The sequence below is a fragment of the Shimia sp. R11_0 genome, from assembly GCF_017744035.1.
In the GTDB taxonomy this organism is placed as follows: Bacteria; Pseudomonadota; Alphaproteobacteria; order Rhodobacterales; family Rhodobacteraceae; genus Shimia; species Shimia marina.
In genome coordinates this window covers 1-57,671 of record NZ_JAGHQY010000012.1, presented here as the reverse complement: position 1 = coordinate 57,671, position 57,671 = coordinate 1, and the positions used below count along the sequence as shown (strand labels likewise).

Genomic DNA, 57,671 nt, shown 5'->3' with positions numbered 1-57,671 from the left:
AAATTCACAAAGTCACGCTCAATATGATGGAAATCGAGCGCACCATCCGGGCTGAAGCGGAGGCCAAAGGCATCGCCATCCGCGAGCTGGAAGTGCTGCAGGACAACCATCGTGGTGTCTTTGCCCATCTTCGGCTCGCATCCAACAGGGATCAAGCCACCATGCGCCATGCGCTCGGTCTGTATGCCTTCTCGGTGGACTACCAGACTTAGGAGGTCACCACCTGTCGCAAGGAGGAGGCGACGGGGAAGGCCAACCCAATCTCGACAGGGAGGAAAGAGATGGATTTTGCAATCAATATTGTTGTGCCTGCAGCGCAGGCCTTCATTATGTTTTCACTGGGGCTCGGTCTGGCAGTTGACGACTTTCGCCGTATTTTCTCGCGCCGTACCGCCTTGGCCATAGGGGCTTTTGCGCAGATCGTGATCTTGCCGCTGACGGCCTTTGCGGTTGTATTGATCCTAAATATGCCACCTGTGATGAGGGCTGGTCTTATGCTGCTGAGCTTCTGTCCCGGTGGGGTGAGCAGCAATGTCATTACCAAGCTGTCGCATGGTGATCTTGCACTGTCTGTGTCCATGACCGCGGTCACCAGTGTGGTCGCCTTTATCACTGTGCCGCCATTGGCCACATGGTCTATTCTTTATCTGATGGGGGAACAGGCACCTGATTTCTCCTTCTTCGACATCGCCATTTTCACCTTTCTTGTGACCACCTTGCCGGTTTTGACTGGTATTTTGGTGCGCGCGGTTATGAATCGTTTGGCGCGGCGCCTTGAGAAGCCACTCCAAAACACTGCAGTGCTGTTCTGGGTTCTGCTGGTCGCTGCGCTGTTTTTTGCCAATCGTGCTGTGCTGATCGAGAATATGCCTTCTCTTGGCTATGCCACCATGCTCCTGCCCTTTGCGTTGATTTTGATCGGCCTCACGCTCTCTCGCCTGCTTGGGTTGACCAGCACAGAGTCCAAAACTGTGGCAATCGAAACCAGCGTTCAGAATTCCCCCTTGGGCATTACGCTTGCGATCGTGATCACGGGCACCAGCACAAACTTTGCCGAGGTTCCCTTAGCGCTGCCGTCGGCGATGTATTCGCTGACGATGTATATCGTGGTTCTGCCGTTCATGCTTTTTTTCCGCGCGCGCAGCCGCAACACGGAAAGCCGCTTGGCGCAAAGCACGACTTAAGTAACTTTGACAGATATCCAACAGACTGCGTGGCGCCCGGTTTTCAGGGCGCCACAATGCGCGTAATCTGCAAATCAGATCTCAGGAGTCTGTGGAAATCAGTACTGGATAGCCTGAGACAAAAGCTTCTGGCATCCGGGTCGGGTGCCCTGTGGAGAGATTGATTGAGACGTAAAAAGATTTGGCCCGCAACAGAGTCTTACGGTCCGACAGTCTGATCATCTGGATCAGACGCGTCGCACGCAACCGCCCGTCATTTTCCACAATCCAATTGTAAACAACAACTTCATCTCCGAGTAGGGCAGACGCGAGATAATCAATCTCGTGCCGTACCGCAGCCATGCCACGATTTAGCGACATGCAGACATCCTCACCCAGACCAACAGCGCGTGTATGATCCCAGATCGTAGCGTCAATCCACTTCAGATAGACAGCGTTGTTGACATGCCTAAAACCGTCCAGATCGCTTTCTGTGACGGTGAATTTTCGCCAGAATGCCCGTGGGTGATCGGCCAGAGCCGCAACCTCATCGTCGGTCATGTCCTCCCGCTCCAATCACACGGGAACTTTCGAGAAGTCAGGGGCACGCTTTTCTGCAAACGCTTGTGCCGCTTCTGCAAATTCCGGTCCCTTGAGCCCGTCAAAGAACAGCTCGAACTCTTCTGCAATTCGCTTGTCCAGATCCTCTCCTGACACATCCCGCAGCAGGGCGCGCGACTTCATCAGGGCATTCAGGGGCTGTTTTACAAGTGTCGCAGCCGCCGCTTCTGCGGCTTGCGCAACCTCTCCGGCAGGCAAAACCTGCGATATAAGACCTAGTTTCTCGGCTTCTTCCGCAGAGAAGAGACGCCCCAAAAGGATCAACTCGGCAGCTTTCGCGGCCCCCATCAAGCGCGGCAGCAGAAACGACGATCCGGCTTCAGGGACCACACCGAGATTGACAAAAGGCATGCGGAATTTTGTGTCCTCGGCCGCATAGATCAGATCACAATGCAGCAGCATCGTCACACCTATACCCACAGCCAGCCCTTCAACCTGTGCGACAATCGGTTTGGGAAATTTTACAATCGACTCAACGAATTGCACCGGCGCAGGCGTTTCCCCTGCTGGTGCGTTGAAGCCATTCACATCATTGCCCGAGGAGAATACCCCACCTACGCCACGCAACAACACAGTGCGCACAGAATGATCGCTGGCGGCGGCATCAAGCTCGGATTTCATCCGCAGATACATTTCGCGGGTGATGGCATTTTTCATTTTGGGGTTGTCCATCGTCAGGCGCAGAATGCCTTCTTCGCGCTCTACGATCACATGACCCTTGTTTGGTGTGGCATCGGTCATACTTGATTCTCCCTCTTGAGGTGCAACCCGGCAGGACGTCCTGCCATCAGGTCGTTTGTTCCATTCTTACGCATTTGATAAAGACAGCCACCGCCATTTTCTTGTCGTCCGTTACGTCATTTCTGCGACACAGAAGAATTTTGATCGGGATCGCTCTGTCTCTGAGGTGGCTTCCGCGCGACCCGTTTTACGAAGTGCGCTGCGCTGCTCTCTGGCGGTCCATGCGGCGCAGTGCCCATGAGAAAAACCGGCCACACGTACTGCGTGGCCGGTTCAGTGGTCCGGTCATGATCAATGGGGCGCCACAGTCGGACCGGGAAACGTCATGCGTTCAGGAAGCCGCCAAGTCGTTTGGAGATGATCTCATCCGCCTCCGCCATGATGCGGTCAATCAATTCCTGGCAGGAGGGGATGTCGGTGATCAAGCCAGCCACCATACCACAGGACCAAGCTCCGGCATTCATATCGCCTTCTTTCATGATTCTCGGATAGACGCCTGCCACTTTGTCGATAATGTCTTCAAAGGTGATCTTGTCGCCCAGCTCTTTCTCTTTCTGGATAAGCGCCTCAACCGTTGGGTTGGTTAGTACGCGTTCGGTATTCCGCAGCGGGCGCATAACAAGCCGGGTGTCCAGCTCAGATGCGGCCACGACCGCGTCTTTCACATTCTGATGTACCGGCGCCTCTTTCGTACACAGAAAACGAGTCCCCATGTTCATGCCTTGCGCCCCCATTGCCAGAGAGGCCACCAGACTACGACCATCCGCCTGACCACCTGAGGCCACAAAAGGGATTTCCAATTCATCAGCCGCACGTGGCAGTAGGATCATGTTGGGAATGTCGTCTTCACCGGGATGACCACCACATTCAAATCCATCAACCGACACCGCATCACAACCAATCTCCTGCGCCTTAAGCGCATGTCGCACAGACGTGCACTTGTGGATCACCTTAATGCCAGCATCTTTGAAATAAGGCATGACCTGTGCCGGGTTTCGCCCGGCTGTCTCAACGGCTTTTACCCCACCTTCGATGATCGCTTTAACATAACCGGGATAATCTGGCGTGCTCACGGTCGGCAGGAACGTCAAGTTCACGGCAATAGGCTTATTTGTCATATCTCTGCACCGAGCAATTTCATTGGCCAGACTTTGGGGAGATCCCAAAGAAAGCGCCGTGATGGTGCCCAGACCGCCTGCGTTGGACACAGCCGCTGCCATCTCCGCATAGCCCACCATATGCATGCCACCCTGAATGATCGGATGCTCAATGCCAAACATTTCCGTAATTGCAGTTTTCATAACTAGATCTCCTTTGCTCGGATCTGAGCCGAGCCCTTTTGGTGTTTTGAAGACAAATGAGGTGCCAGCTCTAAGCCATCAACGCGGGCGCTTGTTTCAAGCCCAAGTCAGTGTTGCTTTAGATTGGGGATGGCTGTCTGCGCCTTGTCAGCCGTTTGATAGCTGCAGGTAGATTTCTTCTTCAATCTGGCCAAGCCGCTCTTTGCCAAAAAACATTTCGGAGCCCACGAAGATCGTTGGGATTCCAAACACGCGACGTGCGACTGCGGCTGCAGTATTGGAAGCAAGATGATCTTTGACAGCTTGGTCCTGTGTGGCTTCAAGCAGATAGGCCCCGTCTAGCCCCACCTCATTCATCGCCTGAACAAACACCTCTGGATCATCCATTTTGAGGTTCTTCTCCCACATCGCAGAGAACCCAGCCTGCAGGTATTCACGGTGCTTTCCTTCGCGTTCTGCAGCAGCGGCAGCGCGCATCATCATCAGTGTGTTGACGGGAAAGTGGCGATTGAAAACATAGTCTGAGAGATCGTGTTTCTGAACGAAGCGGTTAATTTCAATCCGTTCATAGTCGAGCTTACCTTTGACCTTGGAGAAGGCGAAAGCGGGCGCCATATTGTGTGTCGCCTTGAAAATACCGCCCAGTAAACAAGGAATGTAATTGAACGTCACCCCAGTGCGTTCCTCGATTTCGGGTATGACCTTGTGACAGAAATAGGCATTCGGGCTGCCAAAATCATAAATGAAATCTGCGGTGATACTCATTCGTCTATCCTCACCACTTTTCCGACCAAGGCCGCAGGTCAAGCTCGTGCGTCCACGCCGAACGGGGTTGATGGTGTAACATCACATAGTTCTGCGCGATGTGATCAGGATTCAAAATGCCATCATTGGCCCGCAAGTCATCGACATGCGGGAAATTCTCTCGAATGAAATTGCTATCAATTGCACCATCAATGATTGTGTGGGCCACATGAATGTTCTGCGGTCCCATCTCGCGTGCCAAAGATTGGGCAAAAGCGCGTAGTGCGTGCTTCGCGCTTGCAAAAGCTGAAAACATTTTACCACCACGTACCGATGCCGTCGCACCTGTGAAAATAATGGTTCCCCGCTTGCGCTCTTGCATACGTTTCGCTGCCTCGCGCCCCATGAGAAATCCCGCAAAACAGGCCATTTCCCATACTTTGCGATAGACGCGCGCCGTGGTTTCAGTCGCTTTGAACATCACATTGGCACCAATATTGAATACGGCAACTTCAATTGGCCCGACCTCCGCTTCGATTTTATCAAACAGAGCAATCATCGCTTCTTCGTCACGCGCATCCGCTGGAAAAGCCAGCGCCTGATGCCCCGTATCACGAATGGACTGCGCCAAATTCTCCAACGCATCCGCATGACGTTCACGGCGCACCAGACAGGTGATCAAGCCATCCTGTGCAAAAGCTCTCGCAAGGGCTGCTCCTGTATCATCGCCAGCGCCAATGATAAGGCAAACACCTGTCTTCCCATCCATATGGATCTCCGTCCCTTCAAATTGGGACACCTAAAGCACTTGCCTGCCACAGAGGTCTCCGCAAGCCCTAAAAGCTACAGAACTGATGTCCTCCCGCGACCAAAGCCAAGTACCTTGGCGTCCACCAGATTTGGTCTTATTTATAAACCATAGAGATATTTGGTTTAATTTCTCAACCAAATATCTCGCCATTCCGAAGTGACGTGAGGGAAAATGTCCGGAAAACACAAACAGACATGCTCGATCGCAGGGTTTCTCAATATCTTTGGAGATGCTTGGACCTTGCTCATCGTGCGCGAAGCTTTTTATGGCACAACGCGGTTCTCCGACTTTCAACGCCACACTGGCGCAGCTAAAAACCTGCTTTCAGATCGCCTCTCTAACCTTGTGAACCAAGGGATCTTGGAAAAGGTGAACGTTGGCACAACTGGCGCACGCTATGCTTATCATGTGACAGCCAAAGGAGAGAGCCTGAAACCGTTGCTGGCGGCCATTATCGTGTGGAGCAACGAAAACCTCTATACCAGCGGCGAAGAGCCGACCCTCGTTCTAAGTCGGGACACCGGCGAACCTGTGCGCAGCTTTGAAATGACATTTGACACTAAGGCAGCAATCCCTGTGCCTGCTCTGGATGTGGTAGCGGGACCCGGGGCCAATGACGCCGCTCGCAAGCGCCTTGCCAATCGGCCCTGGCCCGCCCAACAGATGTCCAATGATCCAAAGGCTTAAGCCAGATAATCACCCAATGACGGGCACAACGCTTGTTTCCTTGCGTCAATAGAGAACCCCCCATTTGCGGCGACTTCAACACACTGGCTATGCTTAATAATCTCAGTGTTCGAAAGGACTAGTCATGACCTCTCCCCTCGCTGCTCCCTTGGCTATTGGCAACAAGGCCAGCATCCGCAACCGGTTTTTCAAATCGGCAGCAAGCGAACAGCTTGGCGACCGCGCCCGCAATCCCAAACCGGGACTGGCGACCCTTTATCGAGCCTGGGCCAAAGGCGGCGCGGGCTTGGTCGTGACAGGAAACGTCATGGTGGATCGCACGGCTCTTGGAGAACCATTCAATGTTGTTTTGGATGACGAAAGCGATCTGGACGCATTTCGAGCTTGGGCCAAAGCGGGCACAGAAGATGACACACATCTTTGGATGCAACTCAATCACCCGGGTAAACAAAGCCCAAAACAGATGAGCCCGGAGCCACTGGCCCCCTCTGCTGTACCCTTAGTACCTGCGTTGCAGGCGGCCTTTAATCCACCACGCGCCATGAGTGAAGCAGAGATCAGAGATACCATTGCCCGTTTTGCCCGCGCCGCAGCATTGGCAAAGGAAACCGGTTTTACCGGCGTACAGATTCATGGTGCCCACGGGTATCTGGTCAGCCAATTTCTGTCGCCCCATCATAACCGACGCGAAGATCAATGGGGCGGTACACTTGAAAACCGCATGCGGTTTGTGCTGGAGATTTATGCGGCGATCCGAGCAGCAACCGGGCCTGATTTCCCCATTGGGATCAAATTGAACTCCGCAGACTTTCAAAAAGGCGGCTTCAGTGAAGAGGATTCTATGCAGGTGGTAAAGGCGCTGGAAGAAGCAGGTATTGACCTGATCGAGATTTCTGGTGGCACCTATGAGGCGCCGGCCATGATGAAAGGCAAGCGCGAGAAAGCACAGACGGCCTCGACCCAGAAACGTGAAGCCTATTTCCTGCAATATGCCGCCGAGCTGCGCAAAAGCGTCAGAACCCCTTTGGTGGTCACCGGCGGGTTCCGCAGCCGTGCGGGTATGGAAGAGGCGCTCAATAGCGGTGCCACCGATCTGGTCGGCCTCTGTCGCCCGTTGATTCTCAAGCCAGATCTTCCCAATGCTGCCCTCGCGGATCCGGCCTTCAACTATACGTTTCAGGAACCCAGCACCGGCATTCGCGCGCTTGATAAGATGACCATGATCAATCTCACATGGTACGAAGGCCAGCTCTGGCGGCTTGCCAAAGGTCAGCAACCCAGCACCAAACTGCCACCGAAATTGGTTGCGCTGTCCATCATCTGGAAATCCATGATTGGACCTCGCCCCAAACTGCGGGCCTGACAGGAGAACCAATATGCGATGGCACCACCCCTGTCTGGGAATTGTTTTTCTGTGGTTTATGGCCGGTGGTGTCACACATTTTACTGCGCCCGATTTTTACCTGCACATCACGCCACCCTGGGTGCCCTGGCCTCTTGCCGTGATATACATCTCGGGGGTCTTTGAAATCGCGGGCGCCATCGGCATTCTGCTGGCACCTCTGCGACAGCTGGCCGGAAATGGCTTGATCCTGCTCACTTTGGCCGTAACCCCCGCGAACATTTACATGTCGATGAACCCGGAGCTTTTTTCAGAGGCGTCCGAGGCTCAACTCACCCTCCGACTGGGGGCGCAGGTTCTGCTTCTGATGTGCATCTACTGGTCCACACGGGGCAAACGTTGGCGAACCATTTAGCTCCCGCATCTCATGCGGGAGCGGCGGCCATCACCTCCACCTCCACCAGAAACTCTGGCCGCGTGAATCCGCCCACAATCATCAGGGTGGAGGCCGGCAGATGCGGGATCTGCTCCAGATATTCATCCCGCGCACGCATATAGGCCTGCATATGGGCGCGGTCGGTCACATAGGCCGAGATATGCACCACATCCGCAGGCCCCATGCCGCCTGCGTTCAGAATGGCGGTGATGTTTTCAAAACACTGACAGGCCTGCGCATAGGCCCCGCCGGGGATGGTGTCCTGCGCCGTAATGCCAAGCTGGCCCGAGGTGCGTATGATCCGCCAGCCCGCCGGAATTTCAACGCCATGGGCATAGGCGGCAAAAGGCGGGCGAATGCTTTGTGGTGTCAGGCTTTTCATCACGTCCCCCACCCGCTTGGCGCTTCAGGCACCGCCATATCACGCACATCGCGCAACAATTCGATAAAGCCCGCCACCTGATGCTCTGCGGTCGCCAGACCTTTCTTTGCCGTGCCCGCTCTGGCGTCCCCAACCGTGCCCAGCGGGTTGAGATCTGAGGCAATCCAGCCACGGGACACCGCCCCGATCGGGGAAATCGCCGTGTCCTCCGCCGCAGAGCGTGCCTTGGGCGCGGCGCCCATATCCACCGTGTCCGGCGCAAAGGCCAGCATCAGGGAGCTCTCTACATCGCCGCCATGAATGCCAAACCGCAGCTCATGATCGCTGTACATGTCCTGCGGATGGCCAAAGCTGCCCCATTGACATTTCACCGCCAACATCCCGGCCTGAACCCGCAACTCGCGGCTGAGAATGGAAATCAGATCCAGATTGCCGCCATGGCTGTTCACAATCACGATCTTGCGAAAGCCCGCCCGCGCCACCGACAGGCCAATCTCTGTCCAGGCCGCCAGTGCCGTCTGCGCCGAAAGTGTCAGCGTGCCTTTTGCCCAAAGGTGCTCGTTGGATTTGCCCACGGTCTGTACCGGCAATATCCAGGGGCGCAGATCCTCCGGACAGCGCGCGCGAAACCGCGCCAGCATGCCCTCCATGATCAGGCTGTCCGTGCCAGTCGGCAGATGCGGCCCGTGCTGTTCAATCGCGGCAGTGGGCAGGATCGCAATATCGCGCTGCGGGTCCACCTGTTCAAACGCCCGCGCCGATCGCGCGGCCCAATCCAGCGGGTGTGTCATGTGTGCTCTTTCCTGTCATAGGTCGCATCCAGCCGCATCCGCAGATAATCAGCCGCCAGGATCGGCGGATAGCACGGCGTGCCCGTGCCCGGCAAAACCGCAATCTCGCTGTCCGGGTTGGGATCGAGAAAAAACGCAATCGAGCGGCGCGGGTTGGCAGGCGGCAACACCCGATGCGGATTGGACACATAGGTGTCATTGCTCCAGCGCATCAGACAATCCCCGATGTTCACCACCACCGCTTCGGCGATTTTGGGCACGTCCACCCAATCATCGCTTCCGCGCGGCTGCACCTGAAGCCCCGCCTCCCCATCGGTCACCAACAGCGTGACCGAGCCATAATCGGTGTGTGCGCCCGCGCCGATTTCCCCATCCCGCCCGGTGGCCGCCGGATAAGACAGCAATCTCAACGTCGCCATGGGCGCGGTGAAATGCGGGGCAAAAAAGCCCGGTTTAAGCCCCAGATCACGCTCAAACGCGCCATGCAGCGCCACCCCAAAACGCAGTGCCTCATCGTAGTAGCGCAGCATCACATCGCGAAACTGCGGCAGATCCTGCGGCCAGATGTTCACCCCGCGAAAGGCCTCGCCAGCCAGCACCCGTGGATCCTCCGCCTCAAGATCAAAGCCAATATTGAAAGCCTCTTTCTGATCCTGCATGCCGGAGGCATTATCCAGCCGTTCCTCGCCCTGTCCGACCCAGCCGCGATTGTGTGGATTGTTGCGCAGCGCCAAAGGCGCTTTCCGGGCGGTGGGCTGCGCAAAAAACGCATCCGCCTGTGCAAACACCTCCGCCACCAGCGCTGCCTCCAGCGGCGGGTTGGCAATCATGAAAAATCCAACTTCGCGACAGGCCTGTCCCAAATCTTGGGCAAAACCGTCCGGGTCACTCTCCAATCTCTGCCAGTCCAGAATAGGGATCATTTTGCCCACCTCACCATCCGTTTCACCTTGCGATCCACCCGCGCCAGATGCGCGGTCAGGCTGGGCCTCTGCGCACTGTCCATCAGGTAATGGGCCGCAAATGTGGTCTTGCAGCCTTTGGCGCACAGCAACCGCACCCCACGCAAAATCGTGCGCCGCCCCGGTGCCCCGATCAACCGCGTCAGCCACCAGCTTGCGCCACAGGTGGTGAACACCGCCAGCTGCGTGATCTGGGTCAGCGCCGGTTTGATGTCTTCGCCCTCCGCAGGCATGTGAAACGCCACCCCCGGCACCATCACCCGATCCAGCCAGCCCTTGAGCATCGCAGGCAGCCCGTACCACCATGTCGGATAGACAAAGATCAGCGCCTCACACCACATCAGATCGGCGCAATGGGTTTCGATGCCGCTCTGGTTCTGCGCCACATCCGCATAAAGCGTCAGCTCCTGCCCGGTCAGGCGCGGGTCAAACTGCTCGCCGTAAAGATCAATCACACGCACCTCGGCCTCTGCTGCACGCAGGGTGCTAAGCACCTGTTCTTTCACGGCATGGGTATAGCTGACCGGTTTGGGGTGACAGTAAACAACCAGCGCCTTCATGCCAGCCTCTCCACTTTCTGTTGCACATGCGCCAGATGCGCCGTCCGCACCTGCGCGCTGTTGCGGTTCATATCGTAGAGCGGCAGATAGTGGCAGGGCGGCATGCCACAGGCATAGCGCAACGCGCGGGTTACGTTCTTGCGCGGCGGATCACCATTCAGAAACGCCCGAAACCGGGTGCCGCCATAGGTGGTGCAGGCCATCAGCTGTTTGATGTTGGTCAACGCCGGGCGCACCTTGCCCTCGCGCAGCTCAAAGCTCACCCCCGGCAGGCACACCCGATCAAAAAACCCTTTCAGGATCGCCGGGTAGCCAAAGTTCCACACCGGAAACACCAGCACCAGCGCATCCGCCGCCCGCAGCCGCGCCACATAGGGCGCCACCGGGGCAAGATTTTCCGGCGCCTCGTGATAGCCGCGCCGCTCTGCCTCGCTCAGCACCGGAGAAAACCCTTCCGCGTTGAGATCACAATCATCCACCGTCCAGCCTCCGGCCTTCAGCGTGCCCACCACCGTGTCATGCACCGCCGCGTTAAAGCTCTCCGGACAGGGATGCGCATAAAGCACCAGCGCACGGCGCGTGTTGGTGTCGCTCTGTGTCATACCATCCTCCTCAGCTTGGCGGGCGCATGTCGGGATAGGCATACATGGTGTCATAGGTCCAATACGGATCGTCAAAGGCGATCATCTTGCCCGGATTGAGCAGGCCTTTGGGGTCGGCTTCGCGTTTGAAATTCAGCTGCGCATCATCGGTGTGCTGCCGCCCGCCTTCTTCCAGCGTGTAGCGGTGCGGGTTGAAAATCAGCGCGCCTGCGTCTTCATGAATGCGGATGATCTCCTCCAGCCGCGCCTCGGTAGTGAACCGCACCATGGAGAGCCCGGCAAAGCCCACTTTGCCCCCGGCCCGGATCGCCTCCAGATGCTGGATCACCTCGCCTTTCGGGAAAGCGGCCCGCATCTTCTCCACCAGCGCCTTATGTTTGGGGAAGCCATAGCGGATCTGCAGATAGGTGATCGACGGATCCACCTTCAGCGCGCGCAATGTGGTGTGGTTCCAGCCATATTCAAAGATCAGCCCCGGCCCGCGCGCCCAGCTGTGCGCATCAGAGCGATAGATCATCTCCGCCCCTTCTTGCCGCCCCAGATAGGTCAGAAACCCGTCCATCCCCTGCGGCGCAACCATCAGCGCCAGCAGATGATCATCCTCATCCACATAGGGTGCCACCCGTTTGAAAAAGGATTTTGCCGTGGGCGCCTCAAAGACAGAGGCCAGTTTCAGCAGGATGCCATCTTCATTGGCCAGATCATCCGCCAGCGTCATCGCCACGCCAAAATCCTTGGCTTTCACCAGCACATCGACCCAGTCATAGGCCGGCGCGGTGGGCATTTCGACCTCGGTGATAATCCCGTTGGTGCCATAGGCATGGCTGACCCGCGCCAGCGCCTCGCCGGTGAATTCCAGCACCCGTGGCGCGGCTTCCATGGTCACCACCCGCAAACGCAAGATATTGCCCAGATCGCGCAGCGACCCCCATGTGACCGAGCCCACCCCGCCGGATCCGCCAGCAATAAAGCCGCCAATGGTCGCCGTGACCCAGGTCGAGGACACCATACGCAGCTCATGCCCGGAGTGTGTTTTGCAATGGGCATCCAGATCTTTCAGAAGACAGCCGGGCTGTGCCACCACCCGCCCCGGCGTGCAGGACAGCACCTGATTCATATGGCGCAGATGCATGACACAGCCCCCGCGCATCGGCATGGCCTGACCATAGTTGCCCGTGCCCGCCCCGCGCGTGGTGACCGGAATGTCATAGTCATAACAGGTCTTGAGCACCTCGATCACCTCCGCCTCATTGCGCGGGCGCACCACAAAATCGGCGCGCAGATGATCCAGCCGCGGCTTTAACACCGGCGAATACCAGAAGAAGTCACGCGACGCCGCAGTGATCGCCGCCTCCCGCTCTTCAAGATCCAGATGAGACAGCGCCGCTTTGGCCGCTTCAAGGTTTTGGGTAAAGTCTTTCATGGAAAATCCTCAGAACAAATCATCCAGCTCGGCGTAATCCGGCAGGGTGCGGTCAATGGCCTGACCGTTGCGCAGCACAATCCGGTCACTTTGCGGGCGCGGCAGCAGCTCAGACCAGTTGCGCGCCCTGAAAATCACCAGATCCGCCGCATGGCCGGGGGTCAGGTCTTGAGGCGCAAAACCACAGGAGTGCGCCGGGGTGGTGGTGAAACTCTTGATCCAGTCGGGATCCGCGTGATCCAGATGGGCAATGCGCGTGGCCTCCCGCAGCACCTCTACCATATCCAGATCACCATAGGCGTAGAACGGATCGCGGGTGTTGTCAGAGGCAAAGCTCACCGGAATGCCGCGCGCCTTCATCTCATGGGCCAGCGTCACCCCCCGCCCGCGCGGGGTGCGCCCGGCGTGGCGATCCTGCAAATACATATTGCACATCGGCAGGCTCACCACATTGAACCCGGCCCGCGCCACCAGATCGAGCGTATCAAGCGCCCGCGCCTCCTCCTGTGTGGACAGGGAACAGAGATGCCCCACCTGCACCGGCGCATCAAATCCGGTGTCCAGCACCGCCTCGGCCAGAATGCGCAGGGTTTCCGAGCCCGGATCCATGGTCTCATCCACGTGGAAATCCACTTGCAGATTGCGCTCTCCCGCCAGGGTCAGGAACTTGCGCAACAGCTCGGCCAGATCATCAATCGGATAGGTCACAAGCCCCAGCACACCGCCATGTTCCGCCACCAGATCCGCCGTGCGCTTGAACCGCCCGTCAATATCCACCCGATCACAGCCCCCCAAACAGGACGCCTGCAAGTCGATCTTATCTGCCCAGGCGTCGCGCAGCCGTGCAAAGGCGGGCCAGGAAATCTCATCCTGATCCGGCGGGCTGTCCAGATGGGTGCGGATCGCGCGTGTGCCATGGGCATAGGCACAGCGCAGCGCAAAATCCGCGCGACGATAGACATCCTCTGCCGACCAATTAGCATGATCCGCCATCACCGTGGTCAGCGCGCCCATGAAGCTGCCATCAGGGTTGGACGCGCGCGGATGGATGTGGCCCTTGTCCAGATGGGTGTGCGCATCGGTGAAACACGGCAACACCATCGCGCCTTTCATCTCCACATCCTCCCCAACCGGGGCCGCTGCAATCTGCCCGTCTGAAATCGCCAGATCGGTGGTGATCAGATCCCCCGCATCCGCCCCCGCCAGACAGGCAGGCACAGTGACGTTGCGCAGGGTGAAATCCCCCTTGGGTAATGTCTTGAAATCCATTTAGTTTTCTCTCTTCAAGGCACTTTCATGCCAACGGTACAGGCACAGGTGGCTGACCACGCTCATCAGCGCAAAAATCACCACCCCCATCAGCGAGATCAGCACCAGCGCCGCGTACAAGCGGCCAAAATTGAACCGGTAAGACGCCTCAAGCAGCGTGGAGGCAAGACCCAGCCCGGTGCCCGCGCGGCCAATCACAAATTCCGCCACCACCGCGCCGATCAGCGCCAGCCCTCCGGCAATTTTCAGCCCACCCAGAAAATACGGCAGGGCTGACGGCCCCGACAGAAACCGCAACCGCTGCCAGGCGCTGGCCTCATAAATGGTGAACAGATCCTGCAGATTATGATCTGCTGACTTCAGCCCGATGATGGTGTTGGACAGGATCGGGAAAAACGCCACGATCCAGGCACAGATCAGCGCCGCCGCAAAGGCGCTGTCCACATAGATCTGCAACAGGGGCGCAATCGCCACCACAGGGGTGACCTGCAAAATAACCGCGTATGGAAACAGCGACATTTCAATCCAGCGCGATTGGGTGAAAGCCACCGACAACAACACGCCCCCCAGCACCGCCAATATCAGCGCAAGCAGCGTCAGCCGCCCGGTGATCAACAGCGCCGGCCACAGCACGGGCCAGTCCTGCACCAATGTCACCGCCACTTTCCACGGCGACGGCAGAATATAATGCGGCACCTGCGCAATCATCACATAGGCCTGCCAGGCCCCGATCGCCAAAATCAGCACCAGTGACGGCAGCGCCCATTTGGCGATCTTCATGATCTTTTCGTTGCGGGCCTTGCGAGCCTCTTCGGCATCCAGAACCGGCGCCGCCAGCGGTGCCTCTGCACTCTGATCGGTCATGCGGCTTCTCCCATAGCATCATGCAACGCCTCAGAGGCCCGCCGCGCGTGGCTGGCATAGCTTTCTGTGGTGCGGAAACTGTCGTCCCGCGGATAGGCGGCATCCACCTCAAGCTCGGCAATCACCCGCCCGGGTCGCGCCGCCATCACCACAATCCGATCCGACAGAAACACGCTTTCAAACACCGAATGGGTGACAAAGATCACGGTGCAGCCGATCTTTTCACGCAGGCTCAGCAGATCGCGGTTGAGCTTGTGCCGGGTGATCTCATCCAGCGCCGCAAAAGGCTCATCCATCAGAATAAGCCGCGGTTTTGTCACCATCGCCCGCGCAATCGACACCCGCATTTTCATGCCGCCCGAAAGCTCGCGCGGGAAAGCGTTCTGAAATTTCTCCAGCCCCACCAGCCGCAGCGCCTCGATCACCTCGTCTTTCACCGAAGAATAGGATTTGCCCCGCAGCCGATACGGCAGCCAGACATTGTCCTTCACCCGCGCCCAGGGCATCAGCGTCGGCTCCTGAAACACCACGCCAAGGTCGCCCTCGCCGCGCCCGTCCTGCCAGTCAATGCTGCCCGATGTGGGCTGCATCAGCCCGGCAATCAGCCGCAGCGCCGTGGATTTGCCACAGCCCGACGGCCCCAGCAGCGAGACAAAATCGCCCTGATTGATGGCAAGGCTAAGATCCTTCAGCGCGGTCACCTGCCCGCCAAAGGTTTTCTCGACATTCCGCATACGCAACAGCGGCGCACGCCCCCCAAGCGGCGGGATAAGGTCTTTCCTGTTCATAAAGAAATCCGTCTTGCGGTTTCAATTTGGCAGCCCCGCCCCCGTTCAAAGGACGAGGCCGCCCCACGCGGTTGCTTAAGGCTTCAGCTCCATGCCGACGCCCTTGCCCACAAAGCTGGTGGTGAAGGCGCTGTCATAATCCAGCCCCGCCTCAATCACCCCGGCCTCAACCATCTTGTCGTAGAAATCCGCCACTTTCTCGGCGTTGATTACCCCGATGCCCATGGTCTCCGCATCGCCGGATTCCACAATGCCGTTTTCGCTCATCTTGGCGATGGCATAGTCGATCTTATCCTGCGTCATCTCCGGATTGTCCGCCATGATCAGCGCATTGGCGGCGGCATTGTCACCATAAAGATAGCTGTACCAACCCTTGATCGAGGCATCGACAAAACAGCTCACCTCTGCGGGTTTGCTCTCGATAGTGGCCGACATCACCTCGATTGTTGTGGCATAGGTGGAATAGCCCGCATCCGCGATCAGGAAGACATCCGGCTTAAAGCCGCCTTCTTTTTCCACCAGAAACGGCTCTGACGACAGATAGCCCTGCATTGCCGTGTCGGAATTGGCCAGGAACGGCGCCGGGTTGAACGTATAGGGCTGGCGCTGCTCCACCGTGAAACCATAGGCTGCCATCATCCACTGATAATAGCTCTGATAGCCATTGTCCCCGATCAGCAGCGTCAGGTCTTTCAGATCCTCAAAGCTTTCCGCCTGCCCCGGATGGGCCACCAGCACCTGCGGGTGTTTCTGGAAAATCGCCGCCACAGACACCACCGGCACACCTTCTTTCACCGCGTTGAAAGCCTGCAGCATATCCCCGCCCATGTGATAGTCGATCTTGCCCGCCATCAGCAGCGCGCGGTTGTTCACCTGCGGCCCGCCGGACACAATCGACACCTTCAACCCGCAGGCCTCATAAGAGCCATCTGCCACCGCCTGATAAAAGCCGCCATGTTCCGCCTGTGCCAGCCAGTTGGTGCCAAAGGTCACTTCGGTAAGCTCTGCCAATGTGGCCGTGGGGGCAAGCAGCGCCACCGCTGTCAGTGCCGAATAAAAGGATGTGGTCTTCATGGATCATCGTCTCCTGGTTGGTGATAAAAAGGCCACCCTTCTGGCGGGGCGGTCCGGATATGGATGAAAATTTCAGAGGGGTTTGGCTGTCCCGGCAAAATTGGCCTTCAGACGCATCTGAATGTAATCATGCGCGGTGATCGGCGGATAAAGCGCATCCGGCCCCTGCAACACCGTGTTGGTATTGGCCTGCGCAAAATAGGCAATCGACTGGCGCGCCGCGGTGGATTCCCCCGGCGCAGGCATGCGCACCCGATGCAGGGTCGACAGCAGCCGGTCATCCGACCAGCGCCGCAACATATCTCCGATATTGCAGGTGATCAGCCCGGAAACCGGCGGCACATCACTCCAGTGCACTTCCCCGGCGGCTGCGTCTTTGCCCGGACAGATCTGCAACCCGCCCTGCCCGTCGCGCTGATGCAACAGGGTGAGACAGTCAAAATCCGTATGTGCCCCGGCACGCCACATGCCCGGCGCCTGATCCGCATCGGTCAGCGGCAGATAATGCAACAGACGCAGGGTGGATTGATATTCCGGTGCAAGCGGATCATGGCCTACTGAAAACAGACTTGGGGCCAGATCCAGCTTGCGCGCAAAACACTGCAACACGCGCATCGCCACCGCCCAGTTCTGGCGCTCAAATTCCAGCATCGTCACCTTGAAGCTCTGCAAAGCATCCGGATCGGGCCACAGCCCAGCCATACGCGGCAAGGTGATCTGATAGCTTTCTTTCTGATCCGCTGTGCCGGTGGAGGGGCGCACCTGACTGGTGTGTTCCCAGCCCGCATTGGTGCCGGGTTTCAGCGCCATCTGCGCCTTGATGTCCGGGCTCTGGTCAAAAAACGCCTGTGACTGGGCAAACGCCGCATCAATCAGCGCCTCTGAAATGCCGTGGTTTGACAGCTGAAAAAATCCAACCTGCGTCGCCGCGTGCCAGAGCTCATCGGCAATCTCGGCGTGGCGATTGTGAAAATCGCCCATATCAATGACGGGCACATCCCGCACCACCAGCTGACCCGCGCCGCCAATGCGCTTTTCGGTTTCAATTTCCTGTAAGGCGTCTTTGCCCATTGCGCACCTCTCCTGGAGGGAGCAATGACCCACATCCTAGAAAGATGTTGCCAGCTTATACTCCGTCTCAAACAGCGGTTAGCTGCTTGATGATCTGATCGATTTTGTGCCCATGTCACTGAGCACCCTCGTAGATAACGTGAAAGAAATTCGATCCGGCAAACAGATTGCGGCCCCACTTCTAGATTTCGAGGCCAAAGACCAATTTTTTGACACAAATGCCTAATTTTGAAACGGACTGCATGTGATGTTTTGCCAAATTCACATCAATTACACGCAGAATGCACCTATTCCCAACCGTCTAAGAGCCAGACATTGATCTTGCAGAAAATGCAGTGAGGTAGGCTTCTGCGTCACGCGGCGCCAAAGGCTTTGAGTAAAAGTAACCCTGACCGATGCGCGACGAACAGCCGACTAGTAGCTTAACCTGTGCCGCGGTTTCAATCCCTTCAATCACAAGGGAAATGCCCAAGCTTTCAGACATGCTGGCAATATGCTGCAAAAGTTTGTGGTTGGCGTTGCCCTCTTCAAGGTTTTTGACAAACTCACGGTCGATTTTGATTTCGTCAAATTGCATTTCAAGCAAATATGCGAGCGATGAATAGCCTGTCCCAAAATCATCCAGAGACATGCGCACCCCAATGCCCTGCAGCTTTAACAGCACATCCTGCACGAGCGTCCAGCTCTCGATGGCCGCTGTTTCTGTGATCTCAAGTGTGAGCATCTCTGGAGATAGCCCCGTTTCCCAGAGCACATCGAGGATATCCTCTGTCAACGACCCATTACGAAAACTGTTGGCGGAAAGATTGATCGAAACCGGTATGTCCTGTCCCATCTCCGAGGCCAGATCGGCAGCAAACTTTGTTGCTTGCCGCAAGACAAACATATCCAAATCATGCACAACACCTGAGCTTTCAGCTAGAGGCACAAACTCACTTGGTGCAATACTTTCATTCCCAAGCTGCCATCGGGCAAGCGCTTCAAACCCTTTAAAACTGCCATCATTGAGCTGAACTTTGGGCTGGAAAACAACACCGATTTCACCATTTTGAATGGCGCTAGGCAAACTGGCTACAATACGGTTCTGCCGAGTGACCTGTGCATCAAGAGTTTTATCATACCTCTGATATGTATTCTTCCCACGCTCTTTGGCGACATACAGTGCCGCATCAGCCGCCTTCACGAGGTTTTGAGGCGTGCCTGCTCCCACTTCCATGGTTGTCGCCACACCAATGGAACACTTCGGAACAATCTGCCAGTTTTCAAACTGCATTGTTTTAGAAACCCGGTTCAGCAAGTTCTGAGCAAAGACGTCACCTGTGTCTGTGCTTTCCTGAACTTCCCATATGATGGCAAACTCATCGCCGCCAAGACGGGCCGCAAAACCATTTCTCTCTGTAAGTGACGCTTTTAGCCGTCTGGCAACTTCAGTCAGAAGAGCATCACCCGCAGGATGACCCATTGTGTCATTGACGGCTTTAAAATCGTCAAGATCGATCAATGCGGCTGCCAGGCACGGCATACCCTCTACCGCAAAAGCTTGCTGCAGGTAGTCATTGAACAGTTTGCGATTGGGGAGACCGGTGAGAGGATCATGCGAGAGCAAGAACTTCTCCTGCTGCTCCGCTTTATTCTTCATTTTCTGATACTGAACACGCGCCTCCAATTGCATCGTATTGAGGCTGTGGTTCTTTTCACGATAGATAATCAGCCAGAAAACCAGAAAGGATGTGACAAATAGTATACACGCATACTGAATGTCCTCTTTCAGCTCAGGGGTGAGATCTCGCTCAATGATATAGGCGCCCATGACATCGCCCAGTTCAAAGACTTCCTGACCGAGCGCATCATTGTGGCAGCTGACGCAATTTTCTTGCGTTGCAATGGATGGAACCATTGTTCGGCCGATCATTCTGCCAGCTTCAAACCGATTCTCGTGGAGATCGTCCGACGCATAGTCGTCTGCAAACGATTGGATGATTCTACGCAAACGGGGATCATCGGCTTTTACACCCAATTCAAACCCTGGCAGACCGGGCAATGACATATGGGCTTGATCAGCGTTCCGCTGCTGAGAACCCGTACTGTTGAAGTGGTCAATGCCAATTCTACGAAATTCAGCCGGTACAAGCGTATCTTCCCCACGAACGTCAGAAAACACAGTCGTGAATCCGTTCGTCATTTCGATCAGCTGCAACCTCTCACGCTGACTAATGGCTTTATCCGCAGCCCAAGCTATAAGAAAGTATGCCAGAGCGGTGACAAAGGCCGCCAAAAGGGTGAGGGCAAAGCTCAAGCGCATGTTGTTCTTTGCAGTATGTCCCAAAAATTCAGGCAAATGGCCCTCACGTTCTTTGTGCTAGCGAAAAATGTAGTCCAAAACTTGTTAACCAATGATGACAAACTTCGTGATTTGAATGGATCAAAGCAGCTGAAGGGATACCATCAGAATTGTCGATCACGACGCTCGAAAAACAACTCAAACTAACTTAGGAATACTCCGGACCACCAAGCACTCCCCTCTCCCCACAACCCGCTGGTTGTTTGTGGAAATCCAGCGCAGCCCGCAGGGGGCGCCGCCGTTGAGTGGTAACCGATGGGTCCTCCGTATTCTATGACTGGCGTTATTTTGCAATATTTGGCAGAATTGTCTTAGTTCTAACCAAGAGGGTTTACTGTGTTACCATCGGAACGTCATGCGATTATCCTGCGCGAAGTATCCCGCCAGCCTGCAGTGTCCATCCGGTCTCTGACCGAAAAGCTTGGTGTCTCGCGGGAGACGGTGCGGAAAGACATCGAGCAACTCGCCCAAGAAAATAAATTGAATCAGGTCTGGGGGGGCGCGACCAGCATTCGCACAGAAGAACCGCCAATGGCAGATCGGTCTCTGACCAATCCAGAAGGCAAAGCCCAGATCGGAGCCTGCGTCGCAGATCAGATCCCGGATGGAGCCAGCGTGATCATCGACAGCGGGTCAACAACACTGGCGGCGGCGCGGGCTTTGGCCGAGGTTCGCAATAATTTAATTATATATACAAACGACTTGACCATTGCATCCGTAATGTCGGCTGCCGCGTCCGAAGTCACTTTGCTCGGCGGACGTCTGGACTTTGCCGAAAATGCCACACTGGGCCTTGATACCCTGGACCACCTGAGCAGATACCACGCGGAGTTTGCACTGGTCGGTGTTGGAGGATTGAGCGCACGCTGTGGTTTTACGGATTTTTCGCTTGAAGCGGCGAACCTGCGGCATCTCATGATCCAAAGGGCGCAAAACCCGCTTATACTGGCCGATAGCAGCAAATTCGACGTGATCGGGCAGATCGCCATGAAGCCCTTTTCGCGTCCAGCCACCCTGATTGTCGATACGCCGCTTCCGCCTGACATCTCCGAAGCTCTGGAAGAGCTGGGGGTAATATCACTGCTTGCCAACGCCAAATAAAGAAAGATTTTGCCAACTATTGCCAAATCACTGTAAGGTGCCGTAAATCGAACCCCTTTTTACGGAGCAAACCCATGGCCGAAACGCAACTTCCCCAAAGCGCGCAATATGTCATCATAGGGGGCGGCATCGTTGGCTGCTCGGTCGCATATCATCTGACGAAGATGGGACACCGCGATGTTGTGCTTTTGGAGCAGGGTCAACTGAGCTGTGGTACCACTTGGCATGCTGCGGGACTTGTCGGCCAGTTGCGCAGCCAGCCTGCGATGACCAACCTGATCCGCTATTCCACAGAGTTATATGCCCAGCTTGAGGCAGAAACGGGTCTGGCCACTGGCTGGATGGAGTGCGGTTCTGTCACGGTTGCACGTACCGACGATCGCATGACCATGCTCCTGCGGACAGCTGCCGCAGCGCGCGCGCAGGGGGTCGAAGTGCAGGTCATCACGCCGCAGGAAGCGCAAGACAAATGGCCGGTGATGCAGGTGGACGACGTCAAAGGCGCGCTTTGGATGCCCGGCGACGGAAAAGCCAATCCGACAGACTTGACCCAGTCTCTGGCCAAAGGCGCGCGTATGGGCGGCGCTAAGGTGATCGAGGGGATCAAAGTCACCGACATCCTGACCAAAGACGGTGTGGTCACCGGTGTCGCGACAGACCAAGGCACGATCCACGCCGAAGTTGTGGTGAACTGCGGTGGGCAATGGGCACGGCAACTTGGCAAGATGTGTGGCGTGAATATCCCCCTGCATTCGGCCGAACACTACTACATCGTGACTGAGCAGATTGAAGGCGTCACGCCTGATCTGCCCGTGCTGCGAGACCCGGATGGCTATATTTATTTCAAAGAAGAAACCGGGGGGCTGGTCATGGGCGGCTTTGAGCCTGATGCCAAGCCTTGGGGCATGGAGGGCATCCCCGATAATTTCTTCTTCCAGCTTCTGGAAGATGATTGGGATCAGTTTGAGATCCTGATGGAAAACGCGCTGATCCGTGTCCCCAAAATGGGTGAAACCGGGGTGCGCCAGTTCTACAATGGCCCCGAAAGCTTTACGCCTGACAACAACTATCTGCTGGGCGAGGCCCCTGAGCTGAAGAATTTCTTTGTTGGGGCGGGCTTTAACAGCATGGGAATTGCCAGCGCAGGTGGTGCGGGGCGGGCCTTGGCTGAGTGGATTGTCGAAGGGGCACCAACCTCGGATCTTTTTGCCGTGGACATTCGCCGCTTTGCCAATTTCAATAACAACCCGACTTGGCTGCATGATCGTGTCAAAGAAACTCTGGGCCTGCATTATGCCATGCCATGGCCCAACCGCGAATTGGACACGGCGCGACCGTTCCGCCGTTCCGCGCTCTATGATCGGCTGGCCGCAAAAAATGCTGTTTTCGGATCGAAAATGGGGTGGGAGCGGGTAAATTATTTCGCACCCGAAGGGGAAAAACCAGAAACCCAGTACAGCTTTGGTCGCCAAAACTGGCACGATGCTGTTGCCGCCGAACATAAGAATACACGTGAGGCGGTATCGGTTTTCGATCAGAGCTCATTTGCCAAGCTACTGGTGCAGGGGCGCGATGCTTGTGAGACATTGAACCGCATCTGTGCGGCCAATGTGGATGTGCCGGTGGGGCACACCGTTTACACAGGCCTGCTGAACGAGCGCGGCGGCTACGAATCTGATTTGACGGTGTTGCGCCTGAAAGATCAGGAATTTATGCTGATCACCGGCTCTGCGCAGGCGGTGCATGATGCCGACTGGCTGCGCAAGAACTTTGATAGCGAAGCGCATGTTTTTCTGACCGATGTGACCGCTGCCTGGTCCGTTCTGGCTGTGATGGGGCCACAGGCGCGCGCGGTGCTCAGCAAATTGACCAAGGCGGATCTGTCAAACGCAGGCTTCCCCTTTGCCACGGTGCAGGAGATTGATCTGGGCTACGCTACGGTTCTGGCCAATCGCATGACCTATGTTGGAGAGCTCGGCTGGGAATTGGTAGTGCCGGTGGAATTCACGATTGGCGTCTATGAAGATCTGATGCGCGCCGGAGCCGAGTTTGGCATCCGCGACGCGGGCTACTATGCACTAGAAGGATTGCGCCTTGAAAAAGGCTTCCGCGCCTGGAGCCGCGAGCTCACACCTGATGTCACCCCGCTGCAAGCTAGCCTGAGCTTCGCTGTGGATCTCGAGAAACCAAGCGGATTTATCGGTAAAGCAGCGGTGCTGGCTGCGAAAGAAGACCCAAATCATCTGAAAAAGCGTATTGTGCAGCTCGTACTGAAGGATAAGGCGCCACAGCTCTGGGGCGGAGAAGCCGTGTTAAGAGATGGCGTTGAGATTGGTGAGGTCCGTTCCGCCGCATACGGCCATACGCTTGGGGCTGCTGTTGCTCTCTGTCAGCTTGAGGCCCCGGAGCCAGTGACAGCAGAATATATCCGAAACGGCCGCTTCGAAATTGATCTGGCCGGGCAAAAGCTGGCGGCGGAGGTTCATCTGCGCTCGCCCTATGATCCTAAGGGCGAACGGCCCAAAGTGGACGGTTAAACAACCGCTTTTGCGTGAAGTTATCCGTCATGCAACAACGGATTGGCCAGTGTTTTGGCCAATCTTCTCTCGCTCGGGGCGCATGTCTGATCCCCTTGCAGAGACTTACTCGACGGCCGGTGCTTCCGTCATTGGCTCTTTGAGCGCTGCGATCGCAAGAAAACCGCAAGCCGTTGCCAACCCTGCAACCAGATATAGTTGCGACAGTCCGAAAACTTTCAATACAAAGGCGCCAAGCAGCGCGCCAAGTCCTATGGCGACATTAAAGGGACTGTCGTATTAATCTGCTGAGGCCGGATTGGCGCGTTCGAATGCCTCAGGATCAAGCAGCCTCAAACAGTCGCGCGATGAACTTAATCTCCTCAAGGACACCTGTTCGTTTGTTGTGGATGTGCCGAATTCTGTCGAAGTGTGGATCATAACGGCGATTGATTTCGCGAATGACGTGCCGATAGGCGGGGGCCTTATCAGTCACGATTGTCGCCGGCCGGCGCAATCGGACGCGCTCAATCGCTTTGTTCAGAAAGGCTTCCGCAGCTTTTGCATCCCGTCGGGCTGTGAGGCGGAAATCAACCATTTGGCCATTTGCGTCGCCTGAACGCCATAGGTGACCTCAAGACACCGAACGTCCACAATGCCGGCAATTAATGCAACAGTCTCGTTTATGGTGAATTGATATCAGTGAAGGGGGGGGAAGACCAGCTTGATTTGGTCATGGGCACGATGGTCAGCCTCAAGCACAAGTGCTTTTTGCCACGCCTCATAGTCACGACCTCACCCATGTCCCAATTGTCGTTTGGCTGACGGCGACCTAGCCTTATGCAATCTAAAAAGTGTCTACCAACGCGATTGATCCATAGCAGAGCTGCTTCCCGACTGCGATCACCCCACGCGCAGCCAACAACTCCTCAGCGCCAACTGTGCTCAACGCAAAGCGATGACAACTCCATGCTGCATAAGCAATGATCTTACGAGGAAAGCGAACGCCTTTAAGGCGCAGTATAATCGTCGGGATGTTCATCAACGCGAGAGAGCTGGATCACTCGCTCTGACAGCCTCCCTTTCAAAACACACATCCCCAGTGTTAACCTCGCAGGCTTCCAAATTGCAGGACCGCAGCATCATTCTCAGAGTTGTGCCGCCCAAATACGAAACCTCTTGGCACCGGTCACTTCGCGAACCAAACCCATGTGGTGCAACCGTGCCAGAAGCCGCTCTGCAGTATCTCTGGAAACACCAGTTGCGACTTCGACCATCTGGGTTGTGGCATGTGGCTTGGCAAAAAGCATCTCAATGATGCGTCCGGCATTTTTGCCTTTGATTCCTGCGGTGGCCGCATGAGCCTGATCTCGCCATTGCGACAGCCTGTGCAGCTCTGCGCGCGCCGCGATGGCACCGGCCTCAATGGCCGCGAGCAGCGTTGGGAAGGTGGACACACCGAGGCCGGTGATGCGGCGCCCCTCTTGCCCCAGTGGTAAGAACGTCAGGGTCATGCAGTCTTGCGCCATATGTCTTGCCGCCCAGACCGCCCCTTCGACCATATCCCCCTCGACCGAAAGATCAGATAACGCCCAGAGAAACCGCGCATAAGCGCCGCGTGTGAAAGCATGGGCATCGGCCAGACTGGATACATGCCTCAGGAACTCTTGTGCCGCCTCCTCAAAGACAAGCCCCGATAATCGAGAAGGACCTCTGGTGAGAGAGGTTTCTGTCTCTGTGAGGTGCAACCCGAGAAAGGCCGCCAGATGATCAATCCCCCCCTGCCCCATCAAACGGCGCAGGGCCCAACGGGCGGTTTGCAGATCAAGCGGATCGCCATCAGCGCGGGCCGCGAAATGATCTCGCGCGATGTCTTCAAGCGACACCGATTTGCCCGCAGCCCAGAGAAGTGCTGCTGCCTCGCGCAAGGCCAGCCGCTCTAAAGCGCCGACACCGATCTGCGCCACCATCATGTCAAGTTGTCCAACCGCCAAGGCAGCACGCGCCAAGGCAGTTGCATGTTGCGCCTGTGCAGCCAGCCAGCCCTCAGGTGCTGCAAGACGGGATTGCAGGAACACAGCAGAGGAAAGATCGCTGTCCGGACTCTCCGTCTGTGGATCTGGCAAAAACCACAGGTCCTCAGGCTCCTCCGGTGGATCATATATAGAAAGGATATAGTCACCCATATCCGCAGTATATCAACATTTTGCGGATTACATAGAGGCTTCGGAAGATCTTATTCAACATATGATAATATATACTTATCGTATATTGACAAAAAAAGCCATTCTCACCATCCTCAGCCCATGAAACCACAGCCAGGAAACCTCAGAGCAGCGACAACGACCGCCCTACCCTACGGGTTCATTGAGGCAGCTGTCGCAGCAACATTTGCCTCACATGATCCTGGCCACCATAAAAAATTGCCAATATGCGGACGGTCTTTCGCTGCCCGTCGAATTGATACCAGTAGATTACACGTTTCAGTGTCAGATGCCGCAACCTGGGCAGCCACTCTTCATGAGGGTCCCCACGATACGGGGCTGTGGCGATCCGCTCCATCGCGTCCAGTATCTTGCCCATGCGATCGCTGGCATGCTCGGCAACCGAAGCGGGAGCTTCGCCAAGTCCGATATAACTCTCAGTCAGAAAATCGAAGACCAGCGCGATGTCCTGCTCAGCAGTGGCTGAGACTTCAAATGTCTAGACCATGTGATCGACGTTTGCTTTTCAGCATGACATCAACAAGGGTGCGGAAGCTTTCAGTTGGCACAAAATCCCCCTGTGCACGGGACTGCAACAGAGCTTTAAGTGTCTCGGTATCGGCCTGTTCTGCATCCTTCCGCTGCCGGATCAAATCAATCCCGTGCTGCGCCACTGCACTGAGGGATGGGAAGGTACCCTGCTCCACCAAATTTTTGGCAAACTCGGCTTGAGCATCATTCAAGGATATGGATGTCTTGAACGTCATGGCAGAGCCTCCTGTACCTCAGGGCATGATGCGGTCATACCAAATGCAAGCCTGTCGATTCACGCTAGCACAGGTGCATTGTCATGTCTGATCCATTGATCCCGCATCGCGCCTCTGCCCTGCCCTCACTGGATGTCGCAGACAGCGCAGCATTGGAAGACCTCTATGTCCGTGGCACGCCGACCAACACCCTGCGCGCCTATGAGAGGGATCTGGTCTATCTGACCGCTTGGAAACAGGCAGCCTTTGGAGCGGCATTGACGTGGCCGGAACAGGAAGAGGTGGCGCTGCGCTTCGTTCTGGATCACAGCCGTGATCTGCACGAGGAAGAGGGGCGTGCAAAACAGACGGCGGAGGCCTTGATCGGGCTGGGGCTACGCAAGGGGCTCTCTTGTCCGGCGCCAGCAACGCTCAACCGTCGGATCGCATCCTGGTGTGCGTTTCACCGGATGCGCAATCAACCCAATCCGTTTGATGCCCCGCTGCTGCGGCAAACGCGGGCCAAAGCGCGTAAGGCCATGGCCCGCCCCCCTACGCCCAAATCCGCACATCCCATCACAAAGGATGTTCTGCTGAAACTGCTTGATGCCGCAGGATCAGGGCTGCGCGGACTGCGAGACCGCGCCATTTTACTACTGGGATGGGCTTCAGGCGGGCGCAGACGGTCAGAGATTGTGGGGCTCAATCGCGAAGATGTAGACCTGTCCGAGTATGATGCGCAGGGGGTGGTTTGGCTGCAACTGGTGCAGACCAAGACCACCGATCACGGCAAGACCCCGAAACTGGTCCTGAAAGGCTATGCGGCGCGGGCTGTCGTGGCCTGGATTGACGCCAGCGGGATCACCGAAGGGCCACTGTTTCGACGGATCACCCGCACCGACGCCTTGGGCCAGAAGCGCCTGTCAGATGCGGCCGTGTCACAAATCCTCAAACGGCTGTTGCAAGACGCCGGGCTGGATCCTTCCTATGCCTCACCCCATGGTCTACGGTCAGGCTTTCTGACACAGGCGGCGCTGGATGGCGCGCCCCTGCCCGCGGCCATGCGCCTGTCGCTACATCGCTCGGCAGCTCAGGCGCAGAAATATTATGACGATGTGGACGTGGCGGCCAATCCAGCAACAGACCTTCTGGCGGATTGGTAGGCTTTAGGACTTTGAGATCAAAGAAGCAGCCCGCGCCAACAAGAGATTGCGGCGCGGGTTTCGCGGCGAAACCTTAGCGTGGTTTCTCCAAATAAGCGCGGATTTCATCCAGCAGATTGTCCATCAGAGCGGCGTCCACCGGGGTGCCTTCAAAGCGCAGAACGACCCCCTTGGCGTCCGCCTGTCGACGAATGGTCACCCCCGATGCGGTGACCATAGTTGCCGCATTGCGCCACTCTGTGTCTGGTGTGGTCTTCTTGGGACGCCCGCCACGCTTGGGATCTTTGACCGGGCTGTCCATGGCAACGATCACAGCCTCCAGCGCGGCCCATTCTTCCTCAGCAGAGGCCGGTGAGGCTTCGGCCAATGCATCGCGCAACGCGGCTTCTCCGCCTTGTCGTAGCATCTGCGCCAGCTTTAGCCCTCGCTTCTCGCTGAGCGCGTCTGGAAACTCCAGCATGTCGCCGAGCTCTTCAAAGATTAAAGCAAAGCTGCGCACTTTGGAGCGTTTGGCCTTGGAGCCCGTAGCGAAGAGTTTGTTGACCGCATCCTCTACATTGAGGAAAGCCCCCTGCTGTGCAGAGATCACCGCGATACGACCGCGCTCAAACTGGCTCAGCTCTGCGCGCACCTCGTTCTCTTCGACCATGGCGACAAAGGCGGTGTCTGTCTCGGCCTTGGGGCGAATGATGGCGCGGATGGTTTCATGCGCTTGCTGCCCACTGAGCCCATTCAACTCGCGGATCGCCATCAAGCGACGGTAGCCGGAAATCAGCCCATAGCGGCGTCCGCCCTCACTCCCATCTGGCAGTTCAAAAACTTCGATCGGCAGACGCAACCCGTTCTGCGCAATCGACAGACGCAGCTCCAGCATGTCATCGGCATTGAGCGTGGTTCGGTCGCGCACGATGGCCTCGGCCTCAATCTCGGCAATCGGCAAATCCACCAGAAGCCGCCCATCGTTTTCGGCCGCTGTCAGTTTAGCGGCGCGGGCTTCGAGCTGCGCATCGCGTGCACGTTCCTGCGCGGTTTTGGGTTGCGCCACCGCTGCTGTTTCTGCCGCGATCTGAGAGATCGGCGCCATGCCGCGTGTCTTGGGCGCGCCAGGCGCAGCGGCAGAGGTTTCGCGGCGAAACTCCTCTTCGAGTTTGCTGATATCTGCGCTGCTTGGGGCTTCGAGTTTTCTGCGCTTAGCCATTTTCAGCCTCCGCCGCCTGCTCCGCTTTCAAGTCTTCGAGATCACGCCACCATGTGCCCAGAATGATTTCTTTGACCTCGGCCCATGTCCGGTCAAATGTTTCACGCCCCCGGACATAAGTATCGCGGTTAAACTCGCGATAATCGGCTTCATAGATGCCATTCACCTGTTCGCCAGCCTGCCCGACCATGGCGGTAAGTTCCTGACGATAGGTGGTCATAAAATCACCAAAGTAGGCCTGTATCACATTGGCCAGATCAGTCTGCTGTCCAGCATCAAACCGAGTGATGAGTGCACGCACCGCATCCCATTCAAACTTCATCTCCGGCAGGCCATCTCGACGGCGGGCGGCATTTTCGCCTTCTTCAACGCTGGCGAAGGTCGAATAGAGCATATCAAAAAAACGCCCGGTAGAGTCAAATTCCAGAAAGGACGCCCCGAGTGGCACCAGCAGAATGTCCGCAGCTGCCAAGGCATTGATGGTCAGATAACCAAGGGCAGGAGGGGTGTCGATGAAGATGATGTCATAGTCATCGACGATGCCTTCGTTGGTCAAAGCGTTGGTCAGCGCATCCCAAAGCGGCCAGCTGCGCAGGCCCATGCGCCAGACCGGAATCTGAAACTCAGCCCAATAGAGATTGAGCTGCGCCCCAAGCAGATCGATATTGGGCCAATGGGTCGGCTGAATGATGTCGCGCGCCGAAACTTCGAGTGCTTCGGTCAGTGTTTCGTCGAAGGGCAGGGGGCTTTCGCCACGGGCCTCGCGGACGCTGTTCTCGGCCACCATTGCCTGCGCGTAGTCTTTGGCCATCAGCGGAAAGGCCGTGGACCATTCATCCGGCACATCCCCCCCCATGATCGAAGTCAGGGAGCCTTGGCTGTCGAGGTCAATGACCAAAACCTTGTAGCCGTCCAGCGCGGCAGACATAGCCAGATGGGCGCTGGTGGTGGTTTTAGAAGTGCCGCCCTTGAAGTTGGAGACTGCCACAATTTTCGCAGGCAGCCCTTCGGGACGCCAGGGTTGATACTCTCTGTCTTGTGCACCTTCACTGGCAAAGTGTGCGCGCAGCGCCAACACGTCTTCCAGAGAAAACCACTTGGAGTTTCCTTCACCCACGCCCTGCGGCAGATTAGGATATTTCTTGAGCACCCGCCGGAAATGTGCCGGGGCAACCGGGATCAGAAATTTACAGATCTCCCAGGTGGAGAACCGACGGAGCCGTTTTTGACCATCCGGGGCATAGCCACGGCGGGCGAGATCCTGGCGCCCCTTCGTAGCAAATGCCGCCGCTTTCGCGAATCGGGCCGTGTCGATAGGCTCGGAAAGCTTGGCAGCGGCGGTGGCTGGGTCGATGTTGAAATAGGGCGGAAGTGGGTCTTTGCCTGATACCATCTCTGTTCCTATGCGATGTACTGCTTCTATTAGTATTTTGTCAGAACTATCGCACATGAAAAGCCATATGTGAATCTTTGAAGGCAGTTTCGCCACGAAACCTAATCAAAAATAAAAAAAGCAACGACATATAGGTTGTAGAATCTTTAGAGACTTTAGAATCTTTGCGACATCAATAGATATTATAAACAAAGACTTACTCTAGTTTGGGGGCCCGCTTACGGGATCAGGGGAACCCGCATACAGGATCAAAAGACCCCAAACACAGGTGCAATGGGCCCGATTCGCGGGAACAGGGGGGCCTACCCACGGTTTTGGCTGTTTTAGCGTGCAAATCGCCCATCTGCGTGACTCTTCCGGTCAGGTGATCCCGTATTGTGGTACCTTTAAGGCTGCTGTTGGCGGGTTCAAATGCATAAAGGTACCCAAACACAGGAAAGCTGTTTGCCTTTCTTAAGAACCCAAAAGGGAATTGCGCACAGGTTCCTTTCAGACCATACTGTGGTAAAAAACAAAGGCAGCAGCAGATGACAGATATTCCACGTGACCAACTCACGGGGGCGCTCCGACGCGGTGCCGTAAAGAAACATGTGGCGGCGATCCATGTGTCTGGAAAGCTCACCTTGTTACAACGTAAGCTGTCCAACGTCTTGTTGCTGAACGCCTATGACACCCTCACCAGTCAGGCGAAACACTCAATTGATGCACGCACGCTCTGTTTGATGATTGGGTATAACTCCAACGATATGGACACGTTGAAAGCTTCTTTGCGCGGGCTTGCGGAGACGGTCGCCGAATGGGACATGCTGGACGAAAAGGGGCAGCAGGAATGGGGGGTGTCGAGCCTGTTGAGCTATGCCAAGCTCAAGGGCGGTGTTTGTGAATATTCCTATTCTCCGGCGCTGGCGGAAAAGCTGCATGATCCTAAGGTCTTTGCGCTGATCAATCTGAACATCCAGAAGAAATTCACGTCAGGCCATGCGCTGGCGCTTTATGAGAACTGTTACCGGTTTATTCGCACCGGCAGCACCGGCTGGTGGTCTATGGAATTGTTCAGGCGCCTGATGGGGCTGGATGGATCAAGCTATTATGAGAGCTACAAGCATCTTAATGCGAAGGTCATCAAACCGGCGGTGGCAGAGGTGAACAAGACCAGCAATATTTTGATCGAGCCGGAAACCCGCAAGAAGGGCAGGGTGGTTTCCGAGATCCGCTTCCGCATCAAAGAGAACCCGCAGCTTGCGATTTTGGACATTGATGATGGAGGCGGGCTGCGCCATGGGCCGGTTTACGGCAAGCTCAGAGAGCTTGGGGTGAGTGACCGGCTCGCCAAACAATGGATCAGCGCCTATGGCGAAGATCAGGTTGGCGAGAAGCTGGATTATGTGCGGCAGCGTAAAGACGTGAAAAGCATGGTGGGCTATCTCAGCACGGCGTTGAAGGAAGACTATGGCGCAACACCTGAGGCTGCGCCGGTCAGCGCCACTCAGTCAGATCGCGCAGAGCGCTTGAAACGTGTGCAGGCTGCGATCAACAAACGCACGCCGACGCAACGGGACGCGGACAAAAGGCTCTTTGCCAGTCAACTCGACGATGAGGTGGCGCGCGGAGACTTTGAACGTTTTGGCTGGGTGTCGCCCTTGAATGTGCGTGCTATTTTCACCTTTTGGGAAGAGATGGACCCAGAGATCTTTGAAGGGTTGGGGACCTGATCAGGGGAACTAAGAGCGGCATGCGCCCAAACTTCATGGCCGCTGGGCAGGCGATGACGATACAGGCTCCAAGAGGTTTCCTCTTTGGGCGGCACCGCTCTGAGCATTCCTGAAACTTAAATGCCTGCGAGGCCAACACCGGGGGGGGGGTGTTTTGAAGGGTGAGATCATGTATTTCCCGCATGAGGAAAACCTTACCCTTATCAATAAGCGCTGGCGTGATTTGGGATGCATGTTAACACGTCTAAGCATTGCGACTCTATGCGCGAAGACCATTGACGATGACGACCTCTGCCGGCGATCTAACATTCCGCATAGCGCGAAGCGTCGCGGATCTGCTTCGCATCGTGGATTTTGCACGGGTAGTGCGATGTTTTCATCAGGCTAGGCTGGGAGTGTTGCTTTGCCAGGTTTTTGCTGAATTTTTAAAGGGGCTAACGTTGATTTTTTCTGTTTTTTGGAGAGTACGTGCGATTAGACCCGTGTTTAAGAGGATTAAGTTTGTTTCACTTTATTTGTTTTGTGCGGAGATATCGGGGTTAGGGTTTCTGCCAGCTTTTTGCGTGGTCGCTCTGATTTCGGTTGTCATTAGAGCCACAGGGTGGTGCGTCTCAAAAATTTTATTTTTCCATTCGGCTATTGATGCGGGTGTATTTTCGTTTCTTGCGGCTTTTGGCATTGGTGGCTTCACTATCCTAAGTAATTTATTGGGAATAATTGCGTTCGATTGCGTGATATTTGCGGCTGGCTCTGGCCGTTTTTTTGGCGTTGCAGGGGGCAATCGAAGCAAAATGAACCCTCCTGTGTTCTCGCGGTTTTTAAACCAACTGAAGGAAGATATAAATGTCCCCCAAGACTAAGCTAAAACCCGATTTGGGTGATTTCGATTTTTGTGGAAGTTCTGATGGGCATAGCTTTGGCATAGGGTCAAAACCCATTGATTTTCCGCGCCGCTGCTAAAACATTAATGATCCTAGAGAATTTTCCCGACATTGTAATTCTTGCGCATGCAGCAAGTGCGTGAAAGACTAAGCAGGGCGTAGCGGATGGGGTTTGAATTTGTGTAGGGGGGATTATGTCAAACAGATTTAGTTTTGTCCCGACCCGAGTAGTGACTAATTGGAGGGCTTAAAGTGAACCGTGCCATGCTCAACGAGTTTTGGATGGAAATTAGAACGGCGTTTCTTTTTTTGATTTTAATGTGGGGTGTTGTCGGCCTGACATTGCTTTTCTTGGGCGAGGAGAGTCTTGATGCCCGTCAGTACGCAAGAGGAAAGTTTTTGTTCTTTATTTTGTGCCCTGTTGCAGTGATCGCAACCGTCTGGGATGGATTTAAAAGAGTATTTAAAAAATATAACTGAGTATGCTGCAATGAATTATTTAAATTGAATCGATTGACGGTTTTTCTTCCGTCTGGTGTGATGTTTCCGATACTCGTGCCAAGATCCCCTGCGGGGATCCTGGAACATTGATTTTTTCTCTTCGTTGCTAAAACCCCAGTGGGCCATGACCTTAAAGTTACACTTAATGCTGTTCACGTTTCTCGCACTTATTCTTATGGGGGCAGCTTGTCACGCGTCAGAAATGGATCTGAAAGGGCAGCTGGAAGAAATTTTTTATGAAATGACATATCAAGGTGTCAGCGTGACGGGCTGCCAAATAGTGGTTTCTCGCGAGTTTTCCTCTTCCGATATGAGCTATCAGCCTAGAACTGTAGTTAAGTATGTTGATTTGAGTACATTGGACTTCGCCCGCATGGATTTGACCGTGGAGAAGATGCCGGGTAGCGACCTGTTTGGCTTTCACATCCCTTCTATTGATGGGTGGCCTGAACCTGCAGATCTCAATGAGATGAGTAATCTTCTGAAGAAAAATTTTCCAGAAAGCGATTGGCCTTTTGATATTGTTGCACGCCCAGACACCTCAACTATGAGTGAGCAAAGCAATTTTTTGCTTCGGGAATATCCTCGATTTCGCAATCTGAATCGGGTGGAAGTTACCACAAAATTTGGCATTGGTATCCGGCCAGAGGCAACGGTCTTGTTCTCACACCCATCAATGTTGTTGTTGAGAAGGTTGCACGACCTGATTGAGGTGTATGCAGCGTCTGCAGACTGCGTAAACTAGATTTCCTGTCTCACATACCTGATGGCGAAAACGTTACGACAGCTTTCAGTCCGCGTTGTTGACCTCTGAGGGCGTCGACGGGTAAGCGCTTGTGTCAGCGAAAAGTCGGGGATGGCTGACGCAAATTTTTCTGAAACTATCGCAATATCGTGCGTATTTTCCATTTCCAGTTGGACAGTTCGTCCGCCTAAAGAGGATGGGCAGCACATGCTCTGCGGTGCCGCTTTGGGGGAGTGTCGCGGCCAGAAGTGAAGGGACACCATGAGTCTTCTAGTCAGGCTGCTGCCTGGTTTCTTTGGATCATCCAGGCTGGATGCCAGCATGTGGGCGGGGCTTGTTGGGCTTTACATTGCCCAGGCGATCCCGATGTATCTGGTGATCGCCGCCTTGCCCCCCATCCTGAGGTCGCAGGGTGTCGATCTTTCGGTCATTGGCGGAGTGGTTCTCTTGGCTCTGCCGAAGATTCTGAAACCGCTCTGGGCCCCCTACATTGATCGCCTGTCGCGACATGAGAGAATTGGTCGAAAGGGCATTGTTTTATGTACACAGTCCATTGTCCTGCTGGCCATCGTGGCCGCGTCGCAGCTGGATCCGGTTGCTGACCTTGGCATTTTGCTCTCCCTTCTGATGGTGACGGCCTTCGCTTTGTCGACACAAAATATTGCGACGGATGGATATGCCGTCGAGCATTTGCCAGTGGCGCATCAGGCCGCCGGCACCGCTGTCCAAAGCGGCGCGGCCGCCGTTGGCGTTCTTGTTGGCGGATCAGGCAGTTTGCTTCTGTACGATGCCTTTGGTTGGGAAATTGCGGTGCTGAGCATCGGTCTGGTTTCCTTTGCGTCGGTGTCGCTGTTCCTTACGGTGCCGGAGGCGCTCGGCAAACGGGATGCGGCAGACATCCATCAGAAACCGAGCCTGCGTCAATTTTTCAACCGCTCAGGTGCGCTTGCGATCTTGGCGTTTGCACTGATCTTTCGCCTGCCCGAAGGGGCGATCAGGGCACTGGAACAACCCTTTCTGGTCGATGCAGGACTCTCTCTGTCAATGATCGGTGTGGTGACCGGCGGATCTGCCGCGGTTGTTGGCCTTCTGGGGGCCTATCTGGGCATGGTCGTCATTCGTCGATTTGGGTTGGTGGCGTTCTTTATCACATTTGTCGTCGCGCGGTCCTTGGTGCTTGCAGCCTTTGGAGCCGCAGCCATGTACGGTCTGCCGCATGAGATTTTAATTGTCTTGTCTGTGACAAGCACGTTCCTGCGATATGTTGGCCTTGTGGGCGTGTTCACGACGTTCATGCGCTATGCCTCCCTGTCACAGGCGGGAACAGATTTTACGGTGCTCTCTAGTGCGACTTTGCTGATTTACATGACGGGTTCCGTGGCGTCAGGTGTCGCGGCACAAGCAGCGGATTACGCCATTGTGTTTTGGCTGGCCTGTGGGGTCTCTATTATCACGGGAAGCATCGCAATTCGCCTTCTGAAGCGCGTGAACTTTTAAAGCTCCGTGCCTTGAAGTTCGGCTGAAAGCCATCAGGTTGGAGAGAATATGGGGGATCTTGCTGCTTACATAGCCGACATGGAGAAGGGAAAAGAAGCACCTCTCGCGCTCTTGGCCTTTCTGTCGCAATGTCCATAGGATAGCCCTGCCAGAGAAGAGGGGCGCTATGATACGCTTCCAGGAAATCTGGCGTGGCGCGAACCTTTTCGCATGCATGAATGAGCGGCTGACAAGACTAAGGGAATGTCGAAAAATGACGGGTCTGTTTGACCATGGAAGCCTTCGGTTTCTGGACATGCTCAAGCCTGAAATTCAGGCCGAAATCGCCTCGGTAGAGCGGCGTCGCGCCTATGATGACGGTCATATGATTCATTCACGTGGTGATGATGGCAACCGGTTGATGATTGTGCGCTCCGGGGCTGTGAGGGTGGGCCGGGTTAATTCGAATGGTCGCGAGACCATTCTGGCGGTCCTGGGGCCGGGTCATTTCATGGGCATCATGGGCGTGTTGACTGGACGCGCGCGCAATCAGAACGCAGTTGCCGTTGGAGAGACAACAATCGGCTATGTGCAAAAGGCCGATTTTATGGCGCTGATGGAGAAATATCCGGAGATTGCCAGCGCTGCTTTGCCGATCACATTGAATCGTTTGAATGTCGCGCTGAACATGCTGGATGATCTGCGTCTGCTGCCTTTACCGGCTTATACGGCGGTTATGCTGTTGAATATGCATGACGCCTCAGAGGTGCGCGGCGTTGTGCATTGGAGCCAATCGGAGATTGCAGTTGCTGTTGGTGCCTCCCGGGTTTCTGTTGGCAAGGCGCTCAAGAAGCTGGAGGGAGAGGGGCTGATCGCGCTGAAATACGGCGCTATCGAGATCCCAGACGTTGACGCGCTTTCTGAATGGATTGATGCCGCCAGAGCCGATCACCTATCGTACTAATCGCTGCTTTCAATTAAAGTTGATCTGCTCAGTCCTTTGTTTCCGAGCCCACGGTAGTGAACGGCACAAGGCGTTGTGATCAAAAAATAATAACGCTGTCTGAGCGCTAACAGAAAATTAACGCGGTGTGCCGTGATTGCTAAGTTCTTGGCATTCTTACGCGCACACGGCGCGTATAGCCCTCCATTGAACCTCTCTCCACCGGCCTGACGGACGTGCCTGTCTGCGCCGGCGTCGGGTTTAGGACTGCTTCTATGCTGGCCCGATCTTGAGAGGAGGTATTGGGACTATACGTGAAGGAGCCGTCACATGGATGCGGTTAAATTTGTCTGCGAAAATGTCAGATCCATTGTGTCCAAATGGTGTTTCGCGTCGTGCAGACAGAAGATCTCATCTCGGACATGCCCCTCAAACACTTTGCGTAACCGGTTGTCTGGGCTGGCCTTGTGGATGTCGCTAGCCCTCTTAGGGATGATGACAACAACACCTGCCGCACAGGCACAGATCACCGCATCGGTCAGCAATCCAAGTGTGGTCGAAGGGGCCGCGGGTACGACGACAAACATGGCATTCCAAATCACGTTGTCCGAACCTGCTCCGGCAGGTGGTTTGATCGTTCAATACACTGTGGGGCCAGGCGACGGAACCAGAAGGCAAGGCAGAGCGGATGGGAGTGACTTCAGGGCACCTGGTGGCAGAAGAGAGCTATCGTTCTCTGAAGGCGCAACGAGCACAACCTTAAACATCCCCGTCAGAGGCGACAATATTGTTGAGAGCGACGAACAGTTGCTCCTGACCTTGACTAGAGCCTTCGGTGCGGTCTCTCAGATCCCTCTTGGTGTATCGGGCATTGGTGTCATCATGAACGATGACACGGCGGGGGTCACATTGACCACGCTCTCGAGCCCTGAGGATGATTTCCAAGTTTCAGCAGTGCTTGACAGCCCTGTTCAAGGTGGTTTCAGCCTCATTCTCGATAACAGAAGCGGTACGGCCACCTTGTTCGACGATTATGAGGACTTCGTTGTTGAGCTGGAGTTTGAGGGTACCGCAGGGGAAATTCAGCGTCTTCCAATCAGAGTGCTCCCGGACGCTGCCCCAGAACGGGATGAGACTTTTGTTCTTAGAATGAGAGTAATTCCTCGCAATAACCTATCCTCAACTTCAGAAGTTGGCATCCTCAACCCCGCTAATGTCACACTGACACGACAACAGACCCTAACGATCCTCAATGATGATTTTGTTGAGATTTCGGTCGATGATCCCACTGTGAGCGAGGGGAATTCGGGAACGACAAACCTTAGCTTTGAAGTTTCACTGTCCGCACTCGCCCCGGCGGGTGGCGTCAGCTTGGACTATGCCACATCTCCTGGGGGTAGAGACACCGGCACCGGAGCAGGCTCATCGGATTTCACTCCGCAGACTGGCCAGATCACATTTCCCGCAAACACAACAACCCAGCGTGTAACTGTCCTTGTGCTCGGCGACAACATCGTTGAGCCGGATGAAGTTTTGACGCTGACACTGTCCAATCCGCTCGGCACAGCCACCTCGATCGCCGATGGAACCGGAATTGGCACGATCGTGAATGATGACACAGCGACGGTAACCGCGGTTGATAAGACCGTCGAAGAGAGAAGTGGCGACAGGCGTGGCACCGTCACCATAGATTACCGGTTGAACACCCCTGTTCAAGGCGGCTTTACGATCAATGGTTTTCAGATTGTGAACCAGACCACCGACGACAATGACCATACTGGCTTTGTCGGATCCCCTGATCCCGCTGTTGCGTCTTTGGAGTTTGCGGGCACTGCTGGTGAAGTGCAATCTTTAAGGATTGGAGTTTCGGACGACCCTTTTTTGGAAGCGGATGAAACATTAATCATTGTAGCAGGTGTTCTGCAAAGCGATGACGGTATTGATCTCAGCGACATTGCCATATCCGACCCCGTCGCCTTGACCATCCGCAATGACGATTTTGCCAACCTTGACGTCTACGATGCAAATGTCGTCGAAGGGGATTCTGGCACAACTGACCTGGTGTTTGAAATCGAACTGGATGCAGCTGGGCCTCAGGAAGACGTTATAATATCTTACAGGACTGCCGACGGCGATCAGAGTGACAGGGCCGCGAGCGGCACAAGCCCAAGCAGCCAAAACACAGGTGATTATACGCCGGCGACCGGGACTGCCACGATTGATTTTGGTGATACCAAGATATACGTGCGTGTGCCTGTTCATGGCGACGATATGGTCGAGGCAGATGAAACGCTGCAATTGATCGTCACAGATGTTGTTGGGAGCGGCGTCGTACTTAGAGATGGGCTCGGCATCGGCACGATCGAAAACGATGATCGCGCGTCGATCTCCGCGTCTTCTGTGTCTGTCCTTGAGGATGCGGGGGAAGCCGCCGTCGCCTACCGCTTGGACAACCCGGTTCAAGGCGGTTTTGCGATCAATGATTTTCAGATCGTAAATCAGACCACCGACGCAAATGACCAGAGGGGTTTTGTCGGCTCCGCCACTCCAAATGCGGCGTCGTTAGAATTTGTGGGGACTCCGGGTGAAGTGCAGTTCCTCACAGTTGGGATCACAGACGATTCTGTACCGGAAGTAGATGAAACACTGCGGCTTGAGCCGGGTGTTTTACAGCTCAACAATGCCCAGATTGGTGCGGGTGTTGTTGCCGCCCCCTTGGCCGCAATTGTGACCATCCGAAATGATGACGTCTTGCCAAATATCTCGGTCAGTGATGTCAGTCAGGATGAAGGCTCAGGCGGGGGCTTTACAGATTTCCGCTTTGAGGTGCGGTTGGATGCGCCATTTGCTCAGACAGTGACGGTGGACTATGCCACATCCGGCGATCCGGCGTTGGCAGGGGATTACGAGACCACAACCGGCACGCTGACCTTTGCGCCCGGTGATGTCAGTCAATCTGTTCTCGTACGCGTGAGGGGAGATGCGCTTGACGAAGATGACGAAACCTTCGATCTGGTACTGGAAAACCCGGTCAATGGCATTCTCGCTGATGCGACTGGTGTTGCCACGATCGTCAATGATGATCTGGCAAACCAACCAAGCTTCAAAGATGTGCCCTCGATCACTGTCCTTGAAGGGCTTGGTGGGACTTCCCCTATAGAGATACCTGTTGAGCTGAGCCATGTATCAGGGCGCGCAATTACGGTGGAATACGAGATCCGGGACGGCACCGCGCGCAGGAACGAAGACTATACCGTTGATTTGCCGCAGGGCAGGCTGCGGTTTGATCCCGGTGAGACATCCAAACGGGTCACTCTTGCGCTTCGCGGTGATATTCTCGCGGAAGGGGATGAAAGATTCACGATTGTATTTTCTGACCCTGAAAACGCCACCCTACCAAACAATGCGGTTTCGACAGTTACCATCGAGAATGACGATACCGTGAGATTCACCATCGCAGATGTTTCCGTACCCGAAGATGTGGGGGACTTTACTTCTGAATATGTGCGTGTGGAAAACGACTTTGTCGGAGTTATTGAGGTGGAGGTCGAAAGCGCGGATGGCACCGCGACAGTGGCAGATTCCGACTATACCCCTATACGTGAGAGAGCGAGGTTCGTGGACGGTTTTGCCCGTGAGAGTCGCTTCTTTTTCATAAGTCCGACGCCGGATAGCAAGGTCGAGGCAGATGAGACCATTTTGCTGGGTCTGAAAGTGGTCTCTTCGTCAGTGATCAATCTTGACGATATCGACGTCACCGACGGCGCAATTCTAACGCTTTTGAATGATGACAGGATCAGCCTTTCGGTCGACAGCCCCACTGTTTCCGAAGATGCCGGTGTGATGAGCTTCACCGTCAGCCTGACCGAGCCTGCTCCAGCAGGGGGGGTGAGTTTTGATTTCACCACCAGGGGCGACTCGGCATCGGCTGGTGCAGATTATGTCCACGTTGATGACAGACTGACGTTCACGGCCGGTCAGCAAACCATGACGGTTGATGTGGACATCGTGAACGAGACTGTCGTTGAAAGCGATGAAACCCTGACGGCAACGCTGTCGAACTTGCTTGGAGAGAATGTCGAGTTGGGCACGTCGGTGGGGACCGGCACCATCACGAATGATGACACCACAACGCTGACGGTTGCGGATATCTCGGGTTTTGAAGACGCGGGGGACATCGCGTTCGAACTGGTCTTGGACACCCCCGTTCAGGGCGGGTTTTCGATCCTTGTCGTCTCGCATTTTGATCTCGAGAATAATGGCGGCGGAGATTATTCTTTCTCGACTGCCCCGCTGCAATTCAGCGGCACGGCAGGAGAGGTGCAGCGCTATACGATCGCTCTCAATGCCGATACTGACCCTGAACCCGATGAAACCTTTCTGATTGGGTTTAGCAGCATTCTACCAAGTGAAGATATCGAAACTGGCGATATCTCTTTTGACGGCACCGCGTCCCTTACGATTCTTGACGATGATACATCCGTTGCGTTTTCAGTAAGTGCCGCTGAGGCGGATGAAGGGGAACCGCTTGAATTCTCGGTCTATTTGTCCGGGCCAGTGCCCGACGGTGGTGCAACGGTAAACTATACCCTGAAGTCCCAAACTGCTGAACTCGGTGCCGATTTTGCTCCGACAAGCGGCGTCTTGCAGTTCAATGGCGGCACGCAGACGCAATCCGTTTCCGTGGATGTTGTCGACGACGCGCAGGTCGAAGCGGATGAGACGCTGATTTTGGAACTGTCTAATCCCACGGGCACACGCGTCGAGATAAGCAAAAGCACCGCCTTTGGAACGATCAGAAATGACGATACGGCCACACTGGCGGTCGCCGATGTGACCGGGAACGAAGATGACGGCCCGATAACTGTTTCGCTCATGCTGAATAATCCGGTCGATGGCGGGTTTACTGTGGATGCGACAACTGCAGATGGCAGCGCAACAGCGGGGGCAGATTATACCGCGCTGCGCCAGACACTGGCATTTGCGGGTACTGCAGGAGAGCTGCAGACTTTTGCGTTGATACCAACGGTTGATGATCTGGCAGAGGCGGATGAGACTGTCTCAATCACCCTCGAAAATGTGGTTGCTGCCACTGTCGCCGCCGATGATTTTGACCTGAGTGACACCGCGACGGTCACCCTGTCTAACGATGACGCCCCTCCAACACTGACCTTGACCGATGTCCAAGACTTCGAAGAGGCAGACCAAACAGCAATTGTGAGTGTCAATTTGGATGCCGCTTCAGGTCTCCCGATCCGTTTTGCGTGGTCAACAGCTCAAAACTCTGCGTCTGCCGATGATGATTATACAGCGATCACACAGCAATCAGTCACAATCGCACCGGGTGCGACGTCGGCTGAGCTGCGCATCCCTTTAATTGACGATGACATAGAAGAGGGTAGGGAGTCTTTCTTTGTTCAACTGAGCAATGTGACGAATGCGGTGGCACCCATCACTGAGGCTGAGGTTTTCATTAACGCCAGCGATATTGCACGCCCCCGGCTTCAGTCTGTTGCGCGCGAGACTCCTACCGACCAGCGCACAAATGCAGACACTCTGGTGTTCCGCGCGACCTTTTCTGAGAACGTTCGCAATGTCGATGTCGCTGATTTCGTTGTCCGGGGGACAACCGGGAACGTCACGAATGTGCAACGCCTCTCAGACAGCGTGTATGCAATCACCGTCTCTGGCGGCGATCTGGCCAACGTGAATGGAACCGTTGGTCTGGAGCTGGTCTCGGGTGCGACAGTGATCGATTTTGCCGGGGCTCCTGTGATCGTGACCGCACCGTCGTCAATCAATGAGCAGTATACATTGGACAACGTCGCGCCAGCGCCGCTCTTTTCCGCAGATACTGGCCCCTTTGCTGGCCCGTTCCCTGTCACGCTGGTTTTTGAGGAACCCATGACGGGGGTTGAGGCCGGTGATATTGTGGTCGGCAATGGCTCCGTGCGGGATCTTTCTACGCCCGATAACATGACTTTCCTGTTCAATGTCGCGCCTGACAGCGATGGTATGGTCAGCGTGGATTTCCCGGTCGGGGCTGCGTTGGATTTGGCCCAGAACCCCAATACAGCCGCCCCTCGTCTCAGCCGAGAGGTTGACGCAACCGCACCTTCGGTGACGATCACGGCGCTGGCGGTTTTCGCCAATGCCCCGTTTGATGTGGCGATCCGGTTTTCGGAGGCTGTGGATGGGTTTGAGCAGGCAGACCTTGTCGTGAACAACGGCGCGGTGTCTGCATTCTCTACCACTGACAATATAACCTTCGCCGCGACTATTACGCCGACATCCTCAGGATCGATAACGGTTGAGGTGCCTGCCTCTGTGGCGCAAGATTCCGTTGGCAACGTCAACACAGCCTCCCAGCCCTTGGTGGTGGACCGCGATACAACTGCGCCAACCGCAACATTTGGCGGGCCGAATGGGGCGACGGGACGAGATTTTTCCGTCTCCCTTGTGTTCTCTGAAGTTGTCCAGGGGTTGGACACGTCAGAAATTCAGGTGACCAATGGCACGCTGCTCTCTGTGCGGGCGACCAACGACCAGTCTTTCAGAATGGATCTTCGTGCAGAAAGCCATGGAGAAGTGATCATATCGCTGGCTGCGGGGGCTGTGGCAGATGCGGCTGGCAATGTGCTGAACCAAGAGCTCACGCTCTCCGTTTTTGCCGATCTGGAATCGCCTGTCATTGCCTTCAATGCCTCAGAAGATGAGGTTGTGATGGGGGCCTTTGCGCTGAGCATAACGGCCAGCGAAGATCTTCTTGACCTGACCGAAGACCTCTTTGAGGTCACCGGTGGCACGCTCATTGCAGGCAGCTTAACGGGTGCCGGTGCGCAGTATAGCGTGACCGTTGAACCGAATATGCGCGAAGCGATTAGGGTTGTGCTGCCCGCTGGTGTGGTGCGTGACCTTGTGGGCAACCCAACAGCACAAGCCTCGACTTTTTCTGCACAGGTTGGCAGCCCAGAGGCGGAGTTCACGGCCAAGCGGATCGAAATCATCGGTGTGGTGCAACAGGAGGCCTTACGCCGTCTGACAAATGGCATGAGTTCAAACACCGGCATGATGGACCGCGCGCTGGATCGGTTCATCGGGGTCACGCGCACTCCAGACTTGGTGACGCGAGACATTCCATTCGATGTGGATGGTCAGATCTCATTGGGGGCTGATCAGCCGCTGGAGACAGCAGGCTCGTTCTTCGGACAGACCGTGCTGCACAATAACGCGATCCGCACAGCTTTGGGGCAGTTTGACGTAGCCCTTGATGACGATGACAATTGGACGGCGCAGCTTTCAGGGCGCGTGACTTACGAACATGCGGTCTCGGAGAGAACACGCTGGGCCTATTTCCTAGGCGGCAGCCTGAGTGTCAGTGACATCACGGGCGATTTTGCAGGTGATGCCGACAGTGTCGGTCTGATTGCTGGCGGATATGGGATGGCACAGTTGTCTGAACACCTGTTTGCCGATGGCTATGCCGCTCTCGAATATACCTATACCGACATTGGATTTGCTGACGATACTTTGGATCTGGAAGGCAGCTATGGTGCGTTCTCCTACTACGCAGGGGGAAGGCTGTCCGGGAGTATCTTCACCCGGTCAGGCATCGAGTTGCGCCCGCAATTGGCGGTGGACTATGGCTGGGCTGAACTTGGGGTGTTGGGGTTCAGGGCGGATGCATTCGGGACCAGTGGCTTTGTCCGGGATGACTTCGGCACAGTCTCCGTCCTTGACCTCAGCTTTACGCCCGAAATTGTCATCCCCCTGAATATTGTCGAGGGGCGCGCGACCTTCAGCCTTAATCCTGAAGTCATCTGTCGTCGTACCACCGGTGTCTCAGGACAGTCGGATTGTGGCTCCGGTATTGGCTTTGATGTGAGCGGTCAAAGTGCGGATGGCCGCACGCGGTATGGGGTGAGCATCGATGCCGAAGACGTCGGAAGTATCAGTCAGTCCTCCGGGCAATTTTTCGTGGAGGTACAGTTTTGATGCGTCAGTCAGACCTCTGGAAGACCACATCCTCGCCTGCTTTCAGATCGGTGCTCCGCGCTGGTTTGCTGCTCCAGTGGGGCAAGCGGAAAGTGAGTGACGCATGAAAAACAATCGTGCGAGTCAAACCGCCTATACGGTGCTGCAAGGTGTGGTCCACACCGGAAGACAGCAAGCCACCAAAAGCTTGGTGTCGCCAGAAAAGATGGCTGCCTGCCTGACGATCCTGAACAGTTCTGGGGAAGGGCGCAGGCGGTTGCGCCAGTTGGAAAATCCGGTGCTTTCGGCGGGTCTATTGCTCCTTCAGCGCCTTCTGATGCCGGGGATTGCACGCCATTATGTAACCCGAAAATTGGCAATCGAAGAGTATGTTCGCTCCAGCATTGCCGGTGGTGCCAAACAGGTGGTGAGCATCGGCGCGGGCTTTGATACGCTGATGTATGAGCTGAGCGGCACGCATCCGTCGCTCACCTGTATCGAGCTGGATCACCCGGCGACTTCCCAGCAAAAACGTCTTGCGTTTGCTTCTGAGGCGCCGGCCAACCTGCATCTGTATCCGGTAGATCTCTCCACCACGTCACTTGTGGAGACTTTGGCGCAGACCCCGGCATTTGATCCCGATGCGCGCACCTGTTTTATCTGTGAAGGCGTGTTGATGTATCTCGCCCCGGCGGATGTTGAAAACCTATTTGCTGCGCTCACAGAAGTGACATCCGCACAGTTGCAGTTTGTTTTCACCGCAGCGCCTGAAATCAGCAGCCCCAACACCAATGCCACGTGGCTGTTGAAACGGTATCTGCACCGCCTCGGTGAGCCATTGAAGTGGACCATCGAGAAAGAGGACATTCATGCGTTTCTCGCGTCTCAGGGCTATGGCGCCACGCAGGTTCTGGATGGCCGCGACATGCGGGGCCAATACTTGCCGCACCTTCCCAGCGGCCCCTTTCACCTTGGCGAGTTTGTGGTTGCTTGCGCGCCACTTCATAGGGAGTGACACATGCCCTTTCGTATTCAGCATGCACAGGACGAACGGCAAATCGATCAGGTGTTTCGCCTGCGCCATCAGGTCTTTTGTCAGGAAGAAGGTTTGCTTCATGCGGAGGGCGCACAGCAGCACTTACTAGACAAGTATGATGCCTACCCATCCTCACGGTTGTTTGTGGCCTTGGACGATGCGGATCGGGTGATTGGCAGCGTGCGCGTCACGCTTGATAACCCTGCTGGGATGCCGGCGGATGATTATTTCGATTTCCGCACCCATGCACCTCAAAACAGTCGGTTTATGAGCGTGGGCATGCTCTGCGTGGCGAAAGCCCACCGCAGCGCGATGGTGGCAAATGGGTTGCTGATGATGTGCGGCTACTTCGCTTTGGCCAAGCAGGTCGACTACATCTGTGTGCCGCTCAATCCAATGCTTGGGGGGGTGCTCCAGCGTATCGGGGCCAAGCAGTTGACCGAAGATCTGCAGGCCGCGCCCAACGTGAAAGAGGGCTTTCTACCCTACCTGCTGAATGTCGAAGACATGCACGAAACCTACGCAGAGTTTGCACGGCAGAACATCACCCACAACATGATTGAGTCGTTTGAGTGTATGCTTTTTGAGGAAGGTGAGCAGATCATTCAAAAAGACGCTGTTGGCGACTGTGCATATTTGATCGTCAATGGTTCTGTTGCTGTGATGCATCCTGCCACATCTCAGCCCCTGGTCGCGCTGTCTGAGGGTGACGTGTTTGGCGAGCTTGCGCTGTTTTCTTCCGACAACTTGCGCACGGCCGATGTGTTTGCCTCATCAATGACGCGGGTCATGGTGTTGCCCAAAAGGGCTTTGCTGGAGCACATCAAGACCTCCCCAGAAGCTGGTCTCAATCTGTTGAGTGTCATGAGCCAACGTATGAAGTCTGTCTTTCACCATGGGATAGGTGACGATGCCATCGCCGCACAGCATTCCGGTATCACGCTATGAGTGTGTTTAGCCCGTGGCGGGGAAGCGGCCTTCTGACATCCAAACAACAAAGAAGACCAGACGGCGAGGAACAGCACGTGACCGCAGACCAGGGCAGATTGTCATGCAGCATATAAGCCAAGATCACGCCGGCGCCGCCTCCAATATCGGCGAGCAGGGCCGCTTTTTGTTTCCGCTCAAGGCCACCATCCTTGCGGTGTTCTTTCTCACAACCGTGCCGTTTTTGGTGGCCATCATTCAGATCAATTATCAATCCAGCGACCGTGTTGTGCGGGCTCATGCGACTGAGATGGTGGAACGGTTCAGGAATGAAACGATCCGCGAGGTGGAATCTGAACTGGAGACGCTGAAATCACTGATTGCCACAGCCGCGGAACTGGGGCGGCAAGCGCCGGATGTGTTCACCGACAGCCGCGCCCTGAATTACTTTTTTACCACGCTGAACCACAGTGGAACGCTGTTGAATGCCTATGTCGGCACGGAAGACGGGGCCTTTCGGCAAGCGCGGCGCATTGATGATCTCGGTGCCGAAATCCACGGGCGTATGCCACCTGAGGGTGCCGAATACGCCTATCGGTTGGTGGAGCCGGGCAAAGCGACACCAACACATGATCGATATATCTTCCTTGATGCAGACCAGAAGGTTCTTGGGGAAATCTCCGCAATTAGCCAATATGATCCACGTCGGCGGCCTTGGTATAATTTGGCCGCAGATGCAGGGCAGGCGGTGATTACGGATCCAGAGCTGTTCTGGGCGTTTGGCCTGATCGGTTTTACCGTCGCCGAGCCTTACATGATCGACGGAGAGCGCATCGGTGTGGTGGCGGCTGATGTGACCCTTGATCGCTTTTCACAGTATCTCGCGGACAAACCGGTCAGCTCTAACAGTTTGAGCTATTTGCTGGATGAGCGCGGCTTGGTGCTTGCCGCATCAGACAGGATGACACATTTCGGGCGCGATAATGAGCAGGTCGCCCTGTCCCATATCGCAGATGTCGAAAATCGGGTTGTCTCGACAGCATACAGTCAACGCCATGGAAACCAGCAAGAAGAGGCCGTCAGTTTTACCTATGATGGTCAGGAGTACATTGTTGCCTTATCGTCTTTTCAGGAGAATTTGGGCAAGCCATGGCGCCTGATGGTGATCACGCCGCTCAGCGATTTTACGGCAGGGTTTAACAAGAGCAACCGTCAGATGCTGACCCTCGGATTGGCGGCAATCGCAATTCAATTGACGATCATAACGATCGTTGCCGGGCTTGTGGCCTCGCCATTGCAACGTCTGGCGCGCAAAGTGGCATGTATCCAGTCGCTGGAAAGCGCGGCGGATATTCCGGTCGTCCGATCTCGGGTCCGTGAAGTTGCGGCTCTCTCACAGGCAATTGAGACGCTGGACATGGCGGTGCAGGCTTTTGCACGGTTTGTCCCAGTGGCTTTGGTGCGACAATTGCTTAAATCGGACCAAAAGCTGGAGCTCGGAGGGCAAAGCCGTTTCCTGACAATCCTGTTTTGCGATGTCGAGGCGTTCTCGACACTCGCGGAACGTATTGCTGCCAGAGACCTGCTCGAACGCGTCTCCGCGTTGCTCGGCGTTGTGACCGAACAGGTGCATCGGGAAAAGGGCACCATTGACAAATTTGTGGGTGATGGGGTGATGGCCTTCTGGGGGGCGCCCGCGCCGCTGGACAATCACGCGTTCCACGCCTGTGTCGCAGCGCTGGCCATTCAGCAGGATCTTGAAAAGCTCAATCAGACATGGCGGAGTAACGAAGCGCCTGAGATGCGCTTGCGGGTCGGCATCCATTCGGATGTGGTTTTGGTGGGGAATGTCGGGTCACGCGAACGTATGAGCTATACCGTCTTGGGGGATGGCGTGAACATCGCGGCCCGTCTGGAAGGGTGCAACAAACTCTTTGGAACGGGCATTTGCATTAGCCACGATACCTTCCGCGAAGCAGGCGATCAGCTCTGCGTGCGCCCCATCGACGAGGTGCAAGTCAAAGGGCGCCGCGCGCTGGTTACGATTTATGAGTTGTTGGGCGCCCATGGAGTGGGTGCGGGTTTTGAACCCTCAGAGGAAACTTTGGAGATCGCGAAGCTGACGCGGCAGGCCTTTGATGCGATGGTCGCTGGCGATCACAGCATGGCGTTGTCGATCTATCGCGATGTCCTGGCCAGACGACCGGATGATCCGGTCGCAAGCGCGCATGTCAAACGCCTGCAAAATCACGCGGACACACCGCCCCATGCGACCCAGACTGATGAGGCCGGACATGCTTGATCGGGACAACGTAGAAATCTCAAATCGCTTTCGCCCCAGCGACTACACGGCCGCGCTTATTCAATGTCTGCTGGCGGATCAGAGGCAGGCCAAATGGGCCCGCGTGCTGGAGGTTGGCTGCGGCAGTGGGGTTCTGCTGTCCGCCGCTGGTGCGGCAGGGGCGGCGCAATTGACTGGTGTGGATATTGAGGCAGACGCCGTTGCGGCAACAACCCGTTTGCTGGACCACAACGGCCATGCTGCGATCAGCGATATTCACGAGGGTGAGATGTTTGCACCGGTGCGCAATCGCCGGTTTGATCTGGTGTTAGCCAATCTTCCTCATTTTCCCATGAATCCTGCTGCGATTGATGGACGGTTGCCGTCATGGAGCGCGGGGGGGGCAGATGGGCGCAAACTACTGGACAGCTTCCTTGACAATCTGTCGCCGCATCTGGCGTCAGGGGGGCGAGCGCTTGTGGCACATAATGTCTTTATTGGCCTCGATACCACCAAGGTCAAAGCTGCCAAGCTGGGGTTGTCTGTGCGTGTGATAGACAGCCTGTTTGTGCCGCTGCCGCAAGAAAAGTTGGCCGTGATGACGCCTGATATCCTGAAGCGTGAAACCGGACATTCCATACATCGGTTTGGCTGTTATGCCTTCGGTGAAGTGGCTGTCCTCTCCCTTGCGCATGCGTCGTCCCCCGGAGACTATACATGATCCGTATGATCCTTTGCGCCATGGCCGTATGCGGGATGGCTTGGAGTTGGGCCGCACCTGCGGGTGCCGAAACGCCAGACACAGCCCTCCAATCGTTGCTCAACGGTGCAAGAGCACAGCTTCCCGCAGCCTGCGAGGACCAAGAGGCGGATCGCCTGATCCGAATTTTATGTTCTGGTCAAATGCGCACCGGGGTGCGCGGACACTATCCACTGTTTGCAACGCGCAACGCGGATCGCACGGATCGGATTGGCTATGACACCGATGTTGCGCGTGCCATTGCCATGCGGCTCGGTGTGAAGCCGGAATGGGTGCATGTGCGTGCCGCAACCCGGATTTCCTCTCTGGCCGAAGACAGCGTCGATGTTGTGATTGCCACGATGGGGCACAACACGCGGCGCGACAGTCAGGCGCGTTTTATCCGTCCGCATTATTATCGCTCTGAAACCATCGTGGTCGGACCACGTGAGATCGATGTATCGGCGATGGCGGATCTCGCAGGCAGGCGAATCTGTACCACCATCGGGAACTATGCAAACTCTCATCTGGTTTCACAGGGCCTTCGGCTGATGCTGTTTGAAGACGCCGGGCGCCTGCCCAAGGCGCTGGATGAAAAGGTCTGCAGCCTTGTTGCGCATGATGACAGTTTCCTGGCCTCATATCTGGCAGAGCCATCCTTTGGGGTACGGTTTGAACCAAAATTCGGGTTTGACCCGGTGCCTTGGGGCATGGCGGTGGCACAGAGTGGCACCGATGATCTGGCGCGGGTACTACAACTGATCAGCCAGATTATGCACCGCGATGGAGAGTTTCTGGATCTCGCGCGCAAACATGGGATTTTCACGCAGTTTCTGGAGGAACAGCATGCGCTCTGGAAAAGTCCTACCTGTTTAACGGTTGCGGCGCTTGATGACGCCACCTGTATTCTGCCTGCGCTTGATGCAACCCCTCCGCCCACGGCCTTTGCGGATAAGGTCGAGGCGGCTCAAGACTGGATGAGAACCTGTTTTGGCGTTGCACCGGCCTTGCCGATGCTTTCCAGCCAGCCCGCGTTTGACCTCTTTGTAGCGGGCATTGTGAATTCCATTGTGCTTGTCATCGGCGCGCTTCTGGCCACACTGTTTTTTGCCTTGGGGATCGGCTTTCTTGCGGCGCTCCCAAATCGTTTGGCGCGTTTTCTGAGTTGGTGCATGGTGACGATCTTACAGTCCTCACCCGTGATACTGACGCTGGTGGTTGCCGCCGCCGCCGCCAGCGCGATCTTCACCTATTCTGCCACTGTGGCGCTTGGATCGGCGATTGTGGCGCTGGGATTGATGAATGGATGTAACGCAGGTCAGGCCATCGGCGAGGCCGCTGACAGCCTGCGCCAAGACGGGCATCATGGCACAGGGTTTAGCCTGTCTCTTTATCGGGCGGCAGTCGTGCGTTCACTGTCTCAACTTCTGTCGTTTCTGGTCAACGCAGCAAAGGGAACACCGGTTGCGAGCTTCACCGGCGCCCCTGAGCTTTTGAGCGCCCTCACGGACATCACATCTTTCGCGGCGGGCCGGGCGACGACCTACTCTCTGGTTCTGGTGTTTTATGTCGCTGTGGTCTTCTGCGTGGTCTGGGCCTGCGAGGCGATACGCAAACATGTGGTTTCACAAACTCAGGAGAAACGGCCATGACCACTCTGACCGAAGTGATGGCCTCAGGCTATCTGACAGAGTTGCTGGGCGGAATGCTGGTCAATTTCCAGATTTCGACCCTGGCCTTGATCCTTGGTCTGGTGTTGGGTGTTCTGCTGTTGCTCGCGGCCTCCACCCGCCCGCGTTTGGTGACCCCTCTGATTGGTCTGATGCGCGCCGCGCCCACTTTTGTGGTGATGTTCTTTCTTCTGAACACAGTGCCGCGTCAGTTTCAGGTGTTTGGGGTTGAGAGGGTGCTGTCTCCTGAGTGGATTGTGGCACTGTCGCTGGTGCCCTATGCGGCCTCTTATATCGTCGACAATGGCAAAGCCGCGCTAGAAGGGTTGCGGCATGGTTCCCGTTCAGCCGCCCTACTGTTTCTGCCCAATCTTGTACGCGCCTTTACCGTTCTTGTGATGTCATCCAGTGCCGGTGTGGCCATCGGTGTGAATGAAGGTGTTGCCGTTGTCCTGCGCGTGGCCGAAACCCATGCGTCTTTTGGCGATCAGATGCTGATCTACGCAATCGGCGTGGCCGCCTTTGGCATCGTCTTTCAAATCGGCTTTGCCTGTGTGCGCGTGATGATGCGCCTGCTGCAAACCCCAAGTGGGTGAACAATTTTTCCGACATTCTCCTGAGATTGATAAGTCCTTAGCTTTCTTGTCTACGCGCAGCGCGTACAGCCTAGAGCACATCCCAGCCCGTTGGGCGCCTGGGTCAATTTGAATTCTTCCGCCGAGGACTCGCAATGCATCTGATGGGGCTACGTTTTTGCCTGATACTTGTTTCTGTGCTTTTTCCAACAATCGCAGGGGCACATATTAAGTGGTTCTATCCTTACGATCTCTCAGAAGCCCCCAGAAACATGGGCGAGGTGCTGAACCCGGAGTTTGCGGCGCTCTATGTGCTCTCCATTGTTTGTATATACGTTTTCTTTTTCATTGATCGGCTGTGGTACCGAAACAGATTTCTGGATGGGCTGCTGGGCGACTTGGTTGTCTCTCAGGCCTCTGCCGCGTGGATCATACGGGGCGCGACGGCCTTTCTTTTTGTGATGCTGTTTTTCTATGGGTTGCAAAATCAGGCGCTCTTCCTGACGCCCGAGCTTCACACCGATCTGCCCTACGTGAAATGGGCGCAACTTGCGATGGTTCTGGCCGTGTTCTGGCGCGTCACCACCCCCATCGCGGGCTTTGGAATTCTGGCGCTATATGCCATTTCGATCCACTATTACGGCATCTATCATCTGATCGACTACATGTTCTTTTTGGGGCTGGCCGTCTTTCTGATCCTTTTGCCGCTTCAAAGTGATCGCTGGACACGCATTCGATATGTCACCTTATTTGCCAGCACAGGTCTGACGATAGGGTGGGGTGCCATCGAGAAGTTCGCCTACCCGCAATGGACGTATCCTTTGTTGCACGATCAGCCCTTTCTCTTGATGGGGATGGAGCCGGGATTTTACATGACGCTGGCTGGATTTGTGGAATTCAACCTTGCATTCATCCTGCTGTCATCCGCCTCTGTTGCGTCGCGTATGTTGGCGCTGTTTCTGAACTCGGTGTTTATGCTGGCCATTTACATGTTCGGGCTGATCGATGCTGTCGGGCACGCAATCATTATTGCTGTGCTGGTGGTGTTGGCTGTGCGGGGGCCAACGTCGGCGCGGTACTTCTTGCTGCTGCCCTCCAAAACCCTTTGGACCGAAGCGTATTTCATGACCGGCCTCTATATTCTCATGCTGAACTGCCTGTTCTTGGCCTACTACGGATTTTACTATCTCCTACTAGGCTAGGGGGCTAGGTAGAGGGCGAGAATTGGTCAAAGTGTCGGAAGAGCTGCGCGCCTATGAAAAATGCAGCTTCTGCGAAAAACCATCTCCCTGCCTGAGAATGCCAAATACTTAGCATTCTTAAGGGCGCCCAATCAGTATTGATGCTTCAGCATGCCATCTTGCAGCTGGGTTTTTCGTTGAGCCAAGAGGGCAATGAAGATGGTTGGGAGTGTCTGGCTCCGGTGGCGCAAAACTAGGAGCATGATACTTTGACTTCTCCAGTGCAGCTCTGCATCAGTGTGTTTTTCACAGCACTCGTTGCAGCAGCGTTTTCTATTTCTTTCGCAACCATTGTGTATCGGGGCGATCTCGCAGTTTTCCTCACGCAGGGGATTGGCCTTGCCCTCCTGGGGACTGTGACAATCGGCTTGGTGGGTGCAGTTTCGCTGTCTTTTAGAGGCTCCATTCTGGGACCGCAGGATGTGCCGGCGATTTTACTGGCCAGCGGGGCTGCGGCCATTATGGCGGAAAGCTCCGTTGCACCTGATGCGCTTTACGCGACAATCGCCTGTTTGATTGCCATCACGTCTATCACCACAGGGGTTATGGGTGTCATCATGGGCAAGCTCAGGCTCGCGCATGTGACACGCTTCTTCCCATATCCTGTCTTGGCGGGCTTTTTGGCGACAACCGGCCTATTTCTGTTGCGGGGTGGTCTCGAACTCACGCTGGGGGATGCCTATAGTGGGCACCCTGTCGAGTTTCTGCTGTCAGAGAACGCACAGCGCTGGCTGGTTGCTTTTGTGTTTGCTGTTGTTATCTGCGTTACCACGCGGGTTGTTTCCAGATCGTTTGTCCTGCCGGTGATGCTGACGCTGACACTGGTGGGGCTCTATGGGTTTTACGCGACGCAGGGCCATGATCTACATACGCTGAGAGCGGCCGGCCTGTTGCTCGGGCCGTTCCAATCTGGTGGGTTCTACGGCTCGGTTGAGCCTGCGCTGGTGTTTCAGGCGGATTGGGGCGTCATTCTGGCCAACGCGCCTTTGATTTTAACGGTGGCGCTTTCTGCATTGATTGGCATGACGCTCAACGCCTCAGGTCTTGAGTTGGAACTTAATCGTGATTTTGACCTCAATCAGGAAGCGCGCGGTGCAGGGCTGGCCAATATCCTGTCCGGTGTCGTCGGCGGAATTCCGGGCTATCATTTTGTGGGGCAAACCATGCTAGCCAATCGCCTCGGCTTGCAGGGAGCTTTGGCGGGGATCAGCGCGGCGGGGGGCTGCGCGCTGCTGTTTTTGTTCGGTGGGGCGTTGCTAAACGCGCTGCCAATCGCGTTTTTTGCATCGGTGATCGCCTATCTCGGTTTGGATCTGCTCTATTGCTGGCTGTGGGTTGAGCGTAAGAGACTGGGGCGTATGGACTACGCGATTGTCCTTGCCATTCCGTTCAGCGCGCTCGCCTTTGGCTTCTTGTCGGCGATCGCCTTGGGCCTCCTTCTCTGCGCAGCTATTTTCATTTTTGAATATAGCCGCCTGAGCATTGTAAGAGCCGAGCGTGACCTCTCCATGCGGCGCTCGCGGGTGGAAAGGCCAAGTTCCGAGCTCATGACGCTGGAACGCGCCAGAGGGACGACAAAAATACTCGAGCTGAACAATTTCATCTTTTTTGTCACCTCTCAGGCCCTGCGCGCCCGCGTGAAAACCTTGCATGCGGGTGGCAACGCTCTGCGATGGATCGTGCTGGATTTCAAAAACGTGACAGGCTTTGACGTCTCCGCGCGCCATATCCTTGACCGCATACAGGAAGACTGTGACCAAGCCGGTGTCACTCTGCTTCTGTCCGGTCTCGATCCCCAGAGGCACACTGGCTCTACCGCTGACAAATGTCGCTCCCTTGATGTCATTCTGGCCGAGATCGAAGATATCGTTCTACGCGAAGCCGCCGCCACAAATTCGGACAAAAGCGCAGATACCGATATCGCGCTTTTCTTCAAATTACCTGAGGTGGCGCGGCGCACGCACACACAGCGGTTTCATCCCGGTGAGACAGTCATGTCGGAAACCTCGCAATCGCGAGATGTCTATCTGCTTGTGTCGGGGCGGTTGAGTGTCGTTTCCTCAAGGGCGCAAGCGGATGCCGTGGTGCTTGCGACCATTCTTCCGGGGGCCGCGGTGGGTGAGATGGCCTACTATACCAAACAGCCTCGCTCGGCCGCCATCATTGCAGAAAGCGCTTCGGAGTTAATCTGTTTGCGCAGTGCAGAGATTGATGAGCTGGCGCACACAGATCCGGAGATCGCCGCGCAGTTCCACCGTTTGGTCGCCCAGAATCTGGCGCTTCGGTTAAGTCGTTCCAACGCACAACTCTTGGCGCTTGAGCATTGATCGCCCCCGATGATCTGTCTCGCTTTGCCTGTATTGCATATGAGCTGAGACAGCCATCAGGCGGGAAGGGCCGTCGCAGGAAAGGCGCTCCGCGCAGAGCGGCGCGCCTCTGAGATGGTGGCTTGCCTCCGTTACAGATCCGCCGCCGCAGTATGCTCGATCTCTTTCCAGGTCTGTGCCGCCTTTGCGATGGTGCCGGCTTTATCCTTCTGGAATGCATTGAAGATGTCTTCGTTCAGGAAGACATAGAGCTTGTCTTCCACAACGGCCGCATAACTCGGATCCCCGTCAAACTTTTTGCCGACGGAGACACCAAAAGTGCAAAAGCCCCCGTTCTGCACAATATAGCGCGCCGGGTTGGCTTCAAAGGTTTGCCGGTTTTCATCACTGGCAAAGTAATACGCCACACCGTCATGAACGGCTGTCTGTGCCGCAGTGCCTTCGATGTTTTGGCCCGCATCCAGAAGTGCCACCGGATCGGCGCCATGCAATCCAAGTGGCGCGCCGGCCGCTGTCAGACCGGGCACGACATTGGTTTCATCTGCGGCCATCGCCGGGCTCATGCTTAGCAAAGCAGTGAGGGCGGCGGCGGCAAGTGGGATCATTCGGTTCATTGTCAAAGTCCTTTCCATAGGTTGCCTCTGACCATCAGAGGGTAAATCTGCCACCAAATGACTGTGCGCCGATTGAGGTGAAGGGCGCTTGCCTGATGGCGATGTCAGTAAATGAGAGAACCGACGGTGCGTTAATGCGGATTCATCCGTATAACTTGTCAGATCGTCCGAAGTAGTGGACTCCAAGTCATGCCTGCGGATAGCCTGAAGCCATGTTGGATCTGCTGAGCGATATTCTCACCCGCCTGTCTTTTCAGGGCACGCTGTACTTTCGGACGTCTTTCACGGAGCCGTGGGGTGTGCGTGTACCGTCCTTTCTCAATGTGGCGCGGTTTCATTTTGCCCACCGCGGGGAGGCATTGGTGCGGGTTGCTGGCGTTGCGGAGCCGGTTGTGTTGGGGCAGGGGGATCTGATTGTGATCCCGCATGGGTCTGCGCATGTGCTGTCCTGCCGGCACACCGGATTTGACGAGGCGCTGCCGCTGGATGATGTCTTGTCCCAATCCGGGTTTCCCGGTCATGGTACATTGGTTTGGGGCGGGGCAGAAAGCCCGCGCGACACACAGTTGATCTGTGGACATTTTGCGTTTGCCGAAGGGGCGCGGCATCTGCTGTTTGATCGCCTGCCTCCTTACATCCATCTGCGAGGATATGGAGAAGAGGCCGGCACTTGGCTGGATGCCACCCTAAAGGTGATTGGTGCCGAAGCTGGCGGCACCCGCCTTGGTGGGGATCTGATTGCCCTGAAAATGTCGGAGGCCATTTTTGCGCAGGCTATTCGCGCATATATTGAACAGACAGGAGACGTATCTCATGGTCTGTCTGGGTTTGCAGACCCTTATCTGGCGCGCGCGCTTGCCGCATTTCATCGCGCTCCCACGCAGGATTGGAGTGTTGCGCGCATGGCGCGGGAGGCAGGGTTGTCGCGTACGAGTTTTGCAGAACGGTTTGTCGACCGGTTGGAGGTCACGCCCATGGCTTATGTCAAATCTTGGCGCATGCAAATTGCGCGCGAGGCTCTGTCTTCTCGCGGGCTTTCTGTGGCCGAAGCCGCAGAAGTCTCCGGTTATGCGTCGGAATCTGCTTTTAGCCGGGTTTTCAAGAAAGAGATGGGCGTATCTCCCGCTGCCTTTCGGCAGGGAGGAGTCTAACGGCGGCCTCTCAAGATGATTGGATTTCTGGACGTTTGAGCGTGTTTTGCGGGGCATCTGAAATTCCACGTCCGAAAAAGCCCGCATAGATTTGGGTCACAAGCAGAGTAGCGCTCTGACCATTCTGACTGAAAGGATCCAAATCATGCGCTTTGTAACCAAAACCCTTCACGCTTGGCTCGACTATCCGGTGGACTTTTCTGGCGCGACGAGCAGGCCATCGCCCGGTGGCGTCAGCTGGAACATCACCGCTCTGTGCAATGTGAAGGCCGTTCAAAGATATTTCATGACTACCGTTTGCGTGTTGCGCAGGTGTCTCGTGACTATGGTCTATCCTCACGAGGGCAGGCGCCGGCAGATTCAGTTGCGTATCATTCCATGGAGGGAGCTGCGGACTGACGGAAGATCGGTGGCATGATGTTTGTGTGACAAGCTTCGGAACGGAACTGTATTCACGTTTTTGATTCTGCCCATTCGCCCCCCTTTTCTGTTGCGTGAATTTGTTTTGTGCGTTCGCATGGTTGCTTGGGTTGATTGTTCTGCTGCTGTGATACTGCCGGGATACTGCTGTGATACCGACGTTG

At 55.7% G+C, this 57,671-nt stretch carries 48 protein-coding genes and 1 pseudogene (1 of these 49 running past the window's edge); 24 read left to right on the top strand and 25 right to left on the bottom strand.

Translation table 11 applies throughout. The features are described 5' to 3' along the window. Positions 1 to 212, top strand: partial view of a hypothetical protein gene (locus J7382_RS18880; protein WP_209070547.1) — the final stretch only. It extends 286 nt beyond the left edge of the window; 212 of the gene's 498 nt are visible here — the last part of the coding sequence; the start codon falls outside the window, past its left edge; the stop codon is at positions 210 to 212. Between the two features lie 69 nt (positions 213 to 281). Beyond that, positions 282 to 1,184 carry a bile acid:sodium symporter family protein gene (locus J7382_RS18875; protein ID WP_209070546.1) on the top strand — a complete coding sequence of 301 codons (903 nt, stop codon included), beginning with the start codon at positions 282 to 284 and terminating at the stop codon, positions 1,182 to 1,184. 81 nt (positions 1,185 to 1,265) lie between these two features. On the opposite strand, the gene J7382_RS18870 is transcribed toward J7382_RS18875, so the two are convergent. From J7382_RS18870 to J7382_RS18850, 5 genes are all read right to left on the bottom strand, one after another. Further along, positions 1,266 to 1,724 (bottom strand): acyl-CoA thioesterase, encoded by a 459-nt coding sequence (locus tag J7382_RS18870; RefSeq protein ID WP_209070545.1) that lies wholly within the window; start codon positions 1,722 to 1,724, stop codon positions 1,266 to 1,268. Between the two features lie 15 nt (positions 1,725 to 1,739). Next, positions 1,740 to 2,525 carry an enoyl-CoA hydratase-related protein gene (locus J7382_RS18865; RefSeq protein WP_209070544.1) on the bottom strand — a complete coding sequence of 262 codons (786 nt, stop codon included), beginning with the start codon at positions 2,523 to 2,525 and terminating at the stop codon, positions 1,740 to 1,742. A 323-nt stretch (positions 2,526 to 2,848) separates the two neighbouring features. Further along, positions 2,849 to 3,826: a nitronate monooxygenase family protein gene (locus tag J7382_RS18860; RefSeq protein WP_209070543.1), complete on the bottom strand. Its 978-nt coding sequence runs from the start codon at positions 3,824 to 3,826 to the stop codon at positions 2,849 to 2,851. Positions 3,827 to 3,973: 147 nt separating this feature from the next. Then, positions 3,974 to 4,591, bottom strand: a complete 618-nt coding sequence (locus J7382_RS18855; RefSeq protein ID WP_209070542.1) for a 2-hydroxychromene-2-carboxylate isomerase — start codon at positions 4,589 to 4,591, stop codon at positions 3,974 to 3,976. Between the two features lie 10 nt (positions 4,592 to 4,601). Beyond that, complete coding sequence (locus tag J7382_RS18850; RefSeq protein ID WP_209070541.1) at positions 4,602 to 5,339, bottom strand: SDR family oxidoreductase; 738 nt, start codon at positions 5,337 to 5,339, stop codon at positions 4,602 to 4,604. 213 nt (positions 5,340 to 5,552) lie between these two features. Between J7382_RS18850 and J7382_RS18845 the strand changes: the two genes are divergently transcribed. The 3 genes from J7382_RS18845 (at position 5,553) to J7382_RS18835 (ending at position 7,825) form a co-directional block, all read left to right on the top strand. Then, positions 5,553 to 6,068 carry a helix-turn-helix domain-containing protein gene (locus J7382_RS18845; protein ID WP_209070540.1) on the top strand — a complete coding sequence of 172 codons (516 nt, stop codon included), beginning with the start codon at positions 5,553 to 5,555 and terminating at the stop codon, positions 6,066 to 6,068. 124 nt (positions 6,069 to 6,192) lie between these two features. Beyond that, entirely contained in the window at positions 6,193 to 7,431 is a 1,239-nt protein-coding gene (locus tag J7382_RS18840; RefSeq protein ID WP_209070539.1) for an NADH:flavin oxidoreductase/NADH oxidase family protein, read from the top strand. 13 nt (positions 7,432 to 7,444) lie between these two features. After that, positions 7,445 to 7,825, top strand: a complete 381-nt coding sequence (locus tag J7382_RS18835) for a DoxX family protein (RefSeq protein ID WP_209070538.1) — start codon at positions 7,445 to 7,447, stop codon at positions 7,823 to 7,825. Positions 7,826 to 7,835: 10 nt separating this feature from the next. Here J7382_RS18835 and J7382_RS18830 read toward each other — a convergent pair whose 3' ends face one another. From J7382_RS18830 to J7382_RS18775, 12 genes are all read right to left on the bottom strand, one after another. Beyond that, positions 7,836 to 8,228, bottom strand: coding sequence for a RidA family protein (locus tag J7382_RS18830; RefSeq protein ID WP_209070537.1), 393 nt, complete (start codon positions 8,226 to 8,228; stop codon positions 7,836 to 7,838). Further along, positions 8,228 to 9,019, bottom strand: coding sequence for a creatininase family protein (locus J7382_RS18825; protein WP_209070536.1), 792 nt, complete (start codon positions 9,017 to 9,019; stop codon positions 8,228 to 8,230). Before J7382_RS18825 ends, J7382_RS18830 begins: the two co-directional genes overlap by 1 nt. Further along, entirely contained in the window at positions 9,016 to 9,942 is a 927-nt protein-coding gene (locus tag J7382_RS18820; protein ID WP_209070535.1) for an isopenicillin N synthase family oxygenase, read from the bottom strand. Before J7382_RS18820 ends, J7382_RS18825 begins: the two co-directional genes overlap by 4 nt. Further along, positions 9,939 to 10,541 (bottom strand): NAD(P)H-dependent oxidoreductase, encoded by a 603-nt coding sequence (locus tag J7382_RS18815; protein WP_209070534.1) that lies wholly within the window; start codon positions 10,539 to 10,541, stop codon positions 9,939 to 9,941. The genes J7382_RS18820 and J7382_RS18815 overlap by 4 nt, the downstream gene beginning before the upstream one ends. Beyond that, positions 10,538 to 11,143 carry an NAD(P)H-dependent oxidoreductase gene (locus J7382_RS18810; RefSeq protein WP_209070533.1) on the bottom strand — a complete coding sequence of 202 codons (606 nt, stop codon included), beginning with the start codon at positions 11,141 to 11,143 and terminating at the stop codon, positions 10,538 to 10,540. Before J7382_RS18810 ends, J7382_RS18815 begins: the two co-directional genes overlap by 4 nt. A 10-nt stretch (positions 11,144 to 11,153) precedes the next feature. Continuing rightward, the gene (locus J7382_RS18805) at positions 11,154 to 12,566 is read right to left on the bottom strand and encodes an FAD-binding oxidoreductase (protein WP_209070532.1); all 1,413 of its coding nucleotides are present in this window, start codon (positions 12,564 to 12,566) and stop codon (positions 11,154 to 11,156) included. A gap of 9 nt (positions 12,567 to 12,575) precedes the next feature. Beyond that, positions 12,576 to 13,835: a cytosine deaminase gene (locus J7382_RS18800; protein WP_209070531.1), complete on the bottom strand. Its 1,260-nt coding sequence runs from the start codon at positions 13,833 to 13,835 to the stop codon at positions 12,576 to 12,578. Beyond that, positions 13,836 to 14,699, bottom strand: a complete 864-nt coding sequence (locus J7382_RS18795; protein WP_209070529.1) for an ABC transporter permease — start codon at positions 14,697 to 14,699, stop codon at positions 13,836 to 13,838. Further along, on the bottom strand, positions 14,696 to 15,487 hold the full coding sequence (locus J7382_RS18790; protein ID WP_247745117.1) for an ABC transporter ATP-binding protein: 792 nt from the start codon (positions 15,485 to 15,487) through the stop codon (positions 14,696 to 14,698). Before J7382_RS18790 ends, J7382_RS18795 begins: the two co-directional genes overlap by 4 nt. Before the next feature lie 75 nt (positions 15,488 to 15,562). Beyond that, positions 15,563 to 16,561, bottom strand: coding sequence for an ABC transporter substrate-binding protein (locus J7382_RS18785; protein WP_209070527.1), 999 nt, complete (start codon positions 16,559 to 16,561; stop codon positions 15,563 to 15,565). A gap of 72 nt (positions 16,562 to 16,633) precedes the next feature. Beyond that, entirely contained in the window at positions 16,634 to 17,632 is a 999-nt protein-coding gene (locus tag J7382_RS18780) for an isopenicillin N synthase family oxygenase (RefSeq protein WP_209070525.1), read from the bottom strand. 301 nt (positions 17,633 to 17,933) lie between these two features. After that, positions 17,934 to 19,970, bottom strand: coding sequence for an EAL domain-containing protein (locus tag J7382_RS18775; RefSeq protein ID WP_209070524.1), 2,037 nt, complete (start codon positions 19,968 to 19,970; stop codon positions 17,934 to 17,936). A 339-nt stretch (positions 19,971 to 20,309) separates the two neighbouring features. Here J7382_RS18775 and J7382_RS18770 point away from each other — a divergent pair, with 339 nt between their 5' ends. Both J7382_RS18770 and J7382_RS18765 read left to right on the top strand, forming a co-directional pair. After that, positions 20,310 to 21,074, top strand: a complete 765-nt coding sequence (locus J7382_RS18770; RefSeq protein ID WP_209070522.1) for a DeoR/GlpR family DNA-binding transcription regulator — start codon at positions 20,310 to 20,312, stop codon at positions 21,072 to 21,074. 74 nt (positions 21,075 to 21,148) lie between these two features. Continuing rightward, entirely contained in the window at positions 21,149 to 23,611 is a 2,463-nt protein-coding gene (locus tag J7382_RS18765) for an FAD-dependent oxidoreductase (protein WP_209070520.1), read from the top strand. 322 nt (positions 23,612 to 23,933) lie between these two features. Here the strand turns inward: J7382_RS18765 and J7382_RS18760 are convergent. The 3 genes and pseudogenes from J7382_RS18760 to J7382_RS18750 form a co-directional block, all read right to left on the bottom strand. Next, positions 23,934 to 24,209, bottom strand: a pseudogene (locus J7382_RS18760) (DDE-type integrase/transposase/recombinase); the annotation flags it as partial. Positions 24,210 to 24,738: 529 nt separating this feature from the next. Next, positions 24,739 to 25,776 (bottom strand): helix-turn-helix domain-containing protein, encoded by a 1,038-nt coding sequence (locus J7382_RS18755; RefSeq protein WP_209070518.1) that lies wholly within the window; start codon positions 25,774 to 25,776, stop codon positions 24,739 to 24,741. A 509-nt stretch (positions 25,777 to 26,285) separates the two neighbouring features. Further along, positions 26,286 to 26,561, bottom strand: coding sequence for a type II toxin-antitoxin system ParD family antitoxin (locus tag J7382_RS18750; protein WP_209070516.1), 276 nt, complete (start codon positions 26,559 to 26,561; stop codon positions 26,286 to 26,288). A gap of 83 nt (positions 26,562 to 26,644) precedes the next feature. On the opposite strand from J7382_RS18750, the gene J7382_RS18745 reads away from it, so the two are divergent. Continuing rightward, on the top strand, positions 26,645 to 27,703 hold the full coding sequence (locus J7382_RS18745; RefSeq protein WP_209070514.1) for a site-specific integrase: 1,059 nt from the start codon (positions 26,645 to 26,647) through the stop codon (positions 27,701 to 27,703). Positions 27,704 to 27,776: 73 nt separating this feature from the next. Here J7382_RS18745 and J7382_RS18740 read toward each other — a convergent pair whose 3' ends face one another. Together J7382_RS18740 and J7382_RS18735 are read right to left on the bottom strand one after the other, a co-directional pair. After that, positions 27,777 to 28,901, bottom strand: coding sequence for a ParB N-terminal domain-containing protein (locus J7382_RS18740; RefSeq protein ID WP_209070512.1), 1,125 nt, complete (start codon positions 28,899 to 28,901; stop codon positions 27,777 to 27,779). Then, the gene (locus J7382_RS18735; protein ID WP_209070511.1) at positions 28,894 to 30,294 is read right to left on the bottom strand and encodes an AAA family ATPase; all 1,401 of its coding nucleotides are present in this window, start codon (positions 30,292 to 30,294) and stop codon (positions 28,894 to 28,896) included. The genes J7382_RS18740 and J7382_RS18735 overlap by 8 nt, the downstream gene beginning before the upstream one ends. 527 nt (positions 30,295 to 30,821) lie before the next feature. Here J7382_RS18735 and J7382_RS18730 point away from each other — a divergent pair. The 6 genes from J7382_RS18730 to J7382_RS18705 all read left to right on the top strand — a co-directional run bounded on the left by J7382_RS18730 (position 30,822) and on the right by J7382_RS18705 (position 36,573). Next, the gene (locus J7382_RS18730; protein WP_209070509.1) at positions 30,822 to 32,006 is read left to right on the top strand and encodes a replication initiation protein; all 1,185 of its coding nucleotides are present in this window, start codon (positions 30,822 to 30,824) and stop codon (positions 32,004 to 32,006) included. 281 nt (positions 32,007 to 32,287) lie between these two features. After that, positions 32,288 to 32,866: a hypothetical protein gene (locus tag J7382_RS18725; protein WP_209070507.1), complete on the top strand. Its 579-nt coding sequence runs from the start codon at positions 32,288 to 32,290 to the stop codon at positions 32,864 to 32,866. 273 nt (positions 32,867 to 33,139) lie between these two features. Next, complete coding sequence (locus tag J7382_RS18720; protein ID WP_209070506.1) at positions 33,140 to 33,367, top strand: hypothetical protein; 228 nt, start codon at positions 33,140 to 33,142, stop codon at positions 33,365 to 33,367. A gap of 166 nt (positions 33,368 to 33,533) precedes the next feature. Next, complete coding sequence (locus tag J7382_RS18715) at positions 33,534 to 34,133, top strand: hypothetical protein (protein ID WP_209070505.1); 600 nt, start codon at positions 33,534 to 33,536, stop codon at positions 34,131 to 34,133. A 261-nt stretch (positions 34,134 to 34,394) separates the two neighbouring features. Continuing rightward, entirely contained in the window at positions 34,395 to 35,630 is a 1,236-nt protein-coding gene (locus tag J7382_RS18710) for an MFS transporter (RefSeq protein ID WP_209070504.1), read from the top strand. A 253-nt stretch (positions 35,631 to 35,883) separates the two neighbouring features. Continuing rightward, entirely contained in the window at positions 35,884 to 36,573 is a 690-nt protein-coding gene (locus tag J7382_RS18705; RefSeq protein ID WP_209070503.1) for a Crp/Fnr family transcriptional regulator, read from the top strand. Between the two features lie 305 nt (positions 36,574 to 36,878). On the opposite strand, the gene J7382_RS18700 is transcribed toward J7382_RS18705, so the two are convergent. Beyond that, positions 36,879 to 37,154, bottom strand: a complete 276-nt coding sequence (locus J7382_RS18700) for a hypothetical protein (RefSeq protein WP_209070566.1) — start codon at positions 37,152 to 37,154, stop codon at positions 36,879 to 36,881. Between the two features lie 280 nt (positions 37,155 to 37,434). Between J7382_RS18700 and J7382_RS18695 the strand changes: the two genes are divergently transcribed. From J7382_RS18695 to J7382_RS18655, 9 genes are all read left to right on the top strand, one after another. Beyond that, a complete protein-coding gene (locus J7382_RS18695) occupies positions 37,435 to 44,547 on the top strand; it encodes a Calx-beta domain-containing protein (RefSeq protein WP_247745115.1) in 7,113 nt (2,370 codons plus the stop codon). Between the two features lie 103 nt (positions 44,548 to 44,650). Further along, a complete protein-coding gene (locus J7382_RS18690) occupies positions 44,651 to 45,541 on the top strand; it encodes a class I SAM-dependent methyltransferase (protein ID WP_209070501.1) in 891 nt (296 codons plus the stop codon). A 3-nt stretch (positions 45,542 to 45,544) separates the two neighbouring features. Then, positions 45,545 to 46,510 carry a cyclic nucleotide-binding domain-containing protein gene (locus J7382_RS18685; protein ID WP_209070500.1) on the top strand — a complete coding sequence of 322 codons (966 nt, stop codon included), beginning with the start codon at positions 45,545 to 45,547 and terminating at the stop codon, positions 46,508 to 46,510. Between the two features lie 103 nt (positions 46,511 to 46,613). After that, complete coding sequence (locus tag J7382_RS18680; protein ID WP_209070499.1) at positions 46,614 to 48,791, top strand: adenylate/guanylate cyclase domain-containing protein; 2,178 nt, start codon at positions 46,614 to 46,616, stop codon at positions 48,789 to 48,791. Beyond that, on the top strand, positions 48,784 to 49,491 hold the full coding sequence (locus J7382_RS18675) for a 50S ribosomal protein L11 methyltransferase (protein ID WP_209070498.1): 708 nt from the start codon (positions 48,784 to 48,786) through the stop codon (positions 49,489 to 49,491). The genes J7382_RS18680 and J7382_RS18675 overlap by 8 nt, the downstream gene beginning before the upstream one ends. Continuing rightward, entirely contained in the window at positions 49,488 to 51,161 is a 1,674-nt protein-coding gene (locus J7382_RS18670) for a transporter substrate-binding domain-containing protein (protein ID WP_209070497.1), read from the top strand. Before J7382_RS18675 ends, J7382_RS18670 begins: the two co-directional genes overlap by 4 nt. Then, the gene (locus J7382_RS18665) at positions 51,158 to 51,775 is read left to right on the top strand and encodes a hypothetical protein (RefSeq protein WP_209070496.1); all 618 of its coding nucleotides are present in this window, start codon (positions 51,158 to 51,160) and stop codon (positions 51,773 to 51,775) included. The genes J7382_RS18670 and J7382_RS18665 overlap by 4 nt, the downstream gene beginning before the upstream one ends. A gap of 176 nt (positions 51,776 to 51,951) precedes the next feature. Continuing rightward, positions 51,952 to 52,956, top strand: coding sequence for a hypothetical protein (locus J7382_RS18660; protein WP_209070495.1), 1,005 nt, complete (start codon positions 51,952 to 51,954; stop codon positions 52,954 to 52,956). Positions 52,957 to 53,204: 248 nt separating this feature from the next. Then, on the top strand, positions 53,205 to 55,322 hold the full coding sequence (locus J7382_RS18655; RefSeq protein WP_209070494.1) for a SulP family inorganic anion transporter: 2,118 nt from the start codon (positions 53,205 to 53,207) through the stop codon (positions 55,320 to 55,322). A gap of 131 nt (positions 55,323 to 55,453) precedes the next feature. Here the strand turns inward: J7382_RS18655 and J7382_RS18650 are convergent, their stop codons facing one another. After that, positions 55,454 to 55,936, bottom strand: a complete 483-nt coding sequence (locus J7382_RS18650; protein WP_209070493.1) for a YHS domain-containing (seleno)protein — start codon at positions 55,934 to 55,936, stop codon at positions 55,454 to 55,456. Positions 55,937 to 56,148: 212 nt separating this feature from the next. Here J7382_RS18650 and J7382_RS18645 point away from each other — a divergent pair, with 212 nt between their 5' ends. After that, positions 56,149 to 57,087 (top strand): AraC family transcriptional regulator, encoded by a 939-nt coding sequence (locus tag J7382_RS18645; RefSeq protein WP_209070492.1) that lies wholly within the window; start codon positions 56,149 to 56,151, stop codon positions 57,085 to 57,087. A 10-nt stretch (positions 57,088 to 57,097) separates the two neighbouring features. Here J7382_RS18645 and J7382_RS18640 read toward each other — a convergent pair. After that, the coding region (locus J7382_RS18640) for a hypothetical protein (protein ID WP_209070491.1) at positions 57,098 to 57,671 on the bottom strand (574 nt) is incomplete at its 5' end.

What these genes read in the sequence shown, in the direction of transcription:
- J7382_RS18875 (WP_209070546.1), top strand. Translation starts at nt 282, where the DNA reads ATGGATTTTGCAATCAATATTGTTGTGCCTGCAGCGCAGGCCTTCATT.
- J7382_RS18870 (WP_209070545.1), bottom strand. Translation starts at nt 1,724, where the DNA reads ATGACCGACGATGAGGTTGCGGCTCTGGCCGATCACCCACGGGCATTC.
- J7382_RS18865 (WP_209070544.1), bottom strand. Translation starts at nt 2,525, where the DNA reads ATGACCGATGCCACACCAAACAAGGGTCATGTGATCGTAGAGCGCGAA.
- J7382_RS18860 (WP_209070543.1), bottom strand. Translation starts at nt 3,826, where the DNA reads ATGAAAACTGCAATTACGGAAATGTTTGGCATTGAGCATCCGATCATT.
- J7382_RS18855 (WP_209070542.1), bottom strand. Translation starts at nt 4,591, where the DNA reads ATGAGTATCACCGCAGATTTCATTTATGATTTTGGCAGCCCGAATGCC.
- J7382_RS18850 (WP_209070541.1), bottom strand. Translation starts at nt 5,339, where the DNA reads ATGGATGGGAAGACAGGTGTTTGCCTTATCATTGGCGCTGGCGATGAT.
- J7382_RS18845 (WP_209070540.1), top strand. Translation starts at nt 5,553, where the DNA reads ATGTCCGGAAAACACAAACAGACATGCTCGATCGCAGGGTTTCTCAAT.
- J7382_RS18840 (WP_209070539.1), top strand. Translation starts at nt 6,193, where the DNA reads ATGACCTCTCCCCTCGCTGCTCCCTTGGCTATTGGCAACAAGGCCAGC.
- J7382_RS18835 (WP_209070538.1), top strand. Translation starts at nt 7,445, where the DNA reads ATGCGATGGCACCACCCCTGTCTGGGAATTGTTTTTCTGTGGTTTATG.
- J7382_RS18830 (WP_209070537.1), bottom strand. Translation starts at nt 8,228, where the DNA reads ATGAAAAGCCTGACACCACAAAGCATTCGCCCGCCTTTTGCCGCCTAT.
- J7382_RS18825 (WP_209070536.1), bottom strand. Translation starts at nt 9,019, where the DNA reads ATGACACACCCGCTGGATTGGGCCGCGCGATCGGCGCGGGCGTTTGAA.
- J7382_RS18820 (WP_209070535.1), bottom strand. Translation starts at nt 9,942, where the DNA reads ATGATCCCTATTCTGGACTGGCAGAGATTGGAGAGTGACCCGGACGGT.
- J7382_RS18815 (WP_209070534.1), bottom strand. Translation starts at nt 10,541, where the DNA reads ATGAAGGCGCTGGTTGTTTACTGTCACCCCAAACCGGTCAGCTATACC.
- J7382_RS18810 (WP_209070533.1), bottom strand. Translation starts at nt 11,143, where the DNA reads ATGACACAGAGCGACACCAACACGCGCCGTGCGCTGGTGCTTTATGCG.
- J7382_RS18805 (WP_209070532.1), bottom strand. Translation starts at nt 12,566, where the DNA reads ATGAAAGACTTTACCCAAAACCTTGAAGCGGCCAAAGCGGCGCTGTCT.
- J7382_RS18800 (WP_209070531.1), bottom strand. Translation starts at nt 13,835, where the DNA reads ATGGATTTCAAGACATTACCCAAGGGGGATTTCACCCTGCGCAACGTC.
- J7382_RS18795 (WP_209070529.1), bottom strand. Translation starts at nt 14,699, where the DNA reads ATGACCGATCAGAGTGCAGAGGCACCGCTGGCGGCGCCGGTTCTGGAT.
- J7382_RS18790 (WP_247745117.1), bottom strand. Translation starts at nt 15,487, where the DNA reads ATGAACAGGAAAGACCTTATCCCGCCGCTTGGGGGGCGTGCGCCGCTG.
- J7382_RS18785 (WP_209070527.1), bottom strand. Translation starts at nt 16,561, where the DNA reads ATGAAGACCACATCCTTTTATTCGGCACTGACAGCGGTGGCGCTGCTT.
- J7382_RS18780 (WP_209070525.1), bottom strand. Translation starts at nt 17,632, where the DNA reads ATGGGCAAAGACGCCTTACAGGAAATTGAAACCGAAAAGCGCATTGGC.
- J7382_RS18765 (WP_209070520.1), top strand. Translation starts at nt 21,149, where the DNA reads ATGGCCGAAACGCAACTTCCCCAAAGCGCGCAATATGTCATCATAGGG.
- J7382_RS18755 (WP_209070518.1), bottom strand. Translation starts at nt 25,776, where the DNA reads ATGGGTGACTATATCCTTTCTATATATGATCCACCGGAGGAGCCTGAG.
- J7382_RS18750 (WP_209070516.1), bottom strand. Translation starts at nt 26,561, where the DNA reads ATGACGTTCAAGACATCCATATCCTTGAATGATGCTCAAGCCGAGTTT.
- J7382_RS18745 (WP_209070514.1), top strand. Translation starts at nt 26,645, where the DNA reads ATGTCTGATCCATTGATCCCGCATCGCGCCTCTGCCCTGCCCTCACTG.
- J7382_RS18740 (WP_209070512.1), bottom strand. Translation starts at nt 28,901, where the DNA reads ATGGCTAAGCGCAGAAAACTCGAAGCCCCAAGCAGCGCAGATATCAGC.
- J7382_RS18735 (WP_209070511.1), bottom strand. Translation starts at nt 30,294, where the DNA reads ATGGTATCAGGCAAAGACCCACTTCCGCCCTATTTCAACATCGACCCA.
- J7382_RS18730 (WP_209070509.1), top strand. Translation starts at nt 30,822, where the DNA reads ATGACAGATATTCCACGTGACCAACTCACGGGGGCGCTCCGACGCGGT.
- J7382_RS18725 (WP_209070507.1), top strand. Translation starts at nt 32,288, where the DNA reads ATGACGACCTCTGCCGGCGATCTAACATTCCGCATAGCGCGAAGCGTC.
- J7382_RS18715 (WP_209070505.1), top strand. Translation starts at nt 33,534, where the DNA reads ATGCTGTTCACGTTTCTCGCACTTATTCTTATGGGGGCAGCTTGTCAC.
- J7382_RS18710 (WP_209070504.1), top strand. Translation starts at nt 34,395, where the DNA reads ATGAGTCTTCTAGTCAGGCTGCTGCCTGGTTTCTTTGGATCATCCAGG.
- J7382_RS18705 (WP_209070503.1), top strand. Translation starts at nt 35,884, where the DNA reads ATGACGGGTCTGTTTGACCATGGAAGCCTTCGGTTTCTGGACATGCTC.
- J7382_RS18695 (WP_247745115.1), top strand. Translation starts at nt 37,435, where the DNA reads ATGAACGATGACACGGCGGGGGTCACATTGACCACGCTCTCGAGCCCT.
- J7382_RS18690 (WP_209070501.1), top strand. Translation starts at nt 44,651, where the DNA reads ATGAAAAACAATCGTGCGAGTCAAACCGCCTATACGGTGCTGCAAGGT.
- J7382_RS18685 (WP_209070500.1), top strand. Translation starts at nt 45,545, where the DNA reads ATGCCCTTTCGTATTCAGCATGCACAGGACGAACGGCAAATCGATCAG.
- J7382_RS18680 (WP_209070499.1), top strand. Translation starts at nt 46,614, where the DNA reads ATGCAGCATATAAGCCAAGATCACGCCGGCGCCGCCTCCAATATCGGC.
- J7382_RS18675 (WP_209070498.1), top strand. Translation starts at nt 48,784, where the DNA reads ATGCTTGATCGGGACAACGTAGAAATCTCAAATCGCTTTCGCCCCAGC.
- J7382_RS18670 (WP_209070497.1), top strand. Translation starts at nt 49,488, where the DNA reads ATGATCCGTATGATCCTTTGCGCCATGGCCGTATGCGGGATGGCTTGG.
- J7382_RS18665 (WP_209070496.1), top strand. Translation starts at nt 51,158, where the DNA reads ATGACCACTCTGACCGAAGTGATGGCCTCAGGCTATCTGACAGAGTTG.
- J7382_RS18650 (WP_209070493.1), bottom strand. Translation starts at nt 55,936, where the DNA reads ATGAACCGAATGATCCCACTTGCCGCCGCCGCCCTCACTGCTTTGCTA.
- J7382_RS18645 (WP_209070492.1), top strand. Translation starts at nt 56,149, where the DNA reads ATGTTGGATCTGCTGAGCGATATTCTCACCCGCCTGTCTTTTCAGGGC.